This window comes from Streptococcus sp. 27098_8_66, from assembly GCF_041431945.1.
Lineage (GTDB): Bacteria > Bacillota > Bacilli > Lactobacillales > Streptococcaceae > Streptococcus > Streptococcus dentalis.
This window is the reverse complement of sequence record NZ_JAPVYS010000009.1, coordinates 1-57,671: the sequence shown is the minus strand read 5'-3', so window position 1 is coordinate 57,671 and position 57,671 is coordinate 1. Positions and strand designations below refer to the sequence as shown.

52 protein-coding genes (1 of these 52 running past the window's edge) are annotated in these 57,671 nt (G+C 43.6%); 44 read left to right on the top strand and 8 right to left on the bottom strand.

Annotated features, from left to right (window positions below):
• From prfB to ftsX, 3 genes are all read left to right on the top strand, one after another.
• Positions 1-550, top strand: a protein-coding gene (prfB, locus tag O3642_RS07420; protein ID WP_100209015.1) for a peptide chain release factor 2; it begins 546 nt to the left of the window's first position. Within the gene, positions 1-550 belong to an annotated coding region that runs on past the window's edge; the region does not span the whole gene.
• A 44-nt stretch (positions 551-594) separates the two neighbouring features.
• The gene (gene ftsE, locus O3642_RS07415; RefSeq protein ID WP_003008021.1) at positions 595-1,287 is read left to right on the top strand and encodes a cell division ATP-binding protein FtsE; all 693 of its coding nucleotides are present in this window, start codon (positions 595-597) and stop codon (positions 1,285-1,287) included.
• Positions 1,280-2,206, top strand: a complete 927-nt coding sequence (gene ftsX, locus O3642_RS07410) for a permease-like cell division protein FtsX (protein ID WP_042759907.1) — start codon at positions 1,280-1,282, stop codon at positions 2,204-2,206. The genes ftsE and ftsX overlap by 8 nt, the downstream gene beginning before the upstream one ends.
• A gap of 69 nt (positions 2,207-2,275) precedes the next feature.
• Here ftsX and O3642_RS07405 read toward each other — a convergent pair whose 3' ends face one another.
• A complete protein-coding gene (locus O3642_RS07405; protein ID WP_371605703.1) occupies positions 2,276-2,917 on the bottom strand; it encodes an MBL fold metallo-hydrolase in 642 nt (213 codons plus the stop codon).
• 118 nt (positions 2,918-3,035) lie between these two features.
• Between O3642_RS07405 and O3642_RS07400 the strand changes: the two genes are divergently transcribed.
• From O3642_RS07400 to O3642_RS07360, 9 genes are all read left to right on the top strand, one after another.
• On the top strand, positions 3,036-5,489 hold the full coding sequence (locus tag O3642_RS07400) for a bifunctional DnaQ family exonuclease/ATP-dependent helicase (protein ID WP_371605702.1): 2,454 nt from the start codon (positions 3,036-3,038) through the stop codon (positions 5,487-5,489).
• A 4-nt stretch (positions 5,490-5,493) separates the two neighbouring features.
• Entirely contained in the window at positions 5,494-6,474 is a 981-nt protein-coding gene (locus O3642_RS07395) for a YeiH family protein (protein WP_049472428.1), read from the top strand.
• A 33-nt stretch (positions 6,475-6,507) separates the two neighbouring features.
• Positions 6,508-7,737, top strand: a complete 1,230-nt coding sequence (locus O3642_RS07390; protein ID WP_371605701.1) for an FtsW/RodA/SpoVE family cell cycle protein — start codon at positions 6,508-6,510, stop codon at positions 7,735-7,737.
• 19 nt (positions 7,738-7,756) lie between these two features.
• Positions 7,757-8,341 carry a DJ-1 family glyoxalase III gene (locus O3642_RS07385; RefSeq protein WP_371605717.1) on the top strand — a complete coding sequence of 195 codons (585 nt, stop codon included), beginning with the start codon at positions 7,757-7,759 and terminating at the stop codon, positions 8,339-8,341.
• A gap of 132 nt (positions 8,342-8,473) precedes the next feature.
• Complete coding sequence (locus O3642_RS07380) at positions 8,474-9,037, top strand: HAD-IA family hydrolase (protein ID WP_003007999.1); 564 nt, start codon at positions 8,474-8,476, stop codon at positions 9,035-9,037.
• Between the two features lie 12 nt (positions 9,038-9,049).
• Entirely contained in the window at positions 9,050-10,999 is a 1,950-nt protein-coding gene (gyrB, locus tag O3642_RS07375; protein WP_371605700.1) for a DNA topoisomerase (ATP-hydrolyzing) subunit B, read from the top strand.
• Positions 11,000-11,085: 86 nt separating this feature from the next.
• Complete coding sequence (gene ezrA, locus O3642_RS07370; RefSeq protein WP_371605699.1) at positions 11,086-12,810, top strand: septation ring formation regulator EzrA; 1,725 nt, start codon at positions 11,086-11,088, stop codon at positions 12,808-12,810.
• A 113-nt stretch (positions 12,811-12,923) separates the two neighbouring features.
• Positions 12,924-13,592, top strand: coding sequence for a phosphoserine phosphatase SerB (gene serB / locus O3642_RS07365; RefSeq protein WP_272157555.1), 669 nt, complete (start codon positions 12,924-12,926; stop codon positions 13,590-13,592).
• The gene (locus tag O3642_RS07360) at positions 13,577-14,692 is read left to right on the top strand and encodes a glycerate kinase (protein ID WP_371605698.1); all 1,116 of its coding nucleotides are present in this window, start codon (positions 13,577-13,579) and stop codon (positions 14,690-14,692) included. The genes serB and O3642_RS07360 overlap by 16 nt, the downstream gene beginning before the upstream one ends.
• Positions 14,693-14,734: 42 nt before the next feature.
• On the opposite strand, the gene O3642_RS07355 is transcribed toward O3642_RS07360, so the two are convergent.
• Positions 14,735-15,187 carry a DUF1694 domain-containing protein gene (locus tag O3642_RS07355; RefSeq protein WP_049523497.1) on the bottom strand — a complete coding sequence of 151 codons (453 nt, stop codon included), beginning with the start codon at positions 15,185-15,187 and terminating at the stop codon, positions 14,735-14,737.
• A gap of 211 nt (positions 15,188-15,398) precedes the next feature.
• On the opposite strand from O3642_RS07355, the gene eno reads away from it, so the two are divergent.
• Positions 15,399-16,703, top strand: coding sequence for a surface-displayed alpha-enolase (gene eno, locus O3642_RS07350; protein ID WP_371605697.1), 1,305 nt, complete (start codon positions 15,399-15,401; stop codon positions 16,701-16,703).
• Between the two features lie 103 nt (positions 16,704-16,806).
• Here eno and O3642_RS07345 read toward each other — a convergent pair whose 3' ends face one another.
• Positions 16,807-16,992: a hypothetical protein gene (locus tag O3642_RS07345; RefSeq protein ID WP_049497454.1), complete on the bottom strand. Its 186-nt coding sequence runs from the start codon at positions 16,990-16,992 to the stop codon at positions 16,807-16,809.
• 95 nt (positions 16,993-17,087) lie between these two features.
• A complete protein-coding gene (locus O3642_RS07340; RefSeq protein WP_371605696.1) occupies positions 17,088-18,098 on the bottom strand; it encodes a lactonase family protein in 1,011 nt (336 codons plus the stop codon).
• 168 nt (positions 18,099-18,266) lie between these two features.
• Here O3642_RS07340 and O3642_RS07335 point away from each other — a divergent pair, with 168 nt between their 5' ends.
• The 3 genes from O3642_RS07335 (at position 18,267) to budA (ending at position 21,449) form a co-directional block, all read left to right on the top strand.
• Entirely contained in the window at positions 18,267-19,442 is a 1,176-nt protein-coding gene (locus O3642_RS07335) for an AI-2E family transporter (protein WP_049523501.1), read from the top strand.
• Positions 19,432-20,661, top strand: coding sequence for a tetratricopeptide repeat protein (locus tag O3642_RS07330; RefSeq protein ID WP_371605695.1), 1,230 nt, complete (start codon positions 19,432-19,434; stop codon positions 20,659-20,661). Before O3642_RS07335 ends, O3642_RS07330 begins: the two co-directional genes overlap by 11 nt.
• Positions 20,662-20,732: 71 nt before the next feature.
• Positions 20,733-21,449 (top strand): acetolactate decarboxylase, encoded by a 717-nt coding sequence (budA, locus tag O3642_RS07325; protein ID WP_227037995.1) that lies wholly within the window; start codon positions 20,733-20,735, stop codon positions 21,447-21,449.
• Between the two features lie 298 nt (positions 21,450-21,747).
• Here budA and O3642_RS07320 read toward each other — a convergent pair whose 3' ends face one another.
• The gene (locus tag O3642_RS07320; RefSeq protein ID WP_371605694.1) at positions 21,748-23,409 is read right to left on the bottom strand and encodes an NFACT family protein; all 1,662 of its coding nucleotides are present in this window, start codon (positions 23,407-23,409) and stop codon (positions 21,748-21,750) included.
• A 515-nt stretch (positions 23,410-23,924) separates the two neighbouring features.
• On the opposite strand from O3642_RS07320, the gene trpX reads away from it, so the two are divergent.
• From trpX to O3642_RS07285, 7 genes are all read left to right on the top strand, one after another.
• Entirely contained in the window at positions 23,925-24,926 is a 1,002-nt protein-coding gene (gene trpX, locus O3642_RS07315; protein ID WP_371605693.1) for a tryptophan ABC transporter substrate-binding protein, read from the top strand.
• Between the two features lie 123 nt (positions 24,927-25,049).
• On the top strand, positions 25,050-25,469 hold the full coding sequence (locus O3642_RS07310) for a chromosome partitioning protein ParB (RefSeq protein ID WP_151378619.1): 420 nt from the start codon (positions 25,050-25,052) through the stop codon (positions 25,467-25,469).
• A gap of 300 nt (positions 25,470-25,769) precedes the next feature.
• Positions 25,770-26,816, top strand: a complete 1,047-nt coding sequence (gene pheS, locus O3642_RS07305; RefSeq protein ID WP_151378618.1) for a phenylalanine--tRNA ligase subunit alpha — start codon at positions 25,770-25,772, stop codon at positions 26,814-26,816.
• A 2-nt stretch (positions 26,817-26,818) separates the two neighbouring features.
• On the top strand, positions 26,819-27,349 hold the full coding sequence (locus O3642_RS07300) for an N-acetyltransferase (protein WP_151378617.1): 531 nt from the start codon (positions 26,819-26,821) through the stop codon (positions 27,347-27,349).
• Between the two features lie 67 nt (positions 27,350-27,416).
• The gene (pheT, locus tag O3642_RS07295) at positions 27,417-29,822 is read left to right on the top strand and encodes a phenylalanine--tRNA ligase subunit beta (RefSeq protein WP_371605692.1); all 2,406 of its coding nucleotides are present in this window, start codon (positions 27,417-27,419) and stop codon (positions 29,820-29,822) included.
• 155 nt (positions 29,823-29,977) lie between these two features.
• Complete coding sequence (locus tag O3642_RS07290) at positions 29,978-30,760, top strand: DUF6612 family protein (RefSeq protein WP_151378616.1); 783 nt, start codon at positions 29,978-29,980, stop codon at positions 30,758-30,760.
• 18 nt (positions 30,761-30,778) lie between these two features.
• Positions 30,779-31,708 carry a hypothetical protein gene (locus O3642_RS07285; protein WP_371605691.1) on the top strand — a complete coding sequence of 310 codons (930 nt, stop codon included), beginning with the start codon at positions 30,779-30,781 and terminating at the stop codon, positions 31,706-31,708.
• A 77-nt stretch (positions 31,709-31,785) separates the two neighbouring features.
• Here O3642_RS07285 and O3642_RS07280 read toward each other — a convergent pair whose 3' ends face one another.
• The gene (locus O3642_RS07280) at positions 31,786-31,929 is read right to left on the bottom strand and encodes a FeoB-associated Cys-rich membrane protein (RefSeq protein ID WP_155126213.1); all 144 of its coding nucleotides are present in this window, start codon (positions 31,927-31,929) and stop codon (positions 31,786-31,788) included.
• A gap of 403 nt (positions 31,930-32,332) precedes the next feature.
• Here O3642_RS07280 and O3642_RS07275 point away from each other — a divergent pair, with 403 nt between their 5' ends.
• From O3642_RS07275 to O3642_RS07225, 11 genes are all read left to right on the top strand, one after another.
• A complete protein-coding gene (locus O3642_RS07275; RefSeq protein WP_371605716.1) occupies positions 32,333-32,641 on the top strand; it encodes a hypothetical protein in 309 nt (102 codons plus the stop codon).
• A 13-nt stretch (positions 32,642-32,654) separates the two neighbouring features.
• Positions 32,655-32,864, top strand: coding sequence for a helix-turn-helix transcriptional regulator (locus tag O3642_RS07270; protein WP_049522589.1), 210 nt, complete (start codon positions 32,655-32,657; stop codon positions 32,862-32,864).
• Positions 32,865-32,866: 2 nt separating this feature from the next.
• Positions 32,867-33,664 carry a DUF3169 family protein gene (locus tag O3642_RS07265; protein WP_049491060.1) on the top strand — a complete coding sequence of 266 codons (798 nt, stop codon included), beginning with the start codon at positions 32,867-32,869 and terminating at the stop codon, positions 33,662-33,664.
• An 11-nt stretch (positions 33,665-33,675) separates the two neighbouring features.
• Entirely contained in the window at positions 33,676-34,569 is an 894-nt protein-coding gene (locus tag O3642_RS07260; RefSeq protein ID WP_371605690.1) for an ABC transporter ATP-binding protein, read from the top strand.
• A complete protein-coding gene (locus O3642_RS07255; RefSeq protein ID WP_371605689.1) occupies positions 34,566-35,780 on the top strand; it encodes an ABC transporter permease in 1,215 nt (404 codons plus the stop codon). The genes O3642_RS07260 and O3642_RS07255 overlap by 4 nt, the downstream gene beginning before the upstream one ends.
• A 95-nt stretch (positions 35,781-35,875) precedes the next feature.
• Positions 35,876-36,799 (top strand): aldo/keto reductase family oxidoreductase, encoded by a 924-nt coding sequence (locus O3642_RS07250; RefSeq protein ID WP_371605688.1) that lies wholly within the window; start codon positions 35,876-35,878, stop codon positions 36,797-36,799.
• Positions 36,800-36,947: 148 nt separating this feature from the next.
• Positions 36,948-37,523: a TetR/AcrR family transcriptional regulator gene (locus O3642_RS07245; protein WP_371605687.1), complete on the top strand. Its 576-nt coding sequence runs from the start codon at positions 36,948-36,950 to the stop codon at positions 37,521-37,523.
• Complete coding sequence (locus tag O3642_RS07240) at positions 37,520-38,200, top strand: ABC transporter ATP-binding protein (protein ID WP_371605686.1); 681 nt, start codon at positions 37,520-37,522, stop codon at positions 38,198-38,200. Before O3642_RS07245 ends, O3642_RS07240 begins: the two co-directional genes overlap by 4 nt.
• 3 nt (positions 38,201-38,203) lie before the next feature.
• On the top strand, positions 38,204-39,349 hold the full coding sequence (locus tag O3642_RS07235) for an FtsX-like permease family protein (RefSeq protein WP_070846042.1): 1,146 nt from the start codon (positions 38,204-38,206) through the stop codon (positions 39,347-39,349).
• A 386-nt stretch (positions 39,350-39,735) separates the two neighbouring features.
• Positions 39,736-41,481 (top strand): ABC transporter ATP-binding protein, encoded by a 1,746-nt coding sequence (locus tag O3642_RS07230; protein WP_371605685.1) that lies wholly within the window; start codon positions 39,736-39,738, stop codon positions 41,479-41,481.
• Positions 41,471-43,339: an ABC transporter ATP-binding protein gene (locus O3642_RS07225; RefSeq protein WP_371605684.1), complete on the top strand. Its 1,869-nt coding sequence runs from the start codon at positions 41,471-41,473 to the stop codon at positions 43,337-43,339. Before O3642_RS07230 ends, O3642_RS07225 begins: the two co-directional genes overlap by 11 nt.
• 273 nt (positions 43,340-43,612) lie before the next feature.
• On the opposite strand, the gene O3642_RS07220 is transcribed toward O3642_RS07225, so the two are convergent.
• Positions 43,613-44,095 carry a glutathione peroxidase gene (locus O3642_RS07220; protein ID WP_045760200.1) on the bottom strand — a complete coding sequence of 161 codons (483 nt, stop codon included), beginning with the start codon at positions 44,093-44,095 and terminating at the stop codon, positions 43,613-43,615.
• 159 nt (positions 44,096-44,254) lie between these two features.
• Here O3642_RS07220 and rexB point away from each other — a divergent pair, with 159 nt between their 5' ends.
• The 3 genes from rexB to O3642_RS07205 are packed head-to-tail and all read left to right on the top strand — an operon-like array spanning position 44,255 to position 51,504.
• Positions 44,255-47,521 (top strand): ATP-dependent nuclease subunit B, encoded by a 3,267-nt coding sequence (gene rexB, locus O3642_RS07215; protein ID WP_371605683.1) that lies wholly within the window; start codon positions 44,255-44,257, stop codon positions 47,519-47,521.
• Entirely contained in the window at positions 47,518-51,183 is a 3,666-nt protein-coding gene (gene addA / locus O3642_RS07210) for a helicase-exonuclease AddAB subunit AddA (protein ID WP_371605715.1), read from the top strand. The genes rexB and addA overlap by 4 nt, the downstream gene beginning before the upstream one ends.
• Before the next feature lie 3 nt (positions 51,184-51,186).
• Positions 51,187-51,504 (top strand): DUF4298 domain-containing protein, encoded by a 318-nt coding sequence (locus tag O3642_RS07205; protein WP_003011216.1) that lies wholly within the window; start codon positions 51,187-51,189, stop codon positions 51,502-51,504.
• Between the two features lie 358 nt (positions 51,505-51,862).
• Here the strand turns inward: O3642_RS07205 and O3642_RS07200 are convergent, their stop codons facing one another.
• The gene (locus O3642_RS07200; RefSeq protein ID WP_003002781.1) at positions 51,863-52,033 is read right to left on the bottom strand and encodes a DUF3042 family protein; all 171 of its coding nucleotides are present in this window, start codon (positions 52,031-52,033) and stop codon (positions 51,863-51,865) included.
• An 83-nt stretch (positions 52,034-52,116) separates the two neighbouring features.
• Between O3642_RS07200 and miaA the strand changes: the two genes are divergently transcribed.
• The 7 genes from miaA to O3642_RS07165 all read left to right on the top strand — a co-directional run.
• Complete coding sequence (miaA, locus tag O3642_RS07195; protein WP_371605682.1) at positions 52,117-53,004, top strand: tRNA (adenosine(37)-N6)-dimethylallyltransferase MiaA; 888 nt, start codon at positions 52,117-52,119, stop codon at positions 53,002-53,004.
• Complete coding sequence (gene hflX, locus O3642_RS07190) at positions 52,997-54,244, top strand: GTPase HflX (RefSeq protein WP_031576943.1); 1,248 nt, start codon at positions 52,997-52,999, stop codon at positions 54,242-54,244. The genes miaA and hflX overlap by 8 nt, the downstream gene beginning before the upstream one ends.
• Entirely contained in the window at positions 54,228-54,857 is a 630-nt protein-coding gene (locus tag O3642_RS07185) for a cystathionine beta-lyase (protein ID WP_371605681.1), read from the top strand. Before hflX ends, O3642_RS07185 begins: the two co-directional genes overlap by 17 nt.
• A gap of 3 nt (positions 54,858-54,860) precedes the next feature.
• Positions 54,861-55,790 (top strand): ribonuclease Z, encoded by a 930-nt coding sequence (rnz, locus tag O3642_RS07180; protein WP_371605680.1) that lies wholly within the window; start codon positions 54,861-54,863, stop codon positions 55,788-55,790.
• Between the two features lies 1 nt (position 55,791).
• The gene (locus O3642_RS07175) at positions 55,792-56,547 is read left to right on the top strand and encodes an SDR family oxidoreductase (protein WP_320910569.1); all 756 of its coding nucleotides are present in this window, start codon (positions 55,792-55,794) and stop codon (positions 56,545-56,547) included.
• 10 nt (positions 56,548-56,557) lie between these two features.
• Positions 56,558-57,268: a methyltransferase domain-containing protein gene (locus tag O3642_RS07170; RefSeq protein WP_371605679.1), complete on the top strand. Its 711-nt coding sequence runs from the start codon at positions 56,558-56,560 to the stop codon at positions 57,266-57,268.
• 1 nt (position 57,269) lies between these two features.
• Positions 57,270-57,671, top strand: a 402-nt coding sequence (locus O3642_RS07165; RefSeq protein ID WP_371605678.1) for a GNAT family N-acetyltransferase, incomplete at its 3' end; no start/stop codon positions are given.

Sequence of the window (57,671 nt, the reverse complement as noted above, 5' to 3'; positions counted from 1 at the left end):
GCCACATGCATACGGTCTTCTGAAATCTGAAATGGGGGTACACCGTTTGGTTCGAATCTCTCCATTTGACTCCGCTAAACGTCGTCATACCTCCTTTACATCTGTTGAGGTCATGCCCGAATTAGACGATACCATTGAAGTCGAAGTTCGTGATGATGATATCAAGATGGACACCTTCCGCTCTGGAGGAGCTGGTGGACAAAACGTCAACAAGGTTTCTACAGGGGTGCGCTTGACCCACATTCCGACAGGGATTGTAGTGGCATCCACCGTGGATCGGACCCAATACGGGAACCGTGATCGTGCGATGAAGATGTTGCAAGCTAAACTCTACCAATTAGAGCAAGAGAAAAAAGCAGCAGAAGTAGATTCTCTAAAAGGGGATAAAAAAGAAATCACCTGGGGAAGTCAAATCCGCTCCTATGTTTTTACCCCTTATACCATGGTTAAGGATCACCGGACCAACTACGAAGTAGCGCAGGTGGACAAGGTGATGGATGGAGATATCGATGGCTTTATCGATGCCTACCTTAAATGGCGTCTCCAATAACCTCGAGGGAATCAACCAGAAAAGAATGAAAGGAATTTCATTACATGTCAATGATTGAAATGAAAGATGTTGTCAAAAAGTATGACAACGGGACAACGGCCCTTCGCGGGGTCTCTGTCCAAATTGAACCAGGAGAATTTGCCTACATCGTAGGACCTTCTGGTGCAGGGAAGTCGACCTTTATTCGACTTTTATACCGTGAAGTCAAACACGATAAAGGAAGTTTGAAAGTAGCTGATTTTGATTTGGATAAAATCAAAAAACGCGATATTCCTATGTTGCGACGCAATGTAGGAGTGGTCTTCCAAGATTATAAATTGCTTCCAAAGAAAACCGTTTATGAAAATATTGCCTACGCTATGCAAGTTATCGGTGAGCGCCGTCGCAATATTAAAAAGCGTGTTATGGAAGTTTTGGATCTTGTCGGATTGAAACACAAGGTCCGCTCATTCCCGAATGAATTGTCAGGGGGAGAGCAACAACGGATTGCGATTGCTCGTGCGATCGTCAACAATCCGAAAGTCTTGATTGCGGATGAGCCAACGGGTAACTTGGACCCAGATAATTCATGGGAAATCATGAATCTTTTGGAGCGGATTAACCTGCAAGGGACCACAGTATTGATGGCGACCCACAATAGCCAGATTGTAAATACTTTACGTCACCGTGTCATCGCGATTGAAAATGGTCGTGTAGTGCGTGATGAAGCGGAAGGAGAGTACGGATACGATGATTAGAAGATTTTTCCGACACTTAATCGAATCGCTTAAAAGCTTGAAACGAAATGGTTGGATGACGATTGCAGCGGTCAGCTCGGTTATGATTACCCTTAGCTTGGTTGCTATTTTCGCCTCAGTTATTGCCAATACTATCAAGCTTTCAGATGATATTCAAAACAGTGTGCGGGTTGTAGTATACATGCGCAAGGATATTCAAGATCAGAGCGAGCAGATTGAAAAAGACGGTCAAACCGTGACCAATGAAAACTACCATAAGGTCTACGATGCTCTGACAGCCATGAAACATGTTGACAAGGTTGATTTTTCCAGCAAGGAAGAGCAGTATGATAAACTGATCAAAACGGCTGGGAACAACTGGAAGATTTTTGATGGAGATGCCAATCCTCTCTATGATGCTTATTATGTAGAGACAACAGCTCCTAAATATGTAAAGCAAGTTTCGGCTGATGCCAAAAAAATTGAAGGAGTTTCTGAGGTTAAAGATGGTGGAGTCGATACCCAACGCTTGTTCGCCCTTGGAACCTTCATCAGAAACTGGGGCTTGATTGGTGTAGCTTTATTGATCTTCATCGCAGTCTTCTTGATTTCAAATACCATTCGGATTACCATCATTTCACGTAGTCGTGAGATTAAGATTATGCGACTGGTAGGAGCAAAAAATGGCTATATTCGTGCACCATTCCTTTTAGAAGGTGCTTGGATCGGTCTCTTGGGAGCCTTGGTTCCTTCAGCTTTGGTCTTCTATGTTTATAATGTTGTCTATACATCTATGAACAATAACTTGGCAGACCAAAACTTGTATCTCTATAGTCCTCATCTCTTGGTACCGATCATGGTCGGTGGCCTCTTTGGATTAGGAATTTTGATTGGAGCGATTGGTTCTTCAATCTCCATGAGACGTTTTCTTAAGATATAATAAAAAAGCAAGTTCGCACTTGCTTTTTTTGTCTACTTTTATGAGGACAGGAAGGATGATAAGGATTCTTTAGGATTGTCTAAAGAAGGGATTGAACATCTTCTCGTGACCAATAGAAGTTTCAGGGCCATGACCGGGATAGACAGTGTAGGAAGATGGAAGGGTAAAGAGCTCTTCTCTGATACTGCTAAGCAACTGTGCCGCGTTCCCTGTCGGAAGATCGGTCCGTCCAATGGTTTCGCGAAAAAGGGCATCACCAGATAGAACCAGGTGATCCTCAGGAAAGACGATGGAGACCCCTCCTGCAGAGTGGCCTGGTGTCTCCAGAACATAAAAGTGGAAATCAGCTATTTGGTAATCGGAGCGAATGTCATAAAGGAAGTCGGCCTCCTTGCATACAACATCTTCTAAATCTGCATGCCGATCCAAACCAGATAAATTATCGACAGGAGAAGACAACCAACTGGCTTCTGCTGAATGGATATAAACAGGTGGGAAATGATAGGTCTGACGAACCTTTTCAAGACTCATAATATGATCGTAATGTGTATGGGTTAAAAGAATTGCTACAATCGGTTTTCCTATGCGATCAATTTGTTTCTGAATAGCCGCCCAGTCGCTACCTGGATCGACAAGAATAAGGGAGTGTTCATTTTCAAGGTAGTAGGTGTTTTCATAAGCTATAGGATTAACAGTACGATAGATTTTCATAAGGACTCCTTTCTAGAATAGTGTATCAAATTGCGAGGAAAATAACAGGATTGAAGTCAGCCTGAAAGGAGAAAAAAATCTGCAGAGCTTGCTCAAACGTGATATAATTTTAAGTATTATGACAAGACAGAAACGGAAATATGCCATTGTGGATCTGGAAGCGACCAGTGCTGGAAGCAATGCTAAAATCATTCAGGTTGGGATTGTCATCATCGAAGATGGGAGGATTACGCAATCCTATGAGACGGATGTGAATCCCCATGAACGATTGGATGAGCATATCAAACAATTGACTGGCCTGACAGATGCTCGCTTGAAAAAAGCACCAGAGTTTGCACAAGTGGCAAAAGAAATTTTTGAATTAATAGAAGATGCCGTCTTTGTGGCCCATAATGTCAAATTTGATGCAAATTTATTGGCAGAAGCCCTCTTTTGGGAAGGATTTGAGCTAACGACTCCTCGGATTGATACGGTTGAATTGTCTCAAATTTTCTATCCGACTTTAGAACGCTACAATTTAGGAGCGCTTGCGGCTGAACTGGAAATTGAGTTGCACCATGCTCACTCCGCTCTAGCGGATGCTATGGCAACAGCCCAGCTGCTGTTGAAATTGAGAGAGAAAATTGCGAGCTTACCAAGAGGATTGATCGAAAAACTTCTTTCGATGGCAGATTGTTTGATTTATGAATCACGACTCTTAATAGAAGATGCGCTTGAAGACAGTAGCCTTTTTTTACCAGCTCATTTAGTAGAAGTTCATGGTCTCTATCTGCGAAAGCAACAGCAGTTTTTAGAAAGTCGTCATTTGTCTGAACAGTTTGAACTCAATATGCAGCTGTTGGGAATGGAGGCTTATCCGGAGCAAAGAGAATTTGTTGCCTATATCGAGAATAGTTTGCAACAACCACTTCCGAGTTTTATTGAAGCGCCAACTGGTATTGGGAAGACCTACGCTTATCTATTAACGCTTTTGGCGAAAACCTCCAAGCGCATTCTTGTCAGTGTTCCCACTAAAATTCTTCAGGATCAAATTATGAAGAAGGAAGGAAAGACCATCCAAGATCTTTTCCAAATTCCCTTTCATAGTCTGAAAAGTCCCAAGGATTACATCCAACTCGATAAATTTTATGAGGCCTTACAGAGTGAGTCAGATAATGGGATGATTCGACGCTTTAAAATGCAACTGTTGGTTTGGCTGACCATGACGGAAACGGGAGAATTCAGTGAAATTGGCCAACTCTATCGTCATCTTCATTTTGTAGCTGACATTTGCCACGATGGCCAATTGTCGAAGCGTTCACTTTTTTATCAGGAAGATTTTTGGCGCCTCGGCCAGGAAAAAGTGAAAACCAGCCGGGTAATTCTGACCAATCATGCCTATCTGTTAACTCGTCTAGAGGATGATAAGAGTCTACTTCAAGAATCTGTTCTGGTAGTGGATGAAGCGCAAAAACTCTTCTTTGCTTTAGAGCAGTTTTCACAGAGAGAAGAAACCTTGCAATCTCTTCTTCTAGGCTTGCAACACGCCATCGAAGAGGAAAAAGATCTTCTGCAGCGACGGTTGCTGGAAAGTATTCAATTTGAATTAAATGCCTGCTCTAAGGAAGTTGTACAAGGAAAAACAGCGATCTTATCAGATCAAACAGTGGCAAAAATTCGACAGGATGTATCGGAATTAAAAAACGAATCTCTAGAGAATCTAAGAGAATTGTTTGATGAGCGCTACCAAACCTTTTGGATAGACAAAGAAGTGGTTGAAAGCCACCAGATTCTTCGTCTCCATGGAGGAGTGGAGGACTTACTATCCTTTAAGGAATTTGTACCTGAAGAAGTGACCGTGCTCTTTGTATCAGCGACGATCGCTATCAGTAAAAAAGTGCATTTACCTGCTCTTTTAGGATATCAAAAGCAGCAAATCTATCGGGTACCGATAACAGTCAAACAACACCAGGAATTGCTGGTGCCGATTGATTTTCCAGATGTTGTTTCTTTATCTTCAGTGGAATACGCAGGGGAGATTTGTCAGCTCGTCGGTGAACTCCTTCCTTTACGAAAGCCAATTTTTCTTTTGTTTACTTCAAAAGAATTGTTACTGGAGACGTCAAACGCCTTGAAGTTTCCTCACTTGGCCCAGTATCGAAATGGGGATGCAGCCAATATTAAGCGACGATTTGACCGAGGAGAAAGCTCCATTTTATTGGGAACAGGAAGCTTCTGGGAGGGAGTCGATTTCTCCCAACAAAAAGAAGTGATTCAAATCATCACGCGCCTTCCTTTTGACAATCCTAAAGATTATATGGTTCAAAAGCTGAATACAAAACTCAGAGAACAGGGGAAAAATCCCTTTTACGACTATAGTCTTCCAGTCGCGATTTTAAGGCTAAAACAGGCTATTGGGAGAACCAGCCGTTTTCAAGATCAGGAATCTTTGGTGCTTTTATTAGATCAGCGGGTGGTAACCAAGCGATATGGAAAACAAATTTTGGATGGTTTGCAACAAGTGTTGCCCCTTCACACGACATTGAGAGAGCGGCTTGTTGAGCAAGCAGCTGACTTTTTTGAAAGGAATTGAGAAAATGAAAAATAAAGGATTTGGACTTGCAATTGCATTTGTACTGGCACTTTGTGCTATGTTGTTGGGAACTTTCTTTCCCATTATTGGCTCCAGTGTTTTTGCCTTAATTTTAGGAATTGTCCTTAATGAATTTGTGGATTTGCCGGAGAATTCACGACCAGGCTTGAACTGGTCCGGTAAGAAATTGTTGCAGTATTCGATTATCTTCATGGGATTTAGCTTGCCCATTGCGACAGTTGCCTCTACAGGTTTGTCTTCTTTAAAGATTAGTCTGCCAACGATAACCGTTGCCTTTCTTGCAGCTATTATTTTTGGGAGAGTCTTCCACCTGAAATCTCATCTACGGACCTTAATTGGGTTTGGTACAGCTATTTGTGGTGGATCTGCTATTGCAGCAGCAGCGCCGATCATTGAAGCAGACGAAGAGGAAATTGCCCTATCTATGTCAACTATTTTCTTCTTCAACATTTTGGCTGTCTTTATCTTTCCAGTATTAGGGCATTTATGGCATATGTCTAATTTCCAATTTGGCCTCTGGTCAGGAACAGCCATTAACGATACGTCATCTGTTGTAGCAGCAGCATTTTCTTACAGTAAAGCAGCGGGGCAAATGGCTACAATTGTTAAGTTAACACGCGCCCTGATGATTGTACCAGTTTGTTTGGGCTTGATCGGTTTAAAATGGTATCGGAGTAAACAACAAGGAAGAAACAAAGGAATGTTAAAGAAAATTATTCCTTGGTTTATTATCTGGTTTATTGTGGCTTCCATTCTTTCTTCTATTGGCCTGGTACCTAAAGTGGTCCTACCTTACCTAAATGACCTTTCTCACCTCTTTATGGCCATGGCCTTGGTTGGAATCGGAAGCAAGGTTTCTTGGAAACAGTTCCGTGCGGCAGGAGCAGCCCCCCTTCTGGTAGGTTTGATTGCTTGGTTCTGTGTGGCAGGATCTAGCTTGATTCTACAGATGTTGTTCTATTAATTAATTTGATGATTCTCACAGAAAGGAACGTGAATGAAGAAAAATCATTTTTGGACGATCCACCTGGATTATTCGATCATTGGAATTGTCTTCACCCTACTTATAATAGGGATCTTATCCGTTTATGTGGCAGTTTCTCATGATTATCCCCAAATGGTGTGGCCTTTTTTAGGGCAGCAATTGGCCTGGATTGGTGTGGGATGTGTCATTTGCCTGATTGTGACGATTTTTAGCACGAAATTTCTTTGGAAAATCACTCCCTTTCTTTACCTGCTTGGCCTAGCCTTGATGGTTCTTCCTCTTGTGTTTTATAATCCCAACTTGGTAGCTTCAACAGGAGCTAAAAACTGGGTGGCTTATGGGAACATCACCTTGTTTCAGCCCTCAGAATTTATGAAGATCCCCTTCATCCTGATGCTGTCACGCTCTATTGTCCGATTTTTGCAAAGAAATAAGGGGCGTGAGAGATTATTACGACAAGATTGGTTTTTGATTCTAGAGTTGACCATCTATACGATTCCGGTATTTGCCTTATTGGCTCTCCAGCAGGACTTGGGAACGGCCTTAGTATTCTTGGCAATCTTTGCGGGCTTAGTGCTCGTTTCAGGAGTTTCCTGGAAAATTATCTTGCCGATCATCTTGCTTCTAGCAGGTGGGCTAGCAGGCTTTCTCTTCCTCTTTCTTTCAGAAGGGGGACGGGCTTTTCTGCACCAACAATTAGGGATGCCAACCTACCAGATGAACCGTATTTTAGCCTGGTTAAATCCTTTTGACTATGCACAAACCACCACCTACCAGCAGGCGCAAGGACAGCTAGCCATTGCAAGTGGTGGCCTCTTTGGGCAAGGTTTTAATGTCTCCAATTTATTGGTTCCCGTACGGGAAAGTGATATGATTTTTACAGTAGTAGCAGAAGACTTTGGCTTTGTTGGAGCTCTGGTGCTGTTGATTTTATATGTGACCCTGATTTACCGCATTTTAAAAATTACCCTCCAGTCCAATAACCAATTTTATACCTATATTTCCATTGGATTTATTATGATGCTGGTCTTTCATATTTTTGAAAATGTCGGAGCGGTAACGGGTCTTCTTCCCTTGACGGGAATTCCCCTCCCCTTTATCTCACAAGGTGGGTCCTCTATTATTAGTAATCTGATTGGGATTGGTCTGGTCCTCTCAATATATAATCATAGTAGCAAAAAGAAAGAGCCAGAAGTAGGGCCTCCAATCCGTAAAAAAGTAGTCCTTAAAAAGGCGCAATAGATAGAAAGAAGGAATGAAAATGAAAAAAGTAGCAACGGTTTTAGCAAACGGTTTTGAAGAAATTGAAGCCTTGACCATTGTCGATGTTTTGAGACGGGCTGGGATCGACTGTGACCTCGTTGGGATGGAAGAAACGGTCACAGGTTCTCACCAGATCACAGTGGAAGTCGATCGCCTCTGGAATGGGGACCTGTCAGATTATGATGGAATCTTCTTACCAGGTGGGATGCCAGGAGCTGCGAATTTGCGGGATAATCCGGAATTGATTGCAGCCCTTCAAGAAGAAAGTAGGAAGGGAAAAATCATCTCTGCGATTTGTGCAGCACCAATTGTCTTGGCGCGTGCCGGTCTCTTAAAAGATAAACACTATACGTGTTACGATGGTTTTGAAGAGGAGATTCAAGATGGGCACTATCAGAAAGAAACAGTGGTGAAAGACGGGAATCTCTTGACCAGTCGTGGACCTTCAACTGCGCTTGCCTTAGCCTATGCCTTGGTAGAACAGTTTGGAGGAGATGCCCAAAGCCTTCGTCAAGGAATGCTCTATCAAGATGTCTTTGGAGATGCTTTAAATTGCTCTTTTGGACACCATATTTTCTGGTGAAAGTTTACATTCTATGACGGAAAATGACTTCTCTATGATTTAAAATGAAATGACCGTAAAAAATGGCTAAAATCCCCCCTAAATGAGGGTTTTAGCTTATTTTTTTTGTCCATTTGTGGTATAATATTGACTATGAATTATCATGATTTTATATGGGATCTTGGTGGGACGCTATTGGATAATTACGAAACGTCCACAAATGCCTTTGTAGCGACATTGAAGGACTTTCACATTCAAGCCGATCATGATTCTGTTTATGCAGCATTAAAAATCTCAACACAGGATGCAATTCAAACCTTTGCACCTCATATTTCCAATTTTCGTACGGAATACAAGAAAAAAGAAGCCTTGGGCTTGCAAGAGCCGGTCTTATTTGAGGGAGCAAAAGAGTTATTAGAAGAGATCCAAGCACATGGAGGACGCCATTTTTTGGTATCTCATCGGGATCGCCAAGTTTTGACCCTTATTGAACAGACAGGCATTGCACCCTACTTTACGGAGATTGTAACGGCAGACGAGGGCTTTCCTCGAAAACCAGACCCAGCCTCTATGCTTTATTTGAAGGAAAAATATGGTATTCAAGACGGTCTGGTCATCGGAGATCGTCCGATCGATATAGAAGCTGGAAAGGCTGCAGGGCTTTCGACCTATTTATTTGATTCCATGCCACACTTACACCAGTTTATATTTGAATAGAAAAGGGAAATTATGACAGAGGATAAACAGCAAGAAAATCAAGCACAAGAATATGATGCCAGTCAGATTCAGGTCTTGGAAGGACTAGAAGCCGTTCGGATGCGTCCGGGAATGTATATTGGTTCTACCTCAAAAGAAGGTCTTCATCACCTGGTCTGGGAAATCGTAGATAACTCGATTGACGAAGCCTTAGCTGGTTTTGCTAGCCATATTGAAGTTTTCATTGAAGCAGATAATTCGATCACGGTTGTCGATGATGGTCGTGGGATCCCAGTGGATATCCAAGAAAAGACAGGTCGACCTGCCGTCGAAACTGTCTTTACCGTACTTCACGCAGGAGGAAAATTCGGCGGAGGCGGCTACAAGGTATCTGGTGGTCTTCACGGGGTAGGGTCATCCGTCGTGAATGCCCTCTCCACATCCCTCGATGTTCGCGTCTATAAAAATGGCAGTATCCATTACCAAGAGTATCGACGTGGACACGTTGTGGATGATTTGAAAGTCATCGGGGAGACAGATCGGACAGGGACAACCGTCCACTTTATTCCAGACCCAGAAATCTTCACGGAAACCACCGAGTATGATTTTGAAAAATTAAATAAACGGATTCAAGAATTAGCCTTTTTGAATCGTGGCTTGCGTATTTCTTTGACGGATAAGCGAGAAGGCCTGGAGCAAGAAAAGCATTACCACTACGAAGGTGGGATCTCTAGTTACGTCGAATACATCAATGAAAACAAAGATGTCATCTTTGAAAAACCAATCTACACAGATGGTGAAATGGATGATATTACCGTTGAAGTGGCTATGCAATATACCACAGGCTACCATGAGACGGTCATGAGTTTTGCCAATAACATTCATACCCATGAAGGTGGGACTCATGAACAGGGCTTCCGTACAGCTCTCACTCGTGTGATCAATGATTACGCTAAGAAAAATAAACTCTTAAAAGAAAACGAAGACAATCTAACTGGGGAAGATGTTCGAGAAGGCTTAACAGCAGTGATCTCGGTTAAACATCCAAATCCACAGTTTGAAGGACAAACCAAGACCAAACTTGGAAATTCAGAAGTTGTTAAGATTACCAATCGACTCTTTAGTGATGCCTTTTCTGATTTCCTTTTGGAAAATCCGCAAATTGCTAAGAAAATCGTCGAAAAAGGGATTTTAGCGGCGAAAGCTCGCGTAGCTGCTAAGCGAGCGCGTGAGGTGACCCGTAAGAAATCAGGGCTTGAGATTTCCAACCTACCTGGTAAATTGGCAGATTGCTCTTCAAATAATCCACAAGAAACAGAACTCTTTATCGTCGAAGGGGATTCAGCCGGAGGATCTGCAAAATCTGGTCGAAATCGGGAATTCCAAGCGATTCTCCCAATCCGTGGTAAGATCTTGAACGTTGAAAAAGCCAGTATGGATAAAATTCTAGCCAATGAAGAGATCCGTAGTTTATTTACTGCTATGGGAACTGGATTTGGTGCCGAATTTGATGTTACAAAAGCGCGTTATCAAAAATTAGTCATCATGACCGATGCCGATGTCGATGGTGCTCATATCCGAACCCTTCTATTGACCTTGATCTATCGCTATATGAAACCAGTCTTGGAAGCGGGATATGTTTATATTGCGCAACCACCAATCTATGGGGTCAAAGTCGGTAGTGAAATCAAAGAATATATCCAACCTGGTGCCAACCAAGAAGCTGAATTAGCTGCAGCTATGGAACGTTATTCAGAAGGTCGCTCAAAACCAACCATCCAACGCTATAAAGGTCTTGGAGAAATGGATGATCACCAATTATGGGAAACAACCATGAATCCAGAACACCGCTTGATGGCACGAGTATCAGTAGACGATGCTGCGGAAGCAGATAAGATCTTTGATATGTTGATGGGGGACCGCGTGGAACCACGTCGTGAATTTATCGAAGAAAACGCTGAATATAGTACACTCGATGTATAAAATTCACCGAACGCTTCCCATTAATGGATATTTTATGGTATAATTACTAGGATTACGTTCAAGTAATACGATGAAGGAGTTTTTATATGTCTAGTGGACTAATTGTTCTCATCTTTATTGTCGTCCTTATCTTGATTGTAGGATATGTGGTTGCAGTCATTTTGAGAAAACGAAATGAAGCCTTACTGGCAGCACTGGAAGAACGAAAAGAAAAGTTATACAACCTTCCGGTCAACGATGAAGTAGAGGCCGTAAAAAACATGCATTTGATTGGTCAAAGTCAAATTGCATTTCGTGAATGGAATCAAAAATGGGTAGATTTATCCTTAAATTCATTTGCTGATATTGAAAACAATCTGTTTGAAGCGGAAGGCTATAACAATTCTTTCCGTTTCATGAAGGCTAAACAAGCCATTGACAATATCGAAAGTCAGATCCAATTGATCGACGAAGATATCAAGGCGATTCGCAAAGCCCTTTCTGATCTGGAAGAGCAGGAACAAAAGAATAGCGGTCGTGTGGTTCATGCCTTGGATATGTTTGAAGAACTTCAAAAAGAAGTCACTTCAGACCCAGATCGTTATGGCAGTGCGCTTCCTGAAATTGAAAAACAAATTGGAAATATTCAATCTGAGTTTTCACAATTTGTAACCTTGAATTCTTCAGGTGACCCTGTTGAAGCGGCTGAAATCCTTGATACAGCTGAAAATCATATTGTAGCCTTAAAACAAATTGTTGAGCGTGTGCCAGAAATTGTCACTGCTCTTCAAGCAAAACTTCCTGATCAATTAGAGGATTTGGAAAGTGGCTACCGCAAGCTTTTGGAATCTGGATACCACTTCACTGAAACAGATATTGAATCTCGTTTCCAACAGTTGCATGCTTCCTTGAAGAACAATATGGCAAATGTATCTGCCCTTGAATTGGACAATGCCATTTACGAAAATGAACAAATTCAAGAAGAAATCGATGCATTGTATCACATCTTTACTCGTGAAATCGAATCACAAAAAGTCGTGAAGAAGTTAGTGAAACAACTGCCTGGCTATTTGAAACACGCAAAAGATAACAATAGCAACCTTGCAGCAGAAGTGGAACGCCTTGGTAAAACATTCGTCTTGAATGAAAGCTTCAGCCAACAGTTAAAAGAGTTGGAAGCTGAGCTATCTTCACAAGAAAATGTGGTAGAAGATGCCTTGAAAGATTCATCTGAAACACAAAAAGCTTATTCTATCGTAGAAGAAGAGTTAGAAGCTATTGAGGCTCGCTTGAAAGAAATCGAAGATGAGCAAATCGGCTTGAGTGATTCCCTTTCAAAAGTTGAAAAAGACGATGCCAATGCTCGCCAAAAAGTTAACATCTATGCCAACCGTTTGCATGCCGTTAAACGCTATATGGACAAGCGAAACTTGCCAGGAATCCCTCAAGAATTCTTGGAATTATTCTTCACAGCAAGCAACAATACAGAGGCTTTGATGGATGAGTTGGAAGGGGATAAAATCAACATCGAGTCAACCAATCGTTTGTTAGATATTTTGACAAATGATATGAATGAATTGGAAGAAGCGACTTATCGAATTGTACAAAATGCTACTTTAACCGAGCAGTTATTGCAATACTCGAACCGTTACCGTTCATTTGATGATCATGTGCAAGCTGCCTTTGATGAATCCCTTTATATTTTCGAAAGAGAATATGACTATGCAGCTTCCTTTAAGGTGATCTCAGATGCTTTGGAAATGGTAGAAGCTGGCGTGACAGATCGCTTTGTTACTTCGTATGAAAAAACTCGGGAGCAAATTCGCTTCTAATAACAAAAAAACGACTTTTTAGGAGGTCGTTTTTTTTATCTTCAATTGATCATTGAAACTTGAAATTTAAACCCTATTTTTGTATAGTAAGGGAGAAATAAGAAAGGAAAGCGATGAAAGAAGTAACAGGTCTCCTCGTTATGGATGTAGATGGAACTTTGATCCAACAAGAAGGAATTGATTTACTAGCTCAAGAAGCTGGCGTGGGACAAAAAGTAGCAGAGATTACGGCACAAGCAATGAATGGAGAGTTGGATTTTAAAGCATCTTTACAGGCGCGTGTCGCTTTATTGAAGGGATTAGAGGCCTCTATCTTTCCGAAAATTGTAGAGCAGATGGACGTCACACCGGGAGCTAAGGTCTTAATCACGGAACTTCATCAAAGAGGTTACAAGGTTGGCCTTGTTTCAGGGGGATTTCATGAAGTCATCGATCCTATCGCGAAGTCTTTAGGAATTGATCTAGTTCGTGCTAATCGTTTGCAGACTTTTGATGGCCGTCTGACAGGGAAAGTGCTCGGAGAGATTGTGACCCCTGAAAGAAAAAAAGACTTCCTCCTGACATGGGCGAGAGAAAATCATATTCCACGAAGTCAGACGATTGCTATGGGAGATGGTGCCAATGATCTTCCCATGATTGAAACAGCCGGAATCGGGATTGCCTTTATGGCAAAGCCGATCGTTGCCGAACGAGCTCCATACCGTATTAAGACGAGGGATCTAAGCCTTGTTCTTGAAATTCTAGACCAGCATAGAAAGGAAACAGCATGCATATCCTACTAGCACCGGATTCATTTAAAGAATCCTTATCCGCCAAACAAGTAGCAGAAGCCTTAAAAAAAGGATTTCAAGAGGCTCTACCAGATGCAACTTTTGACCTCCTTCCCATAGGGGATGGTGGCGAAGGAACCATGGATACACTCGCTGGCGTTCTGAATTTAACCAAGAAGCATACTCAGGTAACAGGACCATTTGGGAAGCCTGTTTCAATGGCTTATTACCGAAAAGATGAGATGGCATTTTTTGAGATGGCCTCTCTTGTTGGCTTAGGCTCTATCCCAGCTGAAAAACGCAATCCACTAGAACTAGAGACACGAGGAATTGGTGAACTGATTTTGCAATTGGTTGACCAAGGGGTTAAAACGATCTGTGTAGGAATTGGTGGTTCTGCAACGAATGATGGTGGGATTGGGATGGCTGCTGGACTTGGGGTAGCCTTCTATGATGATCAAGGCCATCTGCTTCGTCCTGTCGGGGCTTCGATCGGTCGTGTGGCTAGAATAGATACCAGTGCGGTTCCAAAAGCTTTACAAGACATCGAGCTCCAAGTCTTAACGGATGTAACCAATCCTCTCTGTGGCAGTCAAGGAGCGACCTATATCTTTGGTGGGCAAAAGGGATTAAATCCCCTTCTGTTTCCAGCTGTTGATCAGGCTATGCAAGGTTTTTACCAATTAGTAGATGCACAAATATTGTCCATGCCTGGTGCCGGAGCTGGAGGTGGCATGGCTGCTGGCTTGGTCGCTTTTGCCGGTGGTCAGATCTCCTCAGGAATTGAAAAAAGTCTCGATTTGATTGACTTTGATCACAAAGTACAAAAAGCTGATCTAGTCGTTGTTGGGGAAGGTAGGATGGATCTCCAATCTCTTTCTGGGAAGGCACCTGTCGGGGTGGCCAAACGAACACCAGAGAAGATCCCAGTGCTTGCTATTTGTGGTAGCTTAGCGGAGGATTTGCCTGCTTTTCCTAGTCATCACATTGAAGCTGCCTTCTCTATCGTACCTGGTCCTTGTGAGGTAGCAGATGCACTCGCTCACGCTGAAAGGAATCTGATTTCCTGTGCTCGAAATATTGGGAACCTTTTAAAAATAAAAGCAAACTAAAAAACCAATGGAAAGGAGATGTTCCCTTCCATTGGTTTTTCTTTAGCTAAAGAGACGTTTCCAAAATGATTTCTTTTCTGGACTGGCAGTCTCTTCTTTCTTTTCAAACAAATTTGGATACTGGAGACTCATATCTGTTGGAGAAATTCCAGATGGGTGGTCAGTATGGATGATGAGACCAAAGGGGGAATGGCGACAGTCATCTGAAACAATGCTTGCCACAAGACCAAGATCCTTTGTTTTTTTCAAATATTGAAGTTGGCTGGTTTCATCCAAGGCAGGCGAAATCTTGACTAATACAGGCTCAAAGCGTTCTGAAATGTTCGTGAGAATTGAAGAATAGTGCTCTAAATAGAGATTGTCCCTTGCCTCCTCCAAGGTACATGAAGCAATCACACGCTCCTCATATGTCTCCAAAAATCGACGCTGCTCATCCGGATTGAATCGAGTAGGACCAGCAGCTTTTTCTAAAATCGTTTTATTAATATCTGTCATAAGTTTAGTATAGCATAAAGCGTAGCAGAAGAGTAGAAGAATGCGAAAAAATTAAATAAGGAGGGGAAATGGCAGAAAATAAGATAGTGGAACCGTTTTCTTGTTAAAAACTTCTCAATTTTCGTAGATTTCCTTGTTTTTTCTTGAAAAAATAGCCTAATTACGATATAATAGAGGAGTAAAAAATATAACTCAATAAGGAGAATAAGAAATGTCAATTATTACTGATGTTTACGCTCGCGAAGTCCTAGACTCACGCGGTAACCCAACACTTGAAGTAGAAGTATATACTGAATCAGGTGCTCATGGACGTGGTATGGTTCCATCAGGAGCTTCTACTGGTGAACACGAAGCAGTTGAACTTCGTGACGGTGACAAATCTCGTTACGGTGGTCTTGGTACTCAAAAAGCTGTTGACAACGTAAACAACATCATTGCTGAAGCAATCATCGGCTATGATGTACGTGATCAACAAGCTATCGACCGTGCTATGATCGCTCTTGACGGTACTCCTAACAAAGGTAAATTGGGAGCAAACGCAATCCTTGGTGTGTCTATCGCTGTAGCTCGTGCTGCTGCTGACTACCTTGAAATCCCACTTTACAGCTACCTTGGTGGATTCAACACTAAAGTTCTTCCAACTCCAATGATGAACATCATCAATGGTGGATCTCACTCAGATGCTCCAATCGCTTTCCAAGAATTCATGATCGTACCTGCTGGTGCACCTACATTCAAAGAAGCTCTTCGTTGGGGTGCTGAAATCTTCCACGCTCTTAAGAAAATCCTTAAAGGTCGTGGTCTTGAAACAGCCGTTGGTGACGAAGGTGGATTTGCTCCTCGTTTCGACGGAACTGAAGATGGTGTAGAAACTATCATCGCTGCTATCGAAGCTGCTGGTTATGTTCCAGGTAAAGACGTATTTATCGGATTTGACTGTGCATCATCAGAATTCTACGATAAAGAACGCAAAGTTTACGATTACACTAAATTTGAAGGTGAAGGCGCTGCTGTTCGTACTGCTGAAGAACAAATCGCTTACCTTGAAGGATTGGTTGACAAATACCCTATCATACTTATCGAAGATGGTATGGATGAAAACGACTGGGACGGTTGGAAAGCTCTTACTGAACGTCTTGGTGGTAAAGTTCAATTGATTGGTGACGACCTCTTCGTAACAAACACTGATTACCTTTCACGTGGTATCGAAGAAGGTGCTGCTAACTCAATCCTTATCAAAGTTAACCAAATCGGTACTCTTACTGAAACATTCGACGCTATCGAAATGGCGAAAGAAGCTGGTTACACTGCCGTTGTATCACACCGTTCAGGTGAAACTGAAGATTCAACAATCGCTGATATCGCAGTTGCAACAAACGCAGGACAAATCAAGACTGGTTCACTTTCACGTACAGACCGTATCGCTAAATACAACCAATTGCTTCGCATCGAAGATCAACTTGGTGAAGTAGCTGAATACCGTGGATTGAAATCATTCTACAACCTTAAGAAATAATCTAGTTTACTAGACTAAAAAGATCCTTGAGTTTTCTCAAGGATTTTTTTTGCGATCAGCTCAAACAAAAACTCCTCAACTACAGCGTTGAGGAGTAGTGTTATTAGAACAAGCCTTTGATTTTGTCCAAGGCACCGCTGACCATTTCATTTCCAGAAACAAGCCCTTTTGCTTGTTCAAGGTAGTCACCGAGGTTGTCTTTGTTGTCTTCAACAAATTTCTTTGCAGCGTCAAAATCTTTCTTTTCGATCATTTCTTTTACTTGGTTAAATAAGTCCATTGGATTCATGCTTGGATCTCCTAAAATATAAGTTATGAAATCAGGCTCGCGCCTTTTTCTCATTTATTTAATCATTTTTTTAGAGGTTTGACAACTAAAACGACTTAATGAAAAACAGTACAAACAGCTTCTGGGACATAGAAGTCGTGGGATAGGAGGGTCAATTTTCCACTAGCTAGATCCCGCTTGAAGACGCTTGCGTTAGGTGAATCTTGATGGGCTGCGATGAGGTAGTTTTGATCGGGACTAATAGTGAAATCACGTGGATTGAGCCCTTGGCTTGGAACAATTTCAATGAGTTCTAAGCTGCCATCTGCTACAACTTTAAATACAGCGATAGAATTGTGAGCACGGTTAGATGCATAAAGGAATTTTCCATCGGCTGAGAGCTTGATAGCAGAAGCCCATTTTTGACCATCGTAGTCTGATGGAAGTGTGGAAACGGTTTGGAAGTGTTCGAATTCACCCACACCGTCATAAAATAGGACGTCGATTGTGGCATTTAATTCATTGATGAGATAAGCAGTCTTGTAGTGGGGATGAAAGACAAGGTGACGAGGTCCTGCACCTGGAGCTGTTTGGTACTGATTGATCAGGGTAAGTTTTCCTTCCTCACTGACATCATAGACATGCAAACTGTCTGTTCCTAGGTCACACGTGATCAGGTATTGATCTGGCGTAAGGTCTGCATAGTGGGCATGCGGACTTGCTTGATTGGCGTGGGGACCACTTCCTTGATGAGTGTCCTCATCGACAAAGGACAAACGCCCATCTGCCTCTATCTTGTATACGAGAACTTGCCCTTTGTGATAGTTGGCTCCATAGACTAGTTGACGGTTATCATCGACAGAGACATAGCAGAGTGGAGCCCCTTCTTCGACAACGTGATTGAGCGGCTGAAAATCGGCTGTAAAACTAGCGATTCCCCCTTTTCCCTCTTCAGCTCCGACACTATAAAGATTGCCTTTTTTAGAAAAAGCGAGATAGGTTGGATTGGGCTCAGCAGCCACTAGTGCAAGATGGCTCAATGTGCCTGTTTCAGGGTCGAATTGTGCCTTGTAAATTCCTTTGGATTCTTTTTTGGTATAGGTACCGAAATAAATGGTTTGAGACATAGGTCACCTCGTATGATTTGTTAGGTTTATTATATCAAAGGTCCTATTGGAAGGCAATTGCTAGTTGAAAAGGAGAGAGCCTTTCTTTCTTATTTTGCTAGTTTTTTCGTAACTTCACGCTTAAAAAATGCTAAAATAGATACATGTTGAAATGAAAAGGAGTTTCCCGTGGATAATAAAGAAAAACAGTTTAGTATGTCTTGGTTTTTTAGATGGTTTTTAGACAACAAGGCTATTACCGTATTTTTAGTTACCTTGCTCTTGGGTCTGAACCTCTTGGTCTTGAGTAAGATCACCTTTATTTTTATTCCGATTTTTGAGTTTGCAGGAGCGGTCATGCTGCCTGTTATTATCTCTGGTTTGCTCTATTACTTGCTCAATCCTATTGTCGACTTTCTTGAAAGAAAAGGTCTTAAGCGGATTTTTGCGATTTCCTTCGTCTTTTTCTTGATTGCAGTGCTCTTAATCTGGGGTCTAGCTGTCGTGATTCCAGCTGTCCAACGACAAGTGGTGAGTTTCTTTCATAACCTGCCAACTTATTTGGAGAAGGCCAATGCAACCATTGACGATTTTCTAGACAATCGCGTCTCTTCTGATATCAAACCTCAGTTGGATGAGATCACCAAGGAATTGTCTGCAAATATTACTACTTGGGCCAGTTCGATCTCTGGGCGGGCTGTCAATTGGGTCAGCAACTTGATTGGAGTTGCTTCGCAAGTCATCGTTGCCTTGATCATCATGCCTTTTATTGTTTTCTATCTTCTTCGAGATGGAAAAAATTTAAAAGGCCACATTGTTCGCTTCTTACCGACAAAGATTCGTAAATCGGCTGAACAAGTTCTCTCAGATGTCAATACCCAGCTCTCCAATTATGTTCGAGGGCAAATTACGGTAGCCATTGTCGTCGCCATTATGTTTATCCTCTTCTTTAAGATCATTGGCTTACGTTATGCGGTGACACTTGGGATCTCTGCGGGGATCTTGAATTTAATCCCTTACTTGGGTAGTTTCTTAGCCATGTTACCTGCTTTAGTCTTAGGCTTGGTAGCAGGACCAGAGATGTTTATCAAGGTCTTAATCGTATTTGCAGTGGAGCAAACCATTGAAGGACGTTTCGTATCTCCTTTGGTTTTGGGAAGCCAGTTAAATATCCATCCGATTACCATTTTATTTGTGCTTTTGACGTCAGGATCTATGTTTGGAATCTGGGGAGTTTTCCTTGGTATTCCGGTCTATGCGTCTGCTAAGGTCGTTATTGGAGCTATCTTTGAATGGTATAAGGTCGTCAGTGGCTTGTATGAAGAACACAATGAAGTAGAAGAGGAAACACAGAGTGAGTCATAGTCAACAAATGGTAGAGGCTCTTGATCAGCAAGAGCTAGAAGAAGCAGAAGTTCAATTTCAAAAGGCCTTGTTAGAAGATAGTGAAGCGCAACTATTGGATTTGGGTCAATATCTTGAAAGTATTGGTTTTTACCCTCAGGCAAAAGAGGTTTATGAACAGATTGCAGAAACCTATCCAGAAGTATACCTGAGTTTGGCAACCATCCTTGCAGAGGAAGGGCAAACGGAAGAGGCCTTTGCATATTTAGAAGAAATTGGCCCTGAGTCTAACTGGTATGTAGCAAGTCTCTTGGTCAAGGCAGATCTCTATCAGCTGGAAGGTCTCGCAGATGTGGCGCGTGAAAAATTAGTTGAAGCAGCCAGTCTGTCTGATGATCCGATCATTCAATTAGGGTTAGCTGAAATCGATCTGGAATTGGAACGCTACCAAGAGGCTATCCAAGAGTATGCCCAGTTGGACAATCGGGAGATTTTGGAAGCGACAGGGATTTCTACCTATCAACGGATTGGTTTTGCCTATGCCAATCTTGGTAAGTTTGAAGCAGCTGTGCCCTTCTTAGAGAAAGCTCTGGAGATTGAGTTTGATGACCAGATTGCCTACGAATTGGCGACCTTATTGTCTGATCAAGAAGAATACCAAAAAGCCCTGATCTACTACAAACAAATTGACACCTTGTCGCATGATTTTGAAGGGTATGAGTACGGGTATGCCTTGGCCTTACAGGCAGAAAATGACCGTGAAAAAGCGCTTGAAATCGCCAAACAAGGGATTGAGAAGAATCCATTTGACGCACAGTTGAAGCTCCTTGCCTCTCAGCTTTCTTATGAACTCCACCAGCCTGAACAGGCAGAAACTTATCTGTTGGAAGCTAAAGAAGTGGCAGATGATCTCGAAGAGATTGCTCTTCGCCTCACTACCCTTTATTTAGAACAGGAGCGTTTTGACCAAGTCTTAGATTGGCAAAATGAAGATGTCGAAACAGTTGTCACCCGTTGGAACATTGCTCGTGCTTTGGCTGCCTTAGAGAAAACAGAAGAAGCCGTATCAGCCTACCAAGAGCTCTATGAGGACTTGAAGGAAAATCCAGAATTCCTCGAAGCCTATGTTTATCTGTTGCGTGAAGCTGGCGATGTGACAAGGGCGCGTGAAGTGGCCAACCAGTATTTGGCGATCGTACCAGACGATGTGCAGATGCAAACCATCTATGATAGCCTCTAATAAAACCATATCGTGAAGTTTCGGAACAGTTTGTGGTATACTGGTAGAAGATAGAATGAGGAGAGAAAAACATGGAACCAGTGAAACTTTTTCAATACAATACCTTGGGTGCCCTAATGGCGGGTCTGTACGGGGGTTCCTTTACGATTGGAGAACTCTTGGAACATGGGGATCTAGGAGTTGGAACGCTTGATTCTATTGATGGAGAGTTGATCGTATTAGATGGAAAGGCTTATCAGGCTAAGGGATCAGGCGACCATCCTGAAATTGTCGAAGTTTCTCCTGATGCCAAGGTTCCTTATGCAGCAGTTGTTCCTCACCAAGCAGAAGTGATTTTCCGTCAACGCTTTGAAATGACGGACGAGGAATTGGAAGCTCGTATTGAGTCTTATTACGATGGCGAAAATCTTTTTCGCTCCATTAAGATTCGTGGTGACTTTGTCAAGATGCATGTCCGTATGATTCCAAAATCAACACCGGAGATGAAGTTTGCAGAGGTTGCAACCCATCAGCCAGAGTATACACGGGAAAATGTCACTGGAACCATTGTCGGTTTTTGGACACCCGAAATTTTCCATGGTGTGAGTGTGGCTGGTTATCATTTGCACTTTATTTCAGATGACCACACCTTTGGTGGCCATGTCATGGATTTTGTCATCACAGAAGGGATTGTAGAGGTGGGAGCCATCGATCAGCTGGATCAACGTTTCCCAGTTCAAGACCGTCAGTACCTCTTTGCCAAATTCAATGTTGATGAGGTCAAAGAAGACATCAATAAAGCAGAATAAAAGGTTGAGCGTAGCTCAACCTTTTAGAATGTAGACAAACTGTTCTAAGTATGCTGAAAAATAAAATGAGGTATACTTTTAGGCTCATTCAACATATATTGAAACTTTCCGCCGTGAGAAAAGTGCTTGAAATATAATCATTTCAAGCACTCGGGAGTTTTGGAACTTTAGGTCCAAAACTAAGTCATGGAACTTCTTTGAAGTTCGCTGACGTCCGTTCTCACCTAAGGAAAGTTTCTTAAATAACATTATCTTCAATACGAAAGGTTGAGCATCGCTCAACCTTTTATTTTTGAAATCAGTCCGTTAGTTTCATGGCTTTGATTTTTTCTTCTTCTGGGGTAACCCGCAGAGTCTTTTGGCCGGTGTAGGTGACAAAACCTGGCTTTCCACCAGTTGGTTTATTGAGTTTCTTGGCTTCGATCATATCTACTTGGACCAGGTTTGAGAGACGGGCCTTGGAATAGTAGGCGGCCAACTCTGCAGCATCGGTCTTCACTTCATCCGATGGATTTAGATTTCCTGTAATGACGACATGACTTCCCGGGATATCTTTTGCATGGAACCAGAGCTCGTCTTTTTTAGCGATCTTAAAGGTCAGTTCATCGTTTTGCAGATTATTGCGACCCACTAAAATGATGGTTTTTCCATCACTAGCCAGGTATTTTTCTGGTTTTTTCCGTTTATGAATTTTTTCACGGTTGCGCCGTTTGATAAAGCCGGTCTGGATTAGCTCTTCTCGAATCTCTGCCACCTCAGCTAGGCTCGCTTGAGAAAGGGCTGTTTCAACCGTTTCAAGATAGGAAATGGTTTCCTTGGTTTCTTGAATGAGGATGGTCAAATGTTTGACGGCTTCTTTTAACTTCTGGTAGCGTTTGAAGTAGCGTTGGGCATTTTGATTGGGGGTCAGGGCCTTATTGAGTTGGATGGTGATCGGTTCATTGGTATAGTAATTATCCAAAACAACCTGGTCTTGGTCGTTTGGTACCTGATGGAGGAAGGTTGTCAACAATTCTCCTTTTTGGCGGAATTCTTCCGCATTGTCGGTCGCCGCTAACTCCGCTTCTTGCTTGGCTAATTTTTTCCGGTTCTTTTCAAGATCGTTTTCAACCTTGCGGATTAATTCACTGGCCTGTTGTTGCACCCGATCGCGCTCAGCCTTGTCTCGGTAATAGTCATCCAGCAGATCGGAAAGTGTTTCAAATGTTTGACTCGACGCATCCGCAAAGGGGATAGCTGAGAAGGATTTGGTCGTTAGGCGTGGCTCAGAAGGTGCCTCGAAAAAGGCACGGAAGGTTTTTAATTTTTCATCCGTCTCAAGTCGCTTGGCTAATTCTTGAGCCGTATCTCGCCCCAAACCTTGGAAACATTTTTGAAGGTTTTTTGGGTTTAACTCTTCCTTGTGAAGAAGGGCAAAAAGGGATTCATCTCCAATTGTAAAAGGATTGACCGAGTTGGTTTTCGGAGGAGCTACATAGGTTGATCCAGGGAGAATGGTCCGGTAGCTATTTTGTGAGAAGCCGACATGTTTAATAGCTTCGATGATTTTATTGCTGGTGCGGTCCAGGAGAATAATATTACTGTGCTTGCCCATGATTTCGATCATGAGGCTGACAGAAATGGCATCTCCAATTTCATTTTTATTGGAGACACGGATTTCAAGAATCCGGTCGTTCTCCATTTGCTCAATCCCTTCAATGACAGCGCCTTGAAGATATTTGCGCATAACCATAATAAAGGTATTGGGAAAGGCAGGATTTTCAAAGTTGGTCTGGGTCCGTTGAATCCGTCCAAAGACAGAATGGGCAGAGAGCAAGAGTTTTTGGTTTTTCCGATTGCCTCGGATTTGAAGCACCAATTCTTGCTCGAAAGGTTGGTTAATTTTTTGAATGCGACCACTCAAGAGTTCGGCCTTCAATTCTTGCACCATATGGTGTAAAAAAAATCCATCAAAAGACATGGGATTCCTCATCATTCTAGCGTTTATTCTAGTAAATTATATCAAAATTAGAGAGGAAATCCCAGAAAGAAGCAAGAGGATGTTCAATAGAAAATGCGAACGTTTTCAAAAAAATGCAGAAAAAGTATTGACATTTTTGAAAGAAAATTTTAAAATGTAAGAAATTAGAAAAGTAGTAAATGAAAGTTTCAAGAGAGCCTACGGTTGCTGAGAGTGGGTAGCGGCAGTTTATGAAATTGGACTAATGATGAGATGAATTTGAAACAATAAAAATTCGGTTGGCACACCTTATCGTGCAACTTGTTGCTAGACAAGACAGAGATATGGGGGGAGACTATCTTTTTCCCATAAGTGAGGTGGCACCGCGATGACACGTCCTCACATAGCTTTTGCTATGTGTGGGCGTGTTTTTTGTTTTAGATGAGAAGGGAGAAAAGATATGAAGAAACGATGGCGTCGCAGTCTTTAGATGATAGGAAAAAGAAGAAAATGAAAAAATAGAAGAGGTATTAAAAATGAAAAATAAACGGTTAATGGGAATTATTGGTTTGATTGCAGCAGCAGTCATTGGGACAGCGATCTATTCAGCTACAGCAGGCAAAGATAACAAGGCAGCAACTAGCAATGAAAAAGCTAAAGTTGGGGTCTTGCAGTTGGTCAGCCACCCTTCGCTTGATTTGATCTACAAGGGAATTCAAGATGGTTTGGCTGAAGAAGGTTATGACAAGGACAAAGTGGACATTGACTTCCTCAATGCAGAAGGGGACCAAAACAAGGTTGCAACCATGAGTAAACAATTGGTAGACAAAGATAACCAAGTCTTGATTGGGATTGCAACCCCATCTGCTCAAGGTTTGGCTAGTGCAACCAAAGACAAACCAATTGTCATGGGTGCTGTAACCGATCCAGTCGGCGCAAACTTGGTCAAAGATTTGAAAAAACCAGGTGGCAATATCACTGGGGTATCTGACCACAATCCTACTGAGCAACAGTTGAAATTGATCAAAGAGTTGACTCCAAACGTAAAAACAATCGGGGTTCTATACTCAACCAGTGAAGACAATTCAAAATCTCAAGTAGAAGAATTTACAAAATTGGCTGAAAAAGCAGGCTACAAGGTGGTTCCGTATTCAGTTCCTTCTACAAACGAAATTGCTTCAACAGTATCGGTTATGTCAGGTAAAGTGGATGCTATCTGGGTTCCAATCGACAATACCATCGCATCAGCCTTCTCAACTGTTGTTGAAGCCAATAAAGATGCTAAAAAACCAATCTTCCCAAGTGCGACAGCCATGGTAGAAGCGGGTGGCCTTGGTTCAGTCGTTGTCGACCAACATGATCTTGGAGTAGCAACTGGTAAAATGGCTGCGAAGATCTTGAAAGGTCAAAAACCTGCGGATACACCTGTTGAAATCTTTAGCCAAGGAAAATCTGTCATCAATAAAAAAGTCGCAGATGAATTGGGCATTACTATTCCAGAATCTGTCTTGAAAGATGCTGGACAAGTCATTAAATAAAAAGGAAACGAATCACAAGAATGGCAGGGGAATTTGGCTTTGGCAGGTCTTTAAATCGTGACCATTAAAAATGTCTACCAGTGCTCATGACCAACTATGTTACTCATGGTAGAGGAGAAAGATATGGAAGTTAAGATAACAGATCTTCATCCGACCCAACTATATTTATCAGAAAAGAAGTTACAAGCTATCCAGATGCTGGATCAGTCGGCAGACATCATCAATGTGGATCCAATTAGTGTTCTTGCATTTGGAGATCGCTTCTTGATTACAGACGGGCATCACAGGGCTTACCAAGCTTTATTGGCAGGTCGGGATACGATTTCTGCTGAGTTTGATAGAGATGGTGGCGATGCCTTGTATGCTCTTTATGCGCAAGCTTGCGAGGAAAGAAAGATAACCTCTGTTTTGGATTTAAAACATCGTATCTTACCTCAAGATGAGTATGAAGCCAAATGGTATAACTGGTGTGATGGTTTTAACCAAGCAGCCACTCTTCTATTGGAAAGGCAAGCAGATGAGACAGACAAGGCAAATAGATAATGCACTGTATTTCTAGTGAATTAGTCTCATCTAACTTGTTTTTTAACTAAAAATCTGATAAACTAGATAGTAATTGAATAGAAATCTGCAAGACTAGTACCTCAAGGGAAGTGCGACAGGGAGAAGAGCCGTGACTGAAAGCTCTTTGCATGAAAGCTGGGTGAATTCACTTGCGCAAGGATTTAGAAATTAAGGTCTGGTTTACAGATAAAAACGGATGGTACCGCGTGTCAACGCTCCGATTAGGAGAAGGCACGCGGTTTTTTTCTATGTCTGTAGGTGGACCATGATGGAGGAAATATGTCAACGATTGAAGAACAACTAAAAGCGCTTCGAGAAGAAACGCTGGCAGCCTTGAAGCAGATCTCTGCTGAAAATGAAAAAGAGATGCAAGAACTACGGGTCTCTGTTCTTGGGAAAAAAGGTTCCCTTACTGAAATCCTTAAAGGGATGAAAGATGTCTCTGCTAAAATGCGTCCGGTTATCGGGAAACACGTCAATGAAGCGCGTGATGTTTTGACGGCTGCCTTTGAAGAATCAGCCAAACTCTTGGAAGAAAAGAAAGTGGAAGCTCAACTGGCTAGCGAGAGTATCGATGTAACGCTTCCCGGTCGTCCGGTTGCTAGTGGTTACCGTCATATCTTGACCCAAACCAGTGAAGAAATCGAAGATATCTTTATCGGAATGGGCTACCAAGTCGTGGATGGCTTTGAAGTGGAGCAAGACTATTATAACTTTGAACGGATGAATCTGCCTAAAGATCACCCAGCGCGGGATATGCAGGATACCTTCTATATCACAGAAGAAATCTTGCTTCGGACCCATACCTCACCTGTACAGGCGCGGGCTATGGATGCGCATGACTTTAGCAAGGGACCATTGAAGATGATCTCTCCAGGGCGGGTTTTCCGTCGGGATACGGATGATGCGACCCACAGCCACCAATTCCATCAAATCGAAGGCTTGGTCGTTGGGAAAAGCATTTCTATGGCCGACCTTCAAGGAACGCTTCAATTGATCGTGCAAAAGATGTTTGGTGCAGAACGTCAAATCCGTTTGCGTCCTTCTTACTTCCCATTTACTGAGCCATCGGTTGAAGTGGACGTTTCTTGCTTCAAGTGTGGTGGAGCGGGATGTAACGTATGTAAGAAAACTGGTTGGATTGAAATCATGGGAGCTGGTATGGTTCACCCACGCGTCCTTGAGATGAGTGGGATTGATCCAACAATCTATTCAGGATTTGCCTTTGGACTTGGTCAAGAGCGTGTGGCCATGCTTCGTTACGGAATCAATGATATCCGTGGCTTCTATCAAGGGGATATCCGTTTTTCAGAACAATTTAAGTAATTATGTTAGTAAAAGTTAAGGCGAAAGAATTTCATATTTTAAGGGAATTAGAGGTGGAAACCTATGGGGATACCTTTGGTCCCTACAACTCTGATGCCGATATGGAAGATTACTACCAGACGGTTTTATCGCTAGAGCAAATCCAAAAGGACCTAGCAGACCCGGAATCAGAGACCTATTTTGTCCTTGATCACCATCAGGAAATTTGTGGTTTCCTCAAGTTTAACTGGGGCAAGGCACAAACGGAGCCAGTAGAGATGGACAATGCTTTTGAAATCCAGCGTATCTATGTCAAAAAAGAACATCATGGCAAGGGCTATGGCAAGGAAATGTTTACCTTTGCCTTAAAAGAGGCTCAAAAACGTGGATTTGACTGGGTCTGGCTGGGTGTCTGGGAACGAAATTTTAAGGCCCAAAACTTTTACAAACAATTCGGATTTGAACGGTTTAGCGAGCACCACTTTATCACAGGGGAAGCTGTGGATACCGACTGGTTGCTACGCAAGCATTTGAAGGAGAAACCGCAAGCTTAATTGTGGGTCCAAATTGAGAGAAAGGAATTGAGAAGATCTCACCTAGTGGGATCTTACGATCAGAATAATGTTAGTATCATATAAATGGTTAAAACAATTGGTGGACGTGGATGTGCCATCAGAAGAGTTGGCTGAAAAAATGTCAACTACAGGGATCGAAGTAGAAGGTGTGGAATCGCCTGCTGATGGTCTCTCAAAAATTGTCGTCGGAGAAGTTTTGTCTTGTGAAGATGTGCCAGAGACACACCTTCATGTCTGCCAAGTCAATGTGGGGGAAGAAGAAGCCCGTCAAATCGTCTGTGGAGCACCAAATGTGCGTGCAGGCATCAAGGTTATGGTGGCTCTTCCAGGTGCTCGCATCGCAGATAACTACAAGATTAAAAAAGGGAAAATCCGTGGTTTGGAATCCCTTGGGATGATCTGTTCACTTGGTGAGTTGGGCATTTCTGATTCCGTTGTACCGAAAGAATTTGCAGATGGGATCCAAATCTTGCCAGAAGATGCTGTCCCAGGTGAGGAAGTCTTCTCTTATCTAGACTTGGATGATGAAATCATCGAGCTTTCTATCACTCCAAACCGTGCAGATGCCCTTTCGATGCGTGGGGTAGCACATGAAGTAGCAGCCATCTATGACAAGGCAGTGAGCTTCAAAGACTTTACCTTGACCGAAACAGACCAAGTTGCAGTGGATGCTCTTTCTGTCAGCATTGATACAGACAAGGCTCCTTATTATGCAGCCCGCATCTTGGACAATGTGACCATCGCACCAAGTCCACAATGGTTGCAAAACCTCCTCATGAACGAAGGCATCCGTCCGATTAATAATGTCGTCGACGTAACCAACTATATCTTGCTTTACTTTGGTCAGCCTATGCATGCCTTTGACTTGGATACCTTTGAAGGGACTGATATCCGTGTGCGTGAAGCGCGTGCTGGTGAAAAATTGGTGACCTTGGACGGGGAAGAGCGTGAGTTGGAAACAAGTGACCTCGTGATTACGGTTGCTGACAAACCAGTAGCCCTTGCCGGTGTCATGGGTGGAGAGGCTACAGAAATCTCTGAAAAGTCTACTCGTGTCGTCCTTGAAGCGGCTGTCTTCAATGGCAAATCGATCCGTAAGACAAGTGGTCGTCTCAACCTACGCTCTGAATCATCTTCTCGCTTTGAAAAAGGGATCAACGTGGCAACCGTTAATGAAGCCCTTGATGCAGCAGCGAGCATGATTGCTGAATTGGCTGGTGCAACCGTGCGTAAGGGCATCGTTTCAGCAGGCCAGTTGGATACTTCAGATGTGGAAGTTTCTTCCACTCTTGCAGATGTGAACCGTGTCCTTGGAACAGAACTTTCCTACGCGGATGTCGAAGATGTCTTCCGTCGTCTTGGTTTTGGCCTTTCTGGAAATGCAGAAAGCTTCACAGTGAGCGTTCCTCGTCGCCGTTGGGACATCACTATCGAAGCGGACCTTTTTGAAGAAATTGCTCGGATTTATGGTTATGACAAATTACCAGCAACCCTTCCAAAAGATGATGGGACAGCCGGTGAATTGACTGCGACTCAAAAACTCCGTCGTCAAGTTCGGACCATTGCTGAAGGAGCAGGCTTAACTGAAATCATTACTTATGCTTTAACAACTCCTGAAAAAGCCGTTGAATTTGCGACTGCGCCAAGCAATTTAACAGAGCTCATGTGGCCAATGACTGTGGATCGTTCAGTCCTCCGTCAAAATATGATCTCAGGAATCTTGGATACAGTAGCTTATAACGTCGCTCGTAAGAACAAAGATTTGGCCCTCTATGAGATCGGAAAAGTTTTCGAACAAACTGGTAATCCAAAAGAAGACTTGCCAAATGAAATCAATAGCTTTGCCTTTGCTTTGACCGGCTTAGTCGCTGAAAAAGATTTCCAAACAGCAGCTGTTCCAGTTGACTTCTTCTATGCTAAGGGAATCTTGGAAGCCCTCTTTGCTCGCTTGGGTCTTGAAGTGACTTATACAGCAACTTCTGAAATCAAGAGTCTCCACCCAGGGCGTACAGCCTTGCTCTCACTTGGTGACCAAGTGATTGGGGTCTTGGGACAAGTCCACCCTGTAACAGCTAAGGCTTATGATATCCCAGAAACCTATGTGGCAGAATTGAACTTATCTGCTATTGAGGCAGCCCTTCAACCAGCAGCAGCCTTTGTGGAAATTACTAAATTCCCAGCAGTCAGCCGTGATATCGCCCTTCTCCTCAAAGCAGAAGTGACTCACCAAGAGGTGGTTGATGCCATTCAAGCTGCTGGCGTGAAACGTTTAACAGACATCAAACTCTTTGACGTCTTCTCAGGTGAAAAACTAGGACTTGGCATGAAGTCAATGGCCTACAGCTTGACCTTCCAAAATCCAGAAGATAGCTTGACAGACGAAGAAGTCGCACGCTACATGGAAAAAATCCAAGCTTCACTAGAAGAAAAAGTAAACGCAGAAGTGCGGTAAAATTTGATGAAAACAGTTGAGACATGCTCTTAGCTGTTTTTGTTTTATTACAATCTTCTTACAAGTTTGTGAAAGAATTTACAAATATCATAGGATCGTTTATAATAGAAGAATAAACATTAGTAGATTTACTGAAAAAAGGAAGGAGAATGGGGATGTTAAATATGAGAAAACCTATCCTGTCACTTGTTGGTTTGTTGGCAGTAGTTAGTCTAGTTGGATGTCAACAGGCTGAGGGCAAGAAGGGAAATTCAAAGGAACTAAGTCAAGAACAAATTATCGACAAGGGGCTCCAGGCTTTTGAACACCTCAAAGATGGGGAAATCAAACTGGAGAGTAAGATTGAGAGAAAGTTTAGTGAACCAACAAGTGATGGAGATACACACGCAGTATATACTCTGACTTTTGAAGGATCCTTTGAATTAAAACCAGTGAGGGTACGTGGACTATATACGAACAACGGTACGAGTCAAGAAGAGTATTACGATGCCTTTCACGAGTATTCTAGACCAAAAGACTCATCAGAGTGGGAAATGTTTTCTTATTCTCAAGAGAATAAACAACCTGTGGGGGTAAATCAAGAAGCCATACGCTTCTTTCAGACACAGAAAGACAAGTTTGAAGTGACCAAGAAAAAGGACCAGTATGTCTTAACCTATAAGAGTAAGGATGTCAATCATTTACTAGAACCAAATAACGCCGTGTTGCAAGGCCCTGTTCCCATAGGAGTTAGTTATTTTGAAAATTCAGAAGGGAGCTACCAGATAGACCTCATCGTTTCTAAGGAGAACTTGACACCTTTAGGTGTTACTTATACTTGTACTTCTAATTCATCTTTTGCGAAAGAAAAATTAACGTGTAAAATTACCTATTCAAAACAAAATACTGGTGTCCAAGTAGAAGTACCAGAGGCTGTTGAAAAATTAGGTGGTATTTAGTTCAAAAGGAGTGAAGATATGAAACATAAAAGAAAATTATTAGTGTTTTTCTTATCTCTTCTTGCTTGTCTATTCCTTTCAGCTTGTCAATCGGCTAAAACCCCTTCAAAGGATACGACACAAGATAGTGGGAGTAAAGATGTGAAAACGTATATCCAAGCCATGAGAGATGCAAAAAACATGGAATATGTCAGTAAAATTTATCGAAAGAATCTACTTGAGGTAAAAGGTTCACAATCACTAATGTATGAAACAACCTTACGACATGGGAAAATTCAGTTTGACCCTCAAATATATAATGAATTTTATACGAAAGATGGAGGAAATGGATCTACGATAGACAGTGATTCAGATCATTTTCGAAGTCTTGCCAATAAAATAGGTTCTACAGGTTATGGGGAGAAAATTTTGAGACTATATTCTCCTGAAAAAGGGGTTCTGTATAAAAAAATAAAGAAGGGAGACGATAGTTGGACTTGGAATAGAGTGGATGAAGCTACAGATCCAGATCTAATATATAAAAATAGAAAAGATCCAGAAGTGGGGCGTCATGAGCTTATTTTAAAACTTTATGAGAAGTATGCGGATCGATTTAAAAAAACTATCGATGGTCAGTATATCTATCTGGAATTTAAGGGTGATGTTAAGAGAGATATTGATCAAATTGGAGAATTTCAAAATACTTTGTTAGATAGTGAGCTTTACACCAAAGGGAAAAAGGAGATTCAGTCCGTCAAGTTGCACATTTATTTGTCTATGAAGAAAGACTCCTCAAATAAAGAAGAAAAATTAGTTCCTAGCGAGGCTAGGATTCAACTAGATACCAAATTGAAAAATGATAAAGGGCGAACGGTGAACAATGAAGACCATTTTGAATTTACTTATCGAGATATTAACCAGATAAAAGAAGTCAAAGCTCCCCAAGATTTTAATATCGTAGAGAATTAAATAGGAGGATAGAAAAACCATTGGTTCAATTGACCAATGGTTTTTTACGTTTCTGATTTCTGGTACACACCAATTCTTTACTGGTGGCGATGCGATTGGTGCATTTCGTCTTTGATGGGGCAGGAACACTTACAATCGCCACAAGAACCTTTTACCTTGAGGTAGGAGCGAAGACCTTGTCCAGCTAAAAAAATAAGGACGGTAATAAGAATAGTTGACATGGTAACCTCCTAGATATGAGTGGTAGATAAGTTTTTTAAGCTGATGAGTTGATCATTACTTTGCTGTGGCTTGTGGAAGATGCAGGGAACAAGGATGATGAAAATGATCAGAGCTAGCCTAGTCCTACTAGTTTAGACTTCATCGATATTAAACACGTGTAAGATTATCTTGTAGCGACCAAAGTTATATTTCTTACTATGGAAGTCTTTTCAGATTCATAGCAGGGAGAAAAGAATCTTTAAAAGGTGCGCAAATGCGGGCCTTTTATTTCTTACCTCAAAATATCCATGTCAACCATCCTTCTATTTTTGACAAATATTTTTATTTTTTTGAAAAATATACTTGTCAAAAAGAAAAAGAAGTGTTACAATAATTTTAGTTGAAAGAAGGGGAGGTATTCTTATGGGAGCTATATGGATTCTATTTATCCCTTTTCTGGTTATCATTTATGCAAGCTCAGAAAAGAAGATAAAAAAGTTGAACAAACGTATTAAAAGATTAGAAAAACAAGTGAAAGGAAATCAAGAAATGTCTAGACTTTTAGAAGAATTAAAAGGCCAAACGGCCACTGTTACTGTAGATGGTTTTGGAGCCGAGTATGAAATTTTGGATATTGATGAAGATTGGGTCAAATTGAGTCGTGAGACCAATAAACAACAAAAAGAAACCAAATTAGTCCGTATCGAAGATATTCAAGATATTCAACTATAAGGGGGCGAAAGCCATGATCTTAAAAAATCGACTGAAAGAGCTGAGGGCGCGTGATAGTCTCAACCAATCTGAGCTAGCCAAGCTAGCTGGAGTCTCGCGCCAGTCTATCAGTCTCTTGGAGCGGGGTGAATACACCCCTTCGGTTATCATTGCCATCACCATCGCCCAGATTTTCAAGGAACCTGTGGAAAATGTCTTTAGTCTAGTGGAGGAAGAGGAATAACAATGAAAAAGCAACAACAAGAACGAACCCCTCGTTACCGTTTTTGGAGAAATGTAGGTATCATTACAGTTTCCGGCTTGATCGGAGGAGTTATCGGATTTTTGACAGAAATGTTTGGATACGAAAAGCCCCTAGAAATCCAATCCTTCTTTAGTAAAGAAGTACTCCTTTTGGGCTCAGCAGTTTTATTCTTAGTCGCATTTATACTCACGATAACCTTACTGATGTGCGCGAGAAAAGTCCATCAAAAGATGCTCCAAATAGAAGACGATGATGAAGCCTATCACTATGACATTCAAAAGAAAAAACTATATGGCTTAGCGACCATTTTTAAAGGCATCATGATCTTGCCCTACTTTTTATTCGTCATTTTTTATAGTCAATTGGTCGACTTAGATAGACCTGGCGCTGGGGACATGGCTTTTATCTTTGGAGACTTTACCATGCTCTATCTCTTTCTTGTCTTGATTGCCCTATTTTTCCTATCGGATATCTTCTTTCGCAAGACCTTCCATCTGATTTATGGAAAACCGATTCCCCGCAATGCCAATGCCAAGGAAGTGCGTGAATTTATGATGAGTATGATGGATGAAGCAGAAAAGCAGATTAGCTACGAGGAAAACTATGAAATTATCATTAAGTTAAGCAATTATATCTTACCGATTTCCTTAATTGCGATATTCTTAGTTGGCATTGCTTTCCATACAGATATCTTGTTAGCATTAGTAGTGGTATCACTGATTTATCTCTATATCTTGGTCTCACAATACAAGATTACCAAACGTTATTATAAAGAGTAAAGGAGTCATCCATGTTAGAAATTAGAAATTTAGAAAAAAGCTTTGGGAATAAGCAGGTTCTCTTCGGAGTAGATCTGACAGCTCAACAAGGGCATATCCTTGGCTTAGTTGGGAAAAATGGTGCCGGGAAAACAACTATTTTCCACAGCATCCTGCGCTTTTTGGACTACAGCGGCGAGATTCGCCTAGGTGGCAAACCCATTACACAAGAGACTTACAAGGAAATTGGCTATTTGCCTGAAGAGCGCAGTCTTATGCCAAAACTTACGATTTTTGAGCAGGTCCGCTATTTGGCTGCCTTAAAAGGAATGAGCACCGCCGAGGTCAAGGAAAAATTACCAACCTGGATGGAAAAACTCCAAGTAAAAGGGAAATTGACCGATAAAATCAAGAGTCTCTCAAAAGGGAACCAACAGAAGGTGCAACTGATCATCACCTTAATCCATGAGCCTAAATTGATCATTTTAGATGAACCCTTTAGCGGATTGGATCCGGTCAATACAGAAGTGCTCAAGCAGGTCATCTTTGAAGAAAAAGGGCGTGGGGCAACCATTATCTTTTCTGACCACGTCATGACCAATGTCGAAGAGTTGTGTGATGATATCCTAATGATACGTGATGGTTCGGTTGTCCTTTCAGGGCCTGTCCAAGAGGTCCGGAATAGCTATGGCAAGACTCGCCTCTTTGTCTCAAACGACTTTAGCAAAGAAGAGTTAGAAGCTCTGCCACACGTGACCAAGGTCAGCATGACCAAGCAAGGGACTTGGAAGCTGATCTTGGATGATGCATCAGCTGGTCCAGAATTATTTGACCGCTTGACCAAGGGCCACTACCTAGCAACCTTTGACCACCAAGCCCCAACTATTGATGAGATCTTTAAACTTGAATCAGGAGTAGAAGTATGAAACAGATGTTTGTCGTAATGAAAGAAACCTATATCAGACAAGTGAAATCATGGAGTTTCCTCTTCATGGTCTTCGGTCCCTTCCTCTTTTTAGGATTGAGCATTGGAATCGGTTATCTGACAGGTTCTTCTACAGATGCCAAAAACCAGGTGGCCTTGGTGACAGAAGTTCCAGCTGTCAAAGAAAGTCTCAAAGGAACTGATGGCTTGACCTTGGACTACAAGGATGAAGCTGCAGCTAAAAAAGCCATCAAGGATGAGAAAGCAGCTGCTTACCTAACGGTCGATGAAAAAGATGGCCAGCTAGAAGCCACTTATGTGGGCGACCAAGCCATGAAAACAGATTTGAAATCGCTTGTCGCTGCGAAATTAAGCCAAGTCCAACAAGGAATCAATCTAGCGCGTGCTAATCTAAGCAAAGAGCAACTAACAGCCTTGTCTCAACAGGTTTCTCTGAAAGAAAAAATTGATGAGAAAAAAGAAGGCTTGAAAATGGTGCAAACCATGGTTGCAGGTGGTCTGGGAATGTTGCTTTATATGATTTTGATCTTCTACTCTAGTATCACAGCCCAGGAAGTGGCCAGTGAAAAAGGAACCAAGATCATGGAAGTGGTCTTCTCTAGTATCAAAGCAACCGACTATTTCTTCGCACGCATGCTCGGACTCTTCGGAGTGATTTTTACCCATATTTTTGTCTATGTCGTTGGGCTTGTAGCCGTTTGGATCTTTAGAGCAGATATCCCAGTTGTCAAGGATATTCTTGCTCCAAACTCTCCAATTACCCAGCACCTAGCAGAGTCGATCTCGCTCAATACGGTCTTCTTCATTATCCTTGGGATCTTTATGTATGTGGTGCTCTCTGCCTTCTTAGGTTCCACAGTTGCACGACCAGAAGATTCAGGAAAAGCGATTTCGCCACTGATGATGTTAGTTATCTTTAGCTTCCTTGGGGTAACCACCTTGGGAAGTGCCGGTGACGTCTTCTTATTGAAGATCGGTTCCTACATTCCTTTCTTCTCAACCTTCTTCATGCCTTTCCGTACCATTAATGGCTATGCGACTGGTCTTGAATCTTGGGGTTCTTTAGGAATTGCGGTTCTCTTTACCATCGTGGGAACAGTTCTCATTGCCCGTATCTATGCGAGCCTGATCCTTCAGACCGATGACCTCGGACCATGGAAGACCATCAAACGTGCTCTTAGCTATCGCTAATCAAACAAGCCTCAGTTATTGCTGGGGCTTTTCGATTGCAAATTGACTTTTGCAAGCCTTTTCACTACAATAGAATTACAGAAAAGGAGGCGGACATGAACTATATTGAGTTTGCTGAAAATGAGCGTCTGTCCACGATTGTCCTTGGGATGATGCGGATCAGTCAGATGAGTGAAGAAGAGGTGGATGCCTTGGTGGAGGCAGCCTTGTCGATTGGGATCAACACCTTTGATCTAGCAGATATTTATGGCGATGGCCAGTGTGAGGTCCTGCTGGGTAAGGTTCTCAAGCGTCGTCCGGATCTTCGGGACCAGATGTGGATCCAGTCCAAGTGCGGGATTCGCAAAGACGGGTTTACCTATTTTGATTTTTCCAAGGACTATATTTTGGGCTCTGTCGATGGCATTCTCGAGCGTCTGCAGATCGAGCGCTTAGATAGTCTTCTCCTTCATCGACCGGATGCCCTCATGGAGCCTGAAGAGGTGGCGGAAGCTTTTGATCACTTGGAGCAAGCGGGCAAGGTTCGTCATTTTGGGGTGTCCAATCAAAATCCCATGATGATGGAATTGCTTAAGACGGCTGTCAAACAACCTCTCAAGGTCAACCAGTTGCAGTTGAGTGCCGCCTTTACACCGAGCTTTGAAGCTGGTTTTCATGTCAATATGGAAGGGCCAAAAGCAGCCGTTCGTGATGGTAGTGTCTTTGAGTATTGTCGCTTAACTGATACGGTGATTCAAGCTTGGTCTGTCCTCCAGCATGGCTATTTCAAGGGGAATTTTGTCGGCAAGGAAGAGTTTGCGGCCCTCAATCATGTCCTCAATGACTTGGCGAAAAAATACCAGGTCACTCCGACAGCCATTGCCCTTGCTTGGGTTCTCCGCTATCCTGGTAAGATGCAGGCCGTCATCGGAACGACCAAGCCCCAGCATGTCCTTGAAGCAGGGAAAGCAGCAACAGTTACTTTGACTCGCAAGGAATGGTACCAAATCTACCTGGCGGCGGGAAATGATTTGCCTTAGAATCTTGTTATCAAACCAGATTCCACTCTTATCGGTGGTCTGGTTTTTTGTTTCGTAGTTTTCAGATTTTTCTTGACAAGTCTTTCTTTTTTATGGTATTCTTTATGCAACAAGTGTTGCGCAACGGATGTTGCGCGAAAGGAGTCTTATGCCACCCAAGGTTAAATTTAGTAAAGAGGCTATGATTGGGACAGCTTTACAATTGGTGAGAGAAGAGGGAATGGCTAGTTTGACGGCTCGAGCATTAGCGGAGAAACTAGGAGCCACACCGAGAGTCATTTTTGGGCAATTTGCTAATATGTCTGAGTTACAAGCAGAGGTTATTGGTGCTGCGGAGATGGTGGTGGTGGAGTATATTCGCAAGGCCTTAGACGATGAGAAACCTTTTCGATCTGTCGGGGTTGCTTATATCCTTTTCGCCTCAAAAGAGCCACAACTCTTTCAATTGCTTTTCCAAAATCCAAGCAAAGATCCGATTCGTCGCTTTCAAGATTTTCTTCCCATGAAGGATCATAGTTACCAATTGGTTCTGGATTCGATTGTTGCAGACTATCCTTTGACTGTAGAGGAAGCTAGTCGCTTGTACCAGCATCTATTTATCTACTCACACGGGATGGCCTCTATGGTTGCTTCTGGTATTTACCAGTTCGGCATGGAAGAAGTTATTGGATTACTGACAGAGGTTTGTCAATCTCTCATCAAAGAAATGGTAGAAAAGAAATGATTCAACTAGAAAATGTGCACAAAAGCTACGGACAAACCAATGTTTTAAAGGGGATTGATTTGCAGATTCAAGACCAGGATGATGTGGTTATCCTGGGACCTTCTGGATCAGGAAAGTCAACCCTCTTAAACGTGTTATCCGGATTAGAAAAGGTAGATGAGGGGCATATTCTCATTCAAGGACAGGATTTGTCTCAACTCACGGATGCTCAATTGACAGCCTTTAGACGTGAGAAGATCGCCTTTATTTTTCAGCAGTATTATTTATTACCGAATCTCACGGTTAGACAGAATGTAAAGATGGGAGCTGATCTGGCAAACAATCATGATTTTTTGCAGATCATCGAGGATTTGGGTCTTGGCGATAAGCTGGACAAGTATCCAAGTGAATTGTCGGGTGGGGAACAGCAGAGAGTCTCCATTGCTCGTGCCTTGGCCAAAAAGCCAGAGATTCTCTTCTTAGATGAGCCGACGGGGGCCCTAGATGAAGAAACAGGGCGCAAGATTCTCGACTATATCTGGAAGTTAAAGGAAAAGCTAGGCTTTACCCTCATTATGGTGACGCACAACCAAAATATTGCGGATATGGCCAGAACCATCATTCGTGTCAATAGTGGCAAGATTACCCAAGTTGTGACCAACGATCAGCCTCAGACTGCTTATGAGATTGGATGGTAAGACATGTTTTCAGTAAAAGATATTCGAAAATTAGTTGTCGTCAGTATCATTGGGGCTTGTGCGGTCTTTGTGGCCAATCTCTTCTTGAATTTTTACCTGGATATCGAGCAGTTGGAGATTTCTAAATCCAATCCGATGATTCAGACCTACTATGATGCCCAGGTTTCGCTATCTTGGATGGTGGCCATGGTCAGTGGGGTCGTCTTGTCCTTGACGTCGATCCTTCTCATGTGTTTTTATATCAAACAATTTGTTGATGACCACAAGGAACAATTAGGGATTTTAAAGGCTTTAGGCTATAGCAATAGCCAGTTGGCGAAACGATTTTGGGCTTTTGGACTCAGTTTTGGAGTTGGAGCACTTCTTGGCTATTTCGCTTCTTTTCTTATGATGGGTCATTTTTATGACTTTCGCAATGAGAAGGGGATTCTGCCAGACATTACCATTCATTTTCATTGGCAGCTCTTGGTCGCTTTGGTGATGCTGCCAACGACTTTCTTTATGGTCCTTGCGATTGGCTATGCTAGAAGACAACTACAAACGCCGGCCCTTCGCTTATTGAAAAAATCCCCAAGTCCAATCAAGGTCAAAAGGAGAAAAAGGGCTTCTAAGAAAGAGAAATCCTTCCTAAAAGAGCTGTCTTCGTCGCTGATTTGGGGGAGAAAATCGATCCTGTTTTTTGTGGTCTTTGGCTCTATGTGTTTCGCGTCCATGGTTCAATTGTCTTTTGGCCTAAGGGACTACACAGATGACATCATCCAAACGATGATGATTATGATTGGTTTGATCCTTTCTTTCTCAATCCTCTTTTTGTCATTGGGAATTGTCGTTTCAGAAAGTCGCGAAACCTTGGCTCTTATGAAGGCTTTTGGCTACACCGATCGTGAATGCCAAAGTCATATTCTCGCTCCTTATCGTTTCTGGGCTTATCTAGGATTTGCCCTTGGGACGGCTTATCAATACGGCATCATGGAAATCTTGATTGGTGTGATCAAAGATACGGTACCTGAAAAGATTGAGCACAACTTTGACTGGAATGTGTGCTTTTGGACTTTGCTCGGTTTTGCGGTGGTTTATGAAAGCCTCTTTTATCTATCCAACAGAAAACTCCAAAAACAAACCATCAAAGAAGTGCTCTTAGCTGAATAAATAGAAAAGAGAGTGGGACAGAAATTGGTAATTCGTTAGAATTCGATTTCGTCGTCCCACCTCCGCACAGTTGAGTAGGGCTGTAAAAGCTGATGAAATCAGCGTAGTAGAGCCCACTCAGCCACTGCGTCTTGCTCGACAATCCAAAAACAATTGAGAGGCTAGGACTTTTGTCCCAGCCTCTTTCGTACTAGATCAACAGAAAAACGGATGCTGTCTAAAAATCTTGCATTTTTTTGCAATTTAGGTTACAATGAAGACTATAAAAAACGCGTAATCCCTAGGGTCTTTCCCTCAGGGAATTTTGTGTGTTTTGACCAATTTTTCAGTGGAAAAAAGCTTTGCTTCTACCGCAGAAAAAAGTATGAAAAACTATGGAGGTAATAATGATTCGATCCTTAATTTCCGAGATCAAAGAATTCAAGAAGCCCTCGATTTTGGCTTCCTTGTTCATGGTCTTTGAAGTCATGTTTGAGATTTCGATTCCCTTTGTCATGGCGAGTCTTTTGGACCAAGGTGTTCAACAAAGAAACATGAACAATATTTTGTTTTACGGTGGGCTCATGCTGGTCTGTGCCTTTCTCTCCCTCTTTTGTGGGATGCAGTCTGCCCGTTATGGCGCCTATGCTTCAGCTGGTTTTGCCAAAAACCTTCGTCGGGCCATTTTCAAAAAGGTTCAAACCTTCTCATTTGAGAATATTGATCAGTTCTCATCAGGTGGGTTAGTCACTCGGATGATGACGGACGTGACCAATGTGCAAAATGCCTATCAAATGGTGATCCGGATCTGTGTACGGGCACCGCTCAATTTGATCTTTGCCATCGTGGCTTGTTTCATGATCAATGCGGAAATGGCCATGATCTTTGTCTATGTGACCATCTTTTTGGCAGCTGTCTTAAGCATTATCATGAAGATTGTGTATCCGCTCTTCACAGAAGTATTTGAAGCTTATGACAATCTCAACAACAGCATTCAAGAAAACATCACTAATATGCGGGTAGTGAAGTCTTACGTTAAGGAAGCGGATGAAACGGTTAAATTCCAAAAAGCTTCGCGTTTGATTTATAACATGTTTATGAAGGCTATCCGTGTCGTTGTCTTGAGTAGCCCAGCTATGATGCTTTCCATGTATGCTTCCTTCCTTTTGATCTCTTGGATTGGGGCACATCTGATCGTTGGTGGCCAACTGTCTACTGGGAATTTGACCTCTATGTTTAGCTACACCATGACCATTCTCATGTCGCTCATGATGTTTATGATGATCTTTGTCATGTTGTCGATTTCCATGGCCTCTGTCGAGCGGATCAATGAAGTCTTGACGACCAAAGCGACCATTGTCTCTCCAGAAAATGGGGTCAAAGAAGTTGCAGATGGATCGATCAACTTTGAGAATGTTTCATTTGCCTATACCGATGAAAATGGCGACAAGACCCATGTCTTGCAAGGCATTAATCTTTCCATTCGTTCAGGGGAAGTCATTGGCATCTTGGGAGGAACAGGATCAGGGAAATCGAGCCTAGTACAGTTGATTCCTCGTCTCTATGATGTTGAGTCTGGTCGGGTGACCGTAGCGGGCCACGATGTGAAAGAATACGACCTTGATTCCCTTCGTAAGCAAGTGGCGATGGTTCTTCAAACAAATGTCCTCTTCTCTGGTACGATTAAAGAGAATATGCGCTGGGGAAATAAAGATGCGACAGATGAAGAGATCATCGAAGCATGTAAGATCGCACAAGCCGATGAATTTATTCAAGATTTCAAAGAGGGTTATGACACCATGATTGAGCGTGGGGGATCCAACGTCTCCGGTGGACAGCGCCAACGTCTCTGTATTGCGCGTGCCCTTCTTATGAATCCGAAGATCTTGATCTTGGATGATTCGACTTCAGCGGTCGATACCAAGACAGATAGTTTGATCCGTCAAGGGTTGGCCACCAGCTTGAAAGAGACTACCAAAATCATCATTGGTCAACGGATTTCCTCTATTCAAGATGCAGATCGTATCATCGTGATGAATGATGGTCAGATTGATGCCATCGGTCGTCACGAGGAATTGCTTGCGACCAATGCCATCTACCAAGAAGTATATGAAATGCAAACACAAGGGAAAGGAGAAGCAGATGAAAACTAAGAAAAAAGCAAATCTAGGCTCAATCCTTCGCCTGCTCGACTTCCTTTGGAAAAACTACAAGTTGTCCTTGATTATCTCCTCTATTTTGATCGTTCTATCGTCTCTTGCGACGGTCAATGTGACAGCTTCGATTCAGTCCTTGGTCGACGTCTATGTGGAGCCCATGCTTTCGTCCAACAGCCATGATTTTGGACCGCTCTTGTCCTTCTTGACACGGGTTGGTTTGATCTGTTTGATCGGGGTACTTGCTAACTATGGCTTTACCTTGATTATGGCGACGGTTTCTCAAGACTCGCTTAGAAGTCTGCGAAATCAGTTGTTTGCCCGTATGCAAAAACTGCCAGTTCGTTACTTTGATAGCCACCAACACGGGGACATCATGTCTATCTATACCAATGATATTGATGCCCTTCGCCAAGCGATTGAACAATCTATTCCTCAACTCTTATCCTCAGCGATTACCATCCTTGGGGTAACGATTACCATGCTGACTGTTAGTCCGCTGCTGTTCTTGATTGTCCTCGTCATGGTCTTGATCATGACGATGGTTATCAAGAATGTCTCTAGCAAGTCAGGTCGTTACTTTGGGGCCCAACAAAAGAACTTGGGGATTGAAAACGGCTTTATTGAAGAAATGATGTCTGGTCAAAAAGTGGTCAAGGCCTTTGTGCATGAAAGAGAAAGCATTGAAGATTTTGATCGGATCAATGACCAACTCTTTGAATCCTCTTACCAAGCCAACCGCTATGCCAATGTCCTCATGCCAATTCTTGGGAACTTGGGAAATGTTTCCTTTGTTCTAACAGCCTTGATCGGGGGACTCTTTGCGCTAAACGGCGTCGGTGGTTTAACCATTGGTGGTCTCATGGCCTTCTTGCAATTGAACCGTTCCTTCACAGGTCCCATTGCCCAGGTTTCTCAACAATTGAACTTTGTCCTCATGGCCTTGGCTGGTGGAGATCGTGTCTTTGATCTTTTGGACGAAGAAGAAGAAGTCGACCAAGGAAAAGTGACGCTGGTCAATTATGAACTGGTCGATGGAGAAATGGTCGAAACTGATCAGAAAACCAACAAATGGGCTTGGAAACACCCACGTCCAAATGGAGATTACCAGCTTGTGAAGATGGTCGGAAATGTGGTCTTTGATGATGTTGATTTCTCTTATGATGGGAAGAAACAAATCCTTCATGGCATCAACTTGTACGCGGATAAGGGGCAAAAAGTGGCCTTTGTCGGAGCGACTGGTGCAGGAAAGACAACTATCACCAACTTGATCAACCGCTTCTATGACATCCAGTCAGGAATGATCACTTATGATGGGATCGATATTAAATTGATTGAGAAAGATTCTCTGCGTCGTTCCCTCGGAATCGTTCTTCAAGATACCCACTTATTTACTGGTACGATTGCGGAAAACATCGCATACGGACGTGCTGATGCAACACGGGAAGAAATCCTTGAAGCGGCTCGGATTGCCAATGTGGATTCCTTTGTCAAGCACTTGGATCAAGGCTATGAGACAGTCTTGACAGATGATGGGGCTGGCCTATCTAATGGTCAACGACAATTGATCGCCATTGCCCGTGCAGCCCTAGCCAATGCGCCTGTTTTGATTCTGGACGAAGCGACGTCTTCTATTGACTCACGGACAGAGAAGATGGTGCAAGAAGGGATGGACCGCTTGATGGAAGGCCGGACAGTCTTTGTCATTGCCCACCGTCTATCGACAATTGTCAATTCCGATGTGATCATGGTGATGGACCACGGACGTATCATCGAGCGAGGCAACCATGCTTCCTTGATGGTAGAACGTGGCACCTATTACCGCTTGTACACCGGTGGACTTGAAATTGATTAAAGAAAAAAAGCTTGAGCATTAGCTCAGGCTTTTTTGGCTTATGGATAATGACTTCTTAGAAACTTTCCTTAGGTGAGTACGGACGTTAGGTGAAATTATCCAGTGGATGATTTCAGCAATCCAGGAAGTTCCATGACTTAGTTTTGGACCCAAGGTTCCAAAACTCCCTAGTTATAGAAACATGATTGTTTCTATAACTTTTCTCACAGCGGAAAGTCTCGAAAATAAATAGTCATTCATCAAAAATCCTGACTACACTTTCAGGCTTTTTGCTTATTTCTCAAGTAAGTCTTGGATCAAGTCTTCCATGGCAGCTGGCTCTGTTTTGGAGGAGAAGCGTTGGGCAACTTGGCCTTGTCGGTCGATGACAAATTTTGAGAAGTTCCATTCGATGCGTTTGCCCAGTGGTCCAGCTGCTTGACTTTTGAGCCAGTCATAGAGAGGAAGGGCTTCTTTACCATTGACCTTGGCTTTGGCGAATCGTGGGAAGGTGGTCTGGTAGTTGAGGCTGCAGAAGCTATTGATTTCTTCTGCAGTTCCTGGTGCCTGCCCCATGAATTGGTTACAGGGAATGTCTAGGATTTCCAGCCCCTTTTCCTGGTAGCGCAGGTAGAGATCTTGCAGTCCTTGGTATTGCGGGGTCAAGCCACAGCCTGTTGCTGTATTGACCACGATGAGGACCTTACCTTGGTAGTGAGAAAGGGGGATCTCCTCCCCATTCTGGTTTTCTAAAGAAAAATCATAAATGCTGGTCATAGGTGGTATCCTTTCTGTCTCTTCAACTTTTATTGTAGCACAAATCTCCTAAAATGGGGCCAAGAGGAGCATGACTTCTTGCTTTAGTCCCTCCTGTGAAAATGATATAATAAGAAGATAACAAGCTCTCAAGAAAATGCCAAAAGGAGAACGGATCGGATGAAATTACTCTATACGGATGTTCGGACCCCCTTGACCCAGGTCCTGACACAAGAAGCCGTAGGGTTAGTAGAACAGGGCAAGCGTGTGTTTTACATTGCGCCCAACTCTCTTTCCTTTGAAAAAGAAGCCAAGGTTTTGTCCTATTTAGAAGGTCAGGCTTCTTTTGCCATTACCGTCACGCGCTTTGCCCAAATGGCCCGTTATTTCATCCTGAACCAGGTCTTTGAGGAGCAACCCTTGGATGATATCGGTCTCGGCATGCTATTTTTTAAAGCTCTGTCCCAGATGAAGGAGCAGGATCTTAAAGTTTACGGGGCCCTGCGCAAGGATCCTCAGTTTATCCATCAACTGGTCCAGCTCTATCATGAATTGCAGACAGCCCAGATGGATTTTACCGATTTGGAGTTGCTCGAGGAAGCTGAAAAAAGAGAGGACCTCTTGGCGATTTTTGAAGCGGTCTCTGAGATGCTGGTCAAGCATCAGTATGAATCCCAGTCCAAGATGGCCTTTTTCCTCAATCAGGTCGAAGAAGGGCAGCTGGAAGAGCAATTACAGGATGTGGCGATCGTCGTCGATGGCTTCACGCGTTTTTCTGCAGAAGAAGAGGCTTTGATTGGTCTCCTTCACCGAAAAGGAGTGGAGATTGTCATCGGAGTCTATGCCAGTGAAAAAGCCTACCGGGCAAGCTTTAGAGAGGGAAATCTTTACCAAGCCAGTGTTGACTTTCTCCTCCAGCTGGCAAAGACTTTCCAAGTTCAGCCTCAGTATTGTGGGCAAGCGATCGAAGATTCCTTTAGTCGCATGACGCGTATGTTAGAAGCGCGCTACGATTTTTCACAAGTGGAAAATGAGCTGGAGGACCAAGATCGAACCGCTGTCCAACTCTGGCAAACCAATACGCAAAAAGAAGAGTTGGAATTTGTTGCCAAATCCATCCGTCAGCGTCTTCATGATGGGGCCCGCTATCGGGATATTCGGGTCTTGTTAGGCGATGTGGAAGCTTATCAACTGCAACTCAAGACCATTTTTGACCAGTATCAGATTCCCTTTTACTTGGGACGAAGTGAGGCCATGGTCCACCATCCCTTGATTCAGGTCATTGAATCGCTAGGGCGGATCAAGCAGTTCAATTACCAGACAGAAGACGTCATCAATCTGTTAAAAACGGGTCTGTATAGTGATCTGACGCAAGCAGAAGTCGATGCTTTTGAGCAATACCTTCGCTTTGCGGAAGTAAAGGGTGCTACAAAATTTCACAAGCCTTTTACTAGCAATCGTCAGGGCAAGTTCAATCTAGAGGAGCTCAATGCCCTCCGGGAACGCGTCGTAGAACCTTTAGCTCCTTTCTTTTCACAGCGCAAACAAAAGGTGAACCGTCTCTTAACGGCCTTTACAGAGTTTCTGCAAGAGGCTCAGCTTTCTCAGAATCTACAAGCTTTGATCAAGGATCTAGCTTTGGAAGAGCAGGAGCGCTATGACCAGGTCTGGAAGACCTTCCTCCACGTCTTAGAAGAATTGAGTCTGGTTTTTGAGGACCAAGAACTGACAGTGGATGACTTTTCAGCTCTTGTCTTATCCGGCATGCAATTGTCACAATACCGGACAGTTCCTGCTACAGTCGATGTAGTGACCGTTCAGTCCTATGACTTGATTGAACCCTTGACAGCCCCTTATGTCTACGCGATCGGGCTGACCCAGGAACGTTTTCCAAAGATCGCGCAGAACACCTCGCTTCTCAGTGAAGAAGAACGACAACAGCTCAATGAGGCCACCCAAGAAGGAGCAGAGCTCCAGGTGGTGACCAGCGAAAATCTTAAGAAAAATCGCTTTGTGGCGGTTTCGCTACTCAATGCAGCGACCGAACAACTGGTCCTATCGGCCCCTAGCTTGGTCAATGAAACGGAAGATAGTGTCTCTCCTTACCTTCTAGAATTGGCCAAGGAGCCTATTGCCATCGAGTGGACGACCAAACAAGCGCAAGCTTCGAGTGATGACATCGGGACCTACCGAGCCCTCTTAGCGCGCGTGATCGAACTCCATCAAGAGGAGATCACGAGTGAGCTGTCTGCTGAAGAAGCCAGCTTTTGGGGTGTGGCCGTACGGGTCTTGCGCAAGAAATTAGCCGCTGAAGGCATCCAGATTCCTCAAATTTCAACGGAATTAAAGAGCCGTCAGCTTCAGTCGGATACGCTTCAAGCACTCTATCCAGAGGGCAAAGCCTTGACCTTATCCGCTTCTGCCTTGAATGAATACTACAAGCACCAGTATGCTTTTTATCTGCGCTATGTCTTGGGCTTACAAGAGGATGAAACCATCCGGCCAGATGCTCGCAGTCATGGGAATTTCTTGCACCGGATCTTTGAAAGAGTTTTAAAAGACAGCTCCGATCAAGCCTTTGATCGGCGTTTAAACGAGGCGATTCGAGAAACCAGCCAAGAAGCAGAGTTCCAGCAATTGTATGGAGAAAGTGGAGAGACCGAGTTTATTCGCAACTTGCTTCTTGATACCGCGAAAACAACGGGGCGTGTCCTCGCCCAGCAAAATGGCATCGAGACCATCGGTGAGGAGACCCTCTTTGGTGGAAGCACCCACACCTCTTATCCATTGTCCGATGGCCGTCTCCTGCAGCTACGAGGCAAGGTGGACCGTATTGATCAATTGAGGGATCGGGGAGCCCTCGGAGTCGTGGACTACAAGTCCAGTCTGACGCAGTTCCACTATGACAAGTTCTTTAATGGACTAAATTCTCAATTGCCGACCTATCTTTCTGCGATTCAGGATTTGAAGGAGTACCAAGAAGAGCAAGGGATATTCGGAGCCATGTATTTGGAAATGGGAGATCCTGTAGTGGATCTGAAAAAGACCAAGACAGTAGAGGATGCCATCAATCAAACCATGAAAAGTCAACAGTACAAGGGGCTCTTTATGGAAGATCAGGCGCCTTATCTGGACGAGGCCTATGATAAAAACAAGGCTATGATGCTGAGTAAGGAAGAACTGGACTTGCTCCTCTTGTACAACGCTTATCTTTATAAAACAGCAGCAGAAGGGATTCTCAAGGGGCAATTTGCCATCAATCCCTATAGTGAAAATGGGCGCAATATCGCACCATTCGTGGAGCAGTTTAAATCCATCACAGGATTTGAAGCAGATCGTCACCTAGGTCAGGCACGGTTCTTGACCAAACTAGACCAAAAAGGAATACGCGGTGAAAAGGTGAAAGCCGCTTGGATCGAGAAGATGAAGGAGGTCTTGAACAAATGATCAAACAAGCATTTTTGACAAGAGAAGAAATCAAGGCCCTTCAGGCCCAAGAGGCAGCTTCTACCAAAGAGCAAAAGCGGACACCAGAACAGATTGATGCCATCTATAGTTCGGGGACCAATATCCTGGTGTCAGCCTCTGCTGGATCAGGAAAGACCTTTGTCATGGTGCAGCGGATACTGGATCAGATCCAGCGTGGCATCTCGATTAAGGAGCTCTTTATCTCGACCTTTACGGTCAAGGCAGCAGGGGAACTCAAGGAGCGTTTGGAAAGTGAACTTGGGAAAGCCCTGCAAGCGAGCGATGACCCAGAGCTCAAGCAACACCTGGCCCGTCAAATCGCAGATGTCGCCACCAGCGATATTGGAACCATGGACTCTTTTACCCAAAAGGTCCTAACGCGCTATGGCTATTTGCTTGGGTTGGCGCCTCAGTTTCGCATTTTACAAAACGCCAGTGAGCAACGCCTCTTACAAAGTGAAGTTTTTCAAGCTGTTTTTGACCGCTATTACCAGGGGGAAAACCAAGAAGCCTTTGTGCAGATGGTCAAGAATTTCACCGGCCAGCGCAAAAATTTGACCTTGTTTAAAGAACAGGTCTACCAGATCTATGATTTTCTTCAGTCGACCAGTGATCCGGAGAAATGGCTGGAAGAGCATTTCCTAAAAGGCTATGAGGAGACTGATTTTGACCAGGTTGAAGGCGATCTGATGGAGAACATCCAGCAGGCCCTTTATGAGGCAGAAAGCTTTTTTGCCTTTCATTTGTCCAATGAGGGCCAAGCATTTGGTAAGGCCAAATATTTGGAAGCAGTAGAAGAGGTGCTCGATCAGATTGGAAGCCTGACAGGTCGCACCAATAAAGAGCAACTGACTTCTGTCCTAAAGGCGGTCGTGGCGATTAGCAGGGCTTCAAATGGGGGAGCCTTGACCAACAGGGCCCGAAAAGAAGAACTGAAAGACTTAGTTACGGCTTATAACCAGGATAAAACCATACATATCAATCGCCTCAGAGACTTGGAAAATCAGCTCTATCAGCTGGAATTTCAACAAACCTTCCACCAAGAAGAAGGCCCCATGCTCTCCGTGCTGCGGGACTTTATTAGAGACTTTGCTCGCACTTACTTGGAGCGAAAAATCCAAGAAAAAGCTTATGAATTTGGGGATATCAGTCATTTTGCCATTCAAATTTTAGAGCAATTCCCAGAGGTGAGACAAGCCTATCAAGAGCGTTATCATGAGGTCATGGTCGATGAGTATCAGGATACCAACCACACCCAAGAGCGGATGTTGGACTTGCTGTCAAATAGCCACAATCGCTTCATGGTGGGGGATATCAAGCAATCGATTTATCGCTTCCGTCAGGCAGATCCACAGATTTTCAATGATAAATTTAAAGCCTACCAAGAAGAAGGGGCGAAAGGGCGGTTGATCCTGCTCAAGGAAAATTTCCGGAGTCATGTGGAGGTATTGGACGCGACCAATGATGTCTTTCGCCATTTGATGGACGAAGAGGTAGGAGAGATTGACTACAATCAAACCCACTATCTAGTCGCAGGTAGTGACAAGCAGAGGATGGCCTTGCCACAACATCGGGCAGAATTTTTGCTCTATGATGGCTCCCAAGATCAGGAAGAAAAAGCCGAAGACGAAGAAGCTCCCCTTGGAGTCGAGACGATTTCCAAGGGAGAAATTCTCCTGGTCATCAAAGAAATTTTACGTCTCCATCGGGTGGAAAAAGTGCCCTTTAAAGAGATCACGCTCTTGACGGCGACTCGAACGCGAAATGATGCTATTCTGGAAGCTTTTGACCAATACCATATTCCGATTGTGGCAGACAGCGGACAAGCGCATTATCTTGAGTCACTGGAAGTGATGGTCATGTTGGATACCTTGCGGACCATTAACAATCCCTTGCATGATTATCCCTTAGTCGCCCTTATGAAATCCCCCATGTTTGACTTTGATGAAGATGAATTGGCACGGATTTCCTTGCAGACACTTCCAGAGCAAAAGCAACTGCCCTTCTACCACAAGGTCCAGTTAGCCCTTGAAAAGACTGCAGAGCATGCAAATCTGATTGATGCCAAGCTCTCAGTTAAAATCGAGAACTTCCTCAAGGTTTTATCTATTTGGCGCGCTGCTGCTAAGACTTCTTCGCTCTATGATTTGCTTTGGAAAATTTATGAGGATCGCTATTACTATGACTATGTCGGCGCCCTTCCAAATGGGGCCCAGCGCCAGGCCAATCTCTACGCTTTGACGCTTCGGGCCAATGATTATGAAAAAGCCAGCTTTAAGGGCTTGTCGCGCTTCATTGCCATGATCGACAAGGTGATCGAAAATGAACACGATTTGGCCAGCGTCCCTCTTGCAGCACCAAAAGATGCCGTCCAGCTCATGACCGTCCATAAGAGTAAGGGGCTGGAATTCAAGTATGTCTTTATCCTCAATATGGACAAGGCCTTTAACCGTAAGGATCAATCGGGACCAATTATTCTCAGTCGTCAAAAAGGGATTGGCTTTAAATATGTTGCGAACCTGCCGGTTGAGACAGAGAATCCTGCTGCTCCAGAAACCATTCGCCTGCAGATCGAAACGCCTTGCTACCAACGCAATGTGGAAGAAACAAAATTGGCTACAATTTCTGAGCAGATGCGTCTTCTATATGTTGCGATGACACGGGCTGAGCTCAAGCTCTATCTAGTCGGAAAAGGCCGTGAGGACAAACTGCGCGATACTGATTGGGGGACCAGTCGCAATGGAAAATTGGATCCGGAAAAACGAAAAGAATGGACCTCTTATCAGGACTGGCTCTTTGCTATTCAAGATGTATTTACCAAGAATACCCTAGCCTATGACACGCGTTTTGTGACAGATGAAGACCTGACACCAGACCAGCTGGAACCGCTAGAGAAGGAGAAGGATTCCCGCCTGGATCAGCTCAAGGATATCCGTCAGTCAGAGGATATTCGTCGGGCCTTGGATATCTTAGAAAATGTTGATCGGCTCAATCAGCTCTATGCTCCGGCCATTCATTTACCAAGTGTTCGTACTCCAAGTCAGATCAAGAAATTCTACGAGCCGGTCATGGATGCCAATGGCGTCCAGATTATGGATGCAAAGACTGTGACGCCTGAGTTTGAGCTGCCAACTTTTGGTCAAGAAAAAGCCGTGACAGGAGCCCAGGTCGGTAGTGCTGTCCATGAACTCATGCAGCGCGTGCCTCTTGAAGAAGAAATCACGCTAGATACACTGCGTCAAGCCTTGGAGCAAGTTCAAGCAGAGCCAGCGGTCAAAGCCCGTATCAAGCTAGAGGCCATCCTTGCTTTCTATGAGACGCCTTTGGGGGTCTTGCTTCAAAAAGAGGCCTCTCGAGTCCGCCGCGAAGCTCCCTTTGCCATGCTGAAGAAAGATCCAGCCAGTGGTGAGGACTTCGTCGTGCGGGGGATCTTGGATGGTTACGTGGTGCTAGAAGACCGGATCCTGCTTTTTGATTACAAGACGGATCACTACAAGGTCCCTAGTCAATTGGTCGAACGCTACCGGGATCAGCTCGATCTCTATGCAGAAGCTCTTCGTCGTTCTTATGGACAAGAGCAAGTAGAAAAATACCTCGTGCTTCTAGGTGGCCCCCATCTAGAAGTGGTGAAAGTGGAGTAAATCATGGCAATTGCACAGGAAAACATCGAACGGATCCAAAGAATGGAAGGTTATTTGAATGACTATGCCAAGACTTTGGAAGAAACCAAAAAAGCAGTGGAACAGCTAAAAGAGCATCAAGAAAGCTATATCCAACTGCGCGATTATTATAGTAGTCAGACCTATTTTGATGACTTGGACCTATCCAATCAAGCTGACTTTCCAGCAGATCTTCCTTGTGGTGTCTTGTCCGAAGATGCTGTCTATGATTTGTTAGACGAGCATTTTCAGATGGGAGTGGAACTCTTGGAGATCGCAACGAAGATGATCAAAGAACGGTGAAATTTCAATCTAAAAGCTCCGGGAAACCGGAGCTTTTAGATTGAAGACTAACGTCATCATAGAAACTTTCCTTAGGTGAGTACGGACGTCAGCGAACTTCGAAGAAGTTCCATGACTTAGTTTTGAACCTAAAGTTTCAAAACTCCCGAGTGCTAGAAACAAAAGTGTTTCTAGCACTTTTCTCACGGCGGAAAGTTTCAGTATATGTTTGAATCAAACATAATATATATCATTCTAATTTTTTTAGCATTACTTGTGTTAGCATATCGTGTCAAATCCTACCAGTAAAAGAAAATTTTCCAAAATGGACTTTTGCTTCAGCAAAAAAAGCTCCGGTTGCCCGGAGCTTTTTGAATGATTAGTGTGAGACACGGCGACGTGCTGCTTTTTTGCGGTTTTCTTCGATGAAAGCTGCTTTTTGTTCTTCTGGTTCGATTACTTTTTTCTTGAATGTGTAAACTGCACCTGCGACAGCAGCAACTGTACCAGCAACACCAGTAACAAAACCTTTACCAAATCCTTTAGCCATGAGAATTTCTCCTTTTCTGAACTTTAAATATTTATGTTATAATATATGGTAACGAAAAAACGTGAATTTTGCAAGGAAAAACGATGAAAACCAAGATAATTGTGATTGTGGGACCGACTGCTGTTGGAAAGACAGCTCTTGCGATCGATTTGGCTCAAGCCTTCAATGGTGAAATTATCAGTGGCGATAGTCAACAAGTCTATCGCAAGCTAGATATTGGAACAGCCAAGGCGACAACAGAAGAGCAAGCTGCAGCTCCCCATCATTTGATCGATGTGCGGGAGGTGACCGAGTCTTACTCGGCTTTTGATTTTGTAAGAGAAGCCAAGACTGCCATTGAAGATATCACAGCTCGAGGAAAGCTTCCTATCATTGCAGGTGGGACAGGCCTTTACATCCAAAGTCTGCTCGAAGGTTATCATCTAGGTGGTGAAGTTCCTCATGAAGAGATTCTGGCCTATCGTGCTCAATTGGACTTGTTGTCGGACGAAGACTTGTACCAAAGGGTAGCGGAGCAAGGACTTGTGATTCCTCAGATCAATCGCCGTCGGTCCATGCGAGCTCTTGAAATTGCGTATTTTGGGCAGGACCTCGCAAACGAAGAGACCGATTATGAACCCTATCTCATCTGTCTAGATGATGAACGGTCCTTGATCTATGAGCGCATCAATCGCCGAGTAGATCGTATGCTAGAGGAAGGCTTGCTGGATGAAGCCCGTTGGCTCTATGATAACCATCCGGAGGCTCAGGCGGCTAAAGGCATTGGGTACAAGGAACTCTTTCCTTACTTTAAGGGAGAGCAGAGCCTTGAGGAAGCCAGTGAGATCCTCAAGCGCAATACGCGGCGCTTTGCCAAACGGCAGCTGACCTGGTTTCGAAATCGAATGGAAGTGACCTTTTACGCCATTTCTGCCCCCCACTTCAAGGAGCAGGTTCTTGCAGATGTAAAGGAGTTTTTACAGCATGATTGAAACAGAAAAAAAACAAGAACGCATCCTTTTGGTCGGTGTGGAACTTCAAGGCATGGACAATTTTGACATGTCTATGGAGGAGTTGGCGAGCCTGGCTAAAACAGCCGGTGGAGATGTTCGGGGCTCCTACACACAAAAGCGGGAGAAATACGATACCAAGACCTTTGTCGGCTCAGGAAAACTAGAAGAAATCGCGCAAATGGTCGAAGCAGATGAGATTACGACCGTAGTGGTCAATAATCGCCTGACCCCCCGTCAAAATGTCAACTTAGAAGAAATCCTTGGGGTCAAGGTCATTGACCGGATGCAGTTGATTTTAGATATCTTTGCCATGCGGGCTAGAAGTCATGAAGGGAAGTTGCAGGTGCACTTGGCCCAGCTCAAATACCTCTTGCCACGTCTTGTCGGTCAAGGGATCATGCTCAGCCGTCAAGCTGGGGGAATTGGTTCTCGTGGTCCAGGGGAAAGTCAGTTGGAGTTGAACCGCCGGAGCGTTCGCAACCAAATTACCGATATCGAGCGCCAGCTCAAGGCAGTTGAAAAGAACCGGGAAACCCTTCGTGAAAAACGCTTGGAATCACCTGTCTTCAAGATTGGTTTGATCGGCTATACCAATGCAGGAAAGTCGACCATTATGAATCAGCTGACCAGTAAGAGCCAGTATGAAGCCGATGAACTCTTTGCGACCTTGGACGCCACAACCAAGAGCATCCATCTAACAGGCAATCTGCAAGTGACGCTGACCGATACGGTTGGCTTTATCCAAGATCTACCAACAGAGCTGGTATCGAGCTTTAAGTCGACCTTGGAAGAAAGTAAGAATGTGGACCTCCTGGTCCATGTCATCGATGCGTCTGATCCTAATCATGAAGAGCATGAAAAGACGGTGCTTTCGATCATGAAGGACCTGGATATGCTGGAGATCCCTCGTTTGACTCTTTACAACAAAGCAGATAAGGTAGCAGACTTTACACCAACTCAGACACCTTTTAGCTTGATTTCAGCACGCTCTGAGACAGCCCGTGAAGATCTCCAGGCTTTGCTTCTAGAAAAACTAAGAGAACTCTTTGTTCCCTTTACCATTCGAGTTCCTTTTTCAAAATCTTATCGGACACATGACCTAGAGACGGTCGCGATCATTGACCAGCGAGAATTTGAAGAGGATGTCGAGGTCATTCAAGGCTATATTGCAGAGAAAAATAAGTGGAAGTTGGAAGAATTTTATGACGGATTACGTTGATTTAGCAATAAAATATGGAGGTTATACCAGCCTGGATCGGGTCTATCTGACCAATCTTTTAAGCACGATCCCTGAGGAATTGCGTCTCCGTGTGATTACGCCTCCCCCAAGTGTGATCAACGCCTATTTTGCTGAGCTCTACCAAAAGAAGAGCCCCAAGGAGGCCATGGATTATTTCTTGGACCTGAGCCGGGCATTTGACTTATTCACAGTTCAGCAAACCTTTGATGAACGAAAGCCTTTTATCCGCCTCAATTTATCAGGTAAGTCTTATGGCTTGGCTTACGTAAATGAAGAGCTAGCCTGTGTCTTTGCTGAACATCCAACAGAGGCTATCACCCCTGCTATTTTATTCGAAATTGCAGAGATCTTTCCACATTGTTTGGTCTTTGAAAAAGATGGCAAGATCTGCTTGCAAGAGGCTGAACCAGAAGGGGTCACTAAAACAGAAGCCCTCTCAGCCCTAACTGACTTGATGACCTTGGAAGATGGACGCTTGAAACTGTCAGGATATAACCAAGAAGAGCTCCTCGAGTTAGCGCAAGCCTACCCTGGCGACCTTTCTTTCCGTTCAGAGAACCGGACGGCCATGATTTATATAGATAGAAAGTAGACAATGGACATTCAATTTTTAGGAACGGGAGCTGGGCAACCCTCAAAAGCCCGTAATGTATCGAGCCTAGCGCTCAAATTGCTGGACGAGATCAATGAAGTCTGGCTCTTTGATTGTGGCGAAGCGACACAGAATCAAATTTTAGAAACGGCCATTCGTCCGCGAAAGGTTAGCAAGATCTTTATCACTCACCTACACGGAGACCATATTTTTGGTTTGCCAGGTTTCCTATCTAGTCGGGCCTTTCAGGCCAATGAAGAGCAGACGGATCTGGATATCTATGGACCAGTAGGGATCAAATCCTTTGTGATGACTAGTCTTCGCGTATCAGGCTCTCGCCTGCCTTACCGCATTCATTTTCATGAATTCGATGAGCATTCTCTGGGCAAGATTTTAGAAACTGATAAATTCACAGTTTATGCGGAAGCTTTGGACCACACCATTTTTTGCGTGGGTTATCGGATCATGCAGAATGACCTCGAAGGAACACTGGATGCGGACAAGCTCAAGGCAGCGGGCGTTCCATTTGGTCCGCTCTTTGGTCAGGTCAAAAATGGACAAGATGTCACCCTGGAAGATGGGACTAAGATCATTGCAGCGGATTATATTTCAGCCCCTCGGCCTGGTAAGATTATCACGATCCTCGGAGATACCAGAAAGACTGATGCTAGCGTCCGCCTTGGAGTCAATGCGGATGTCCTCGTCCATGAGTCTACCTATGGCAAGGGCGATGAGAAGATTGCTAAGAAACACGGCCACTCGACCAATATGCAGGCGGCAGAAGTGGCGCGTGAAGCTGGAGCCAAGCGCCTTCTTTTGAACCACATCAGTGCTCGCTTCTTATCAAAAGACATCAGCCAATTGCGCAAGGATGCATCCAGCATTTTTGAAAATGTCTATGTCGTCAAAGATTTGGAAGAAGTGGAGATCTAAGATGCGAACCATTCTCATAACAGGAGCAAGTGGAGGCTTGGCCCAAGAAATGGTCAAGCTCCTCCCTGAAGATCGGCTGATTCTCCTAGGTAGAAATCAAGAAAAACTGGAACAACTCTATGCCAGTCATCCTCAAGCTGAATGCATCGGGATTGATATCACTGATTCCTCAGCCGTCCAAGATTTGGTAGAAGAGCTCTATCAGCGCTACGGGCAGATTGATATCTTGGTCAACAATGCAGGCTATGGGATTTTTGAGGCCTTTGATCGCATTTCTGACCAGCAGGTGCAGGAAATGTTTGAGGTCAATACCTTTGCCCTCATGCAGTTTTCACGCTTGATGGGTGCGCACATGAAGGCAGCAGGAAAGGGGCACATCGTCAACATCGTCAGCATGGCGGGTCTCGTCGCAACTGCCAAATCCAGCCTTTATTCGGCCACCAAGTTTGCGGCCATTGGTTTCTCCAATGCCCTGCGCTTGGAACTCATGCCCTTTGGTGTCCATGTGACGACGGTCAATCCAGGCCCCATTCGGACCACTTTCTTTGATCAGGCAGACCCAGACGGAAGCTATGTCAAGGCTGTGGATCGCTACATTTTGGAACCAGACTTTGTGGCTAAGAAGATCGTGAAAAGCTTTGGAAAACCAAAACGTGAGCTCAATCTGCCTTGGCTCTTGAACCTGACCCACAAGCTCTATACCCTTTTCCCACGCATCTCGGACAAGCTAGCCAGCAAGATGTTTAACTTCAAATAGGAGGAGATAGATGGCCGCAAATATTCAAGCCTATTTAGAAAACCTCCAGCAACCCTGGGGACAGATCTATTATGATATCCTTTTTGCTCAATTACAGGACATCAAGGGGAAGCGGGTGCTTGATTTCGGGAGTGGTTTTGGCCTTGTAGCCAACCACCTGGCACAAGACAATGAGGTCCTTGCTGTGGAACCTAATGAGGAAATGGTGGCTTTGCGGGCCCAGGACCATCCCTACCAGCAATTCGTCGGAAGTCTGGACCAGTTAGCAAGTCTTGAAGATGCTAGCTTTGATGTCATTCTCTGCCACAATGTCTTGGAGTATGTAGAGGATCGCAAGGTGATTCTAAAGGAATTCACTCGTCTCTTGAAACCAGGAGGCCTGCTCTCTATCGTCAAGCACAATGAGGTTGGCCGCGTTCTGCAGACCGTCGTTTTTGAAAATGATCCTCAGAAGGCGCTTGATCTCTTAGCAGGTCAGGACTTGGAAACTCACTTCATGGGCTTGGCTCAGGCCTATGATCTAGATAGAGCAGTAGAAGATCTAGCCCTCGAAGTTCAGGACTACCAAGGGATCCGAGTCTTTTATGCATTGCAGGACAACCGCTTCAAGGGCCAAGAAGGCTGGCGAGAGTCTATGCTTGAGATGGAGCTAGCTGTTTGCCAAGAGTCCCCTTACCGGGATATCGCCTTCTTCCAGCACTATAGGTTAAAAAGGAGTTAAGATGTTAGATTATAAAAAAGAAATTCCAGCGATGACAGACCTACTCGCACTCTACGGCTCGGTTGGTTGGACCAATTATACCAACAACCCATCTATGCTGGAACAAGCTGTCAAAGCCAGTCTCTGGCAGTTAGCCGTCTATGATGAGGACGAGCTCGTCGCCTACATTCGCTTGGTAGGAGATGGCCACTCTGTCCTTTTGGTACAGGACCTCTTGGTGAGACCAGATCACCAGCGTCAAGGTATCGGAAGGAAACTCTTAACAGAGGCTTTAGCGACCTTTCCAAATGTCTATCAACGGCTCCTTGCCACTGAACGTAGCGAAAAAAATCTAGCCTTTTACCAGTCTCTCGGCTTTGTCGAACTTTCAGAGCAAGCCTGTACAGGGATGATTTATATGAAA

Bases quoted from the DNA above. Each gene is read 5' to 3' on its own strand.
- ftsE (WP_003008021.1), top strand. From the start codon at position 595: ATGTCAATGATTGAAATGAAAGATGTTGTCAAAAAGTATGACAACGGG.
- ftsX (WP_042759907.1), top strand. From the start codon at position 1,280: ATGATTAGAAGATTTTTCCGACACTTAATCGAATCGCTTAAAAGCTTG.
- O3642_RS07405 (WP_371605703.1), bottom strand. From the start codon at position 2,917: ATGAAAATCTATCGTACTGTTAATCCTATAGCTTATGAAAACACCTAC.
- O3642_RS07400 (WP_371605702.1), top strand. From the start codon at position 3,036: ATGACAAGACAGAAACGGAAATATGCCATTGTGGATCTGGAAGCGACC.
- O3642_RS07395 (WP_049472428.1), top strand. From the start codon at position 5,494: ATGAAAAATAAAGGATTTGGACTTGCAATTGCATTTGTACTGGCACTT.
- O3642_RS07390 (WP_371605701.1), top strand. From the start codon at position 6,508: ATGAAGAAAAATCATTTTTGGACGATCCACCTGGATTATTCGATCATT.
- O3642_RS07385 (WP_371605717.1), top strand. From the start codon at position 7,757: ATGAAAAAAGTAGCAACGGTTTTAGCAAACGGTTTTGAAGAAATTGAA.
- O3642_RS07380 (WP_003007999.1), top strand. From the start codon at position 8,474: ATGAATTATCATGATTTTATATGGGATCTTGGTGGGACGCTATTGGAT.
- gyrB (WP_371605700.1), top strand. From the start codon at position 9,050: ATGACAGAGGATAAACAGCAAGAAAATCAAGCACAAGAATATGATGCC.
- ezrA (WP_371605699.1), top strand. From the start codon at position 11,086: ATGTCTAGTGGACTAATTGTTCTCATCTTTATTGTCGTCCTTATCTTG.
- serB (WP_272157555.1), top strand. From the start codon at position 12,924: ATGAAAGAAGTAACAGGTCTCCTCGTTATGGATGTAGATGGAACTTTG.
- O3642_RS07360 (WP_371605698.1), top strand. From the start codon at position 13,577: ATGCATATCCTACTAGCACCGGATTCATTTAAAGAATCCTTATCCGCC.
- O3642_RS07355 (WP_049523497.1), bottom strand. From the start codon at position 15,187: ATGACAGATATTAATAAAACGATTTTAGAAAAAGCTGCTGGTCCTACT.
- eno (WP_371605697.1), top strand. From the start codon at position 15,399: ATGTCAATTATTACTGATGTTTACGCTCGCGAAGTCCTAGACTCACGC.
- O3642_RS07345 (WP_049497454.1), bottom strand. From the start codon at position 16,992: ATGAATCCAATGGACTTATTTAACCAAGTAAAAGAAATGATCGAAAAG.
- O3642_RS07340 (WP_371605696.1), bottom strand. From the start codon at position 18,098: ATGTCTCAAACCATTTATTTCGGTACCTATACCAAAAAAGAATCCAAA.
- budA (WP_227037995.1), top strand. From the start codon at position 20,733: ATGGAACCAGTGAAACTTTTTCAATACAATACCTTGGGTGCCCTAATG.
- O3642_RS07320 (WP_371605694.1), bottom strand. From the start codon at position 23,409: ATGTCTTTTGATGGATTTTTTTTACACCATATGGTGCAAGAATTGAAG.
- trpX (WP_371605693.1), top strand. From the start codon at position 23,925: ATGAAAAATAAACGGTTAATGGGAATTATTGGTTTGATTGCAGCAGCA.
- O3642_RS07310 (WP_151378619.1), top strand. From the start codon at position 25,050: ATGGAAGTTAAGATAACAGATCTTCATCCGACCCAACTATATTTATCA.
- pheS (WP_151378618.1), top strand. From the start codon at position 25,770: ATGTCAACGATTGAAGAACAACTAAAAGCGCTTCGAGAAGAAACGCTG.
- O3642_RS07300 (WP_151378617.1), top strand. From the start codon at position 26,819: ATGTTAGTAAAAGTTAAGGCGAAAGAATTTCATATTTTAAGGGAATTA.
- pheT (WP_371605692.1), top strand. From the start codon at position 27,417: ATGTTAGTATCATATAAATGGTTAAAACAATTGGTGGACGTGGATGTG.
- O3642_RS07290 (WP_151378616.1), top strand. From the start codon at position 29,978: ATGTTAAATATGAGAAAACCTATCCTGTCACTTGTTGGTTTGTTGGCA.
- O3642_RS07285 (WP_371605691.1), top strand. From the start codon at position 30,779: ATGAAACATAAAAGAAAATTATTAGTGTTTTTCTTATCTCTTCTTGCT.
- O3642_RS07280 (WP_155126213.1), bottom strand. From the start codon at position 31,929: ATGTCAACTATTCTTATTACCGTCCTTATTTTTTTAGCTGGACAAGGT.
- O3642_RS07275 (WP_371605716.1), top strand. From the start codon at position 32,333: ATGGGAGCTATATGGATTCTATTTATCCCTTTTCTGGTTATCATTTAT.
- O3642_RS07270 (WP_049522589.1), top strand. From the start codon at position 32,655: ATGATCTTAAAAAATCGACTGAAAGAGCTGAGGGCGCGTGATAGTCTC.
- O3642_RS07265 (WP_049491060.1), top strand. From the start codon at position 32,867: ATGAAAAAGCAACAACAAGAACGAACCCCTCGTTACCGTTTTTGGAGA.
- O3642_RS07260 (WP_371605690.1), top strand. From the start codon at position 33,676: ATGTTAGAAATTAGAAATTTAGAAAAAAGCTTTGGGAATAAGCAGGTT.
- O3642_RS07255 (WP_371605689.1), top strand. From the start codon at position 34,566: ATGAAACAGATGTTTGTCGTAATGAAAGAAACCTATATCAGACAAGTG.
- O3642_RS07250 (WP_371605688.1), top strand. From the start codon at position 35,876: ATGAACTATATTGAGTTTGCTGAAAATGAGCGTCTGTCCACGATTGTC.
- O3642_RS07245 (WP_371605687.1), top strand. From the start codon at position 36,948: ATGCCACCCAAGGTTAAATTTAGTAAAGAGGCTATGATTGGGACAGCT.
- O3642_RS07240 (WP_371605686.1), top strand. From the start codon at position 37,520: ATGATTCAACTAGAAAATGTGCACAAAAGCTACGGACAAACCAATGTT.
- O3642_RS07235 (WP_070846042.1), top strand. From the start codon at position 38,204: ATGTTTTCAGTAAAAGATATTCGAAAATTAGTTGTCGTCAGTATCATT.
- O3642_RS07230 (WP_371605685.1), top strand. From the start codon at position 39,736: ATGATTCGATCCTTAATTTCCGAGATCAAAGAATTCAAGAAGCCCTCG.
- O3642_RS07225 (WP_371605684.1), top strand. From the start codon at position 41,471: ATGAAAACTAAGAAAAAAGCAAATCTAGGCTCAATCCTTCGCCTGCTC.
- O3642_RS07220 (WP_045760200.1), bottom strand. From the start codon at position 44,095: ATGACCAGCATTTATGATTTTTCTTTAGAAAACCAGAATGGGGAGGAG.
- rexB (WP_371605683.1), top strand. From the start codon at position 44,255: ATGAAATTACTCTATACGGATGTTCGGACCCCCTTGACCCAGGTCCTG.
- addA (WP_371605715.1), top strand. From the start codon at position 47,518: ATGATCAAACAAGCATTTTTGACAAGAGAAGAAATCAAGGCCCTTCAG.
- O3642_RS07205 (WP_003011216.1), top strand. From the start codon at position 51,187: ATGGCAATTGCACAGGAAAACATCGAACGGATCCAAAGAATGGAAGGT.
- O3642_RS07200 (WP_003002781.1), bottom strand. From the start codon at position 52,033: ATGGCTAAAGGATTTGGTAAAGGTTTTGTTACTGGTGTTGCTGGTACA.
- miaA (WP_371605682.1), top strand. From the start codon at position 52,117: ATGAAAACCAAGATAATTGTGATTGTGGGACCGACTGCTGTTGGAAAG.
- hflX (WP_031576943.1), top strand. From the start codon at position 52,997: ATGATTGAAACAGAAAAAAAACAAGAACGCATCCTTTTGGTCGGTGTG.
- O3642_RS07185 (WP_371605681.1), top strand. From the start codon at position 54,228: ATGACGGATTACGTTGATTTAGCAATAAAATATGGAGGTTATACCAGC.
- rnz (WP_371605680.1), top strand. From the start codon at position 54,861: ATGGACATTCAATTTTTAGGAACGGGAGCTGGGCAACCCTCAAAAGCC.
- O3642_RS07175 (WP_320910569.1), top strand. From the start codon at position 55,792: ATGCGAACCATTCTCATAACAGGAGCAAGTGGAGGCTTGGCCCAAGAA.
- O3642_RS07170 (WP_371605679.1), top strand. From the start codon at position 56,558: ATGGCCGCAAATATTCAAGCCTATTTAGAAAACCTCCAGCAACCCTGG.